A 56,617-nucleotide genomic window follows, 5' to 3' on the forward strand; every position below is an offset into this window, starting at 1 on the left:
CGCATCCGGCGTCATCTGAGCGAGAAGCCAGGCTGCCGTCCGCCCGAGTTTCCAGTTGTCCGTACCCACGAAGCCTGCGCGCGCTGAGGCGGACTGGTCGGTAATATAGGCAACGACGGGCTTGCCCCGGGATTTGAGCGACTGGATTGTCTGGCCGATCAGGGGGTGGTCTCCGGCCACGACGGCCGTCGCGTCGCAGCGCTTCCCGAGCGCTTCGAGCCGGTCGGCGATGTTCTGGGGCTCGAGCACGTCGACGAAGTCGATCACAGCCTCGATCTTTTCGTTATGTCGCCGCGCGGCGGCCTCCACGATCTTCGCGGCGAACAGCTGGTACAGATCGCGGGTCGACTGCTGCAGCAGGAACCCGAAACGATAGCTCGGAATGGCCTCCTGTTTGCGACCCTCGATGACGCCAAGCCCATAGAAGCCAAGCTCCTCCGCAGCATTTTGGACCCTCTGGATCGTCTCCGCCCGCACCGATCCGGATCCTCCCATGATCCGGTTAACGGTGGAGATGCTGACGCCGGACAGTTCGGCCAGCATGGCGATGGTGGGACGCTTTTTCATGAGCTAAAATATCTCATTTCAAGTTGAAACGAAATGATACAAAAATATCATTTCAGCGCAAGATATATTCCACGCCGATACTGTGTCTGCTAGTTCTTTTTCGCGACGCCAAGGATGAAGGAGACATCCACGGTGAGATCGCTGGGAGGAAATCAGATGAAATTTTCACGACGCGCCCTGCATGGGCTGCTCACGAGTGCTGCACTCGCAATCGGCGTTGTCGCCGCGTCTTCAGCCATGGCGGCGAATATTGCCGTCATTGGCGGCAAGACCGACGATGAATTCTGGAGCCGCATCAAGAAGGGGATCGATGATGCCTCTCTCGTGGTGGGGAAGAACGGCGGATCCGTCACCTACCTTCAGCTTCAGACCTACGACAATCTCGGACCGGACGCGGCACAACTCGTGCGGACGGCCATTAGCCAGGGCGTGAACGGTATCGCCGTTCCCGATTGGGTGCCGGAGGCCGAGGATGAAGCAATCAAGGCCGCCGTCGCCGCCGGCATCAAGGTCATTCTCATCAATGCCGGCAGCATCGACAAGGCACGCGAACTTGGTGCCATCAATTATGTCGGCTCGGATGAATATACGGCCGGTAAGGCAGGGGGCGAATATTTCGCTTCCAAGGGCAGCAAGAACGTTCTGTGCGTCAATACCGTGCCTGGCGCCGCCAATCAGGAAGCCCGTTGCAAGGGTGTTATCGACGGCATCGTCGCCAAGGGCGGCAAGGGTAAGCAGCTGCCGCTTCCGGCGACGAGCTTCGGCGACCAGACCGCGATTGCCGAGGCGATCAAGGCCACGCTGCTTCAGGACGATACGATCGACGGCGTCATCAACATCAGCGCGACGGATGCGGATGCGGGCGCGAGCGGTATCAAGCAGGCAGGCAAGGCCGGTAAGGTGGCACACGGTACCTTCGACCTGAACGGCTCGGGCCTCGCCAGGATCAAGGACGGCTCGCAGACCTTCGCCATCGACCAGCAGCCCTACCTGCAGTCGCTGCTCGGCGTCACGCTGCTTGCGTCCCATATCGATTACGGCACGAACCTTCCGACCGCCCCGGTCCTGACCGGACCCGGGATCGTCGATGCTTCGAACATCGAAGCGACCCTGGCTGGCGTCGGCAAGGGCGTGCGCTGATCCTCAATCGATGACGTCCGGCCTGTGGGCTCTTCGCCGGCCGGACGCTTTCAGTCCAGCGATCGGATCCTTGATCCGGCGTTTGCGTAGTCACGCCCAAAACTGGGGTAACGTACATGAACAACCTATCATTTGGCAGCCTCCTGCGCCGACCGGAGGCAGGCGCCTTCCTTGGCCTCATCGGCGTCCTCGTGTTCTTCGTCGTCTTCGGCAGCACGAAATTCCTCGAGCCGGCAGGGGCGGCGAGCTGGCTCAACGTCGCCGCCAATCTTGGCATCGTCGCACTGCCGATCGGGCTGCTGATGATCGCCGGCGAACTCGACATTTCCATAGGTGCGATGATCCCAGCGGGATCCATGATCGTCGCCGTGCTGTCGGGGCATTATGGACTGCCGATCTGGGTCGGGATGCTCGGCTCTATCGCCTTCGGCATCGTCGTCGGGCTGGTCAACGGTCTGCTGGTCGTGCGAACGGCCGTTCCGTCGCTGATCGTGACGCTTGGCACGCTCTTTGCGGTTCAGGGCCTGATGCTCGGCTTTTCGGTACTCGTGACCGGAACAACCAGCGTGGCGCTGACGGCGGCTCCCTGGGCCAAGTTCGTCTTCGGACAGTTCCTGGCCGGCTCCTTTCAGGTGATCATCCTGTGGTGGCTGGCGATCACCGCGCTCTTCGTCTTCTTCATGCACTATTCGCCCTATGGCAATTGGGTTTTCGCCATGGGAGGCGACAGGATCAGCGCGCGCAATGCCGGTATTCCGACAACCAAGCTGACCGTGATCCTCTTCGTTCTCTCAGCAACTGGTGCCTCGTTCGTCGGCATGTGTCAGGCCATCCTGTTCAATTCGGCCCAGGTGTCGGGCGGCATGACGTTCATCTTCAACGCAATCATCTCGGTCGTCGTCGGCGGCGTATTGCTGACGGGAGGTTTCGGGTCGGTGATCGGAATCTTCTTTGGAACCATCACCTTCGCCGTGGTCAACCAGGGCATCTACTTCACATCCTTCGACCGCAACTGGTCGAGCCTGATCATCGGCGTGATGCTTCTGGTCGCGGTTCTCATGAACAATACGTTCCGTCAGATGGCGCTTACCTACTCGCCGAAGAGAAAAAAGGGAGGGCTATGAGATGGCAACCCCGATCCTTGAGCTCGAAAACGTCAACAAGTCTTTCGGTCCGATCGATGTCCTCTACGATATCACATTGAGGGTTCACCCCGGCGAGGTGTTGTGTCTTCTCGGGGACAACGGCGCGGGCAAGTCCACGCTCATCAAGACCTTTGCCGGCGTCTACAAGCCGACAACGGGCACTGTGAAGTTCGACGGCCAGCCGATCACCTTCAGCAACCCGCGCGAGGCGGCGGATTTGGGGATCGCGACCGTCCACCAGTTCGGCGGCACCTTTCCTCTCATGAGCATCGGTCGCTCGTTCTTCGTGGGTCGTGAGCCGACGAAAGGCTTCGGGCCGTTCAAGGTCTACGACCGCAAGACCGCGAACGACGTTGCCGTGAAGGCAGTCCGGGAGTTCGGCATTACCCGGATCGACGACGGTGACCGTCTCATCGGTGGCCTGTCCGGCGGCGAGCGGCAATCGCTGGCGATCGCGCGTGCCGTCCATTTCGGCGCACGGGTGCTGATCCTCGATGAGCCAACCGCAGCTCTCGGCGTCAAGGAGGCGGCGCACGTTCTGCGCATCGTGTTGGAAGCGCGCCGTCGTGGCCTCGCGGTGATCTTCATCACCCACAACGTCATCCACGCCATGACGGTCGGCGACCATTTCGCGGTGCTGATCAAGGGCGCCAAGGCGGCGGATTTCCGTAAGGGCGAACGGACCCGCGAGGAGATTACCGATCTCATGGCCGGTGGCGAAGCGATGGCCGAGCTGGAGGCGGAGATCCAGGCCCATTCCGCCGGATAGCAGCTCTTTCAAGCGGGTGCCGCTGCGGATCGCGGCGGTACAGAACCAACGCCATCCGATGTCCGGATGGCCCAGCCAAACAACTCTCAGACGGGTGACCAGAAATGAAAATCGCAATCGACCCCTTCATGCATCGCCATCTCTCGCTCGATGCGCTGCCCTCAAAGGTGGCCGAGCTTGGATATGAATGGATGGAATTGAGCCCGCGAGGGGACTTCCTCGAGTGGTTCAAGGCGCCCCGCGTTTTTCCTGGCCGCATCAAGTCCTTCAAGAAGGCGCTCTCCGACGCAAATGTCGGAATAGCCTCGCTGCTTCCGATGTATCGCTGGGCATCGAACGACGAGACCGAAAGGCAGGCGGCGGTCAAGCATTGGAAGCGCGCGATCGAGATCTGCGTCGAACTGGGCGTCGACACCATGAACTCGGAGTTCGGTCGCGGACCCCATCCCGATAAGGGATCCTGCTATTGCTGCCACACGGGCTCGATGATCGAGGCGTGCGAAGATGCCTGGTGGCGCTCGATGGAAGAGCTGGTGCCGATCTTCGAGAAGGAAGGCGTCAACCTCCACGTTGAACCCCATCCGGAAGATTGGTGCGAGACCCTTCAGCCCGCGCTCGACATCATCCGCACGGTCAATTCGAAGAACGTCAAGTTCCTCTACTGCGCGCCCCACACCTTCTACTTCGGCGACGACACCAAGGCGATGCTGCGGGAAGCCAAGGATGTCCTTGCTCATGTCCATGTCGGCGATACCTTCAATCACAAGGCATCCTCGGGCCTGCGCTACATCGTCAATCCACCCGGCTCAATGGCCCGCGTCCACCAGCATCTGGACATCGGGCAGGGCGAAGTGCCCTGGGACGATTTCTTCGGGACGCTCGCCGAGATCGGCTTCGACGGCATCATGACGGCCTGCGTCTTTGCCTGGGAGGAACGGGCAGACCATTCCGGCAAGTTCATGCGCGGCAAGATGCAGGAATATATCGACAAGCACTGGGGTGCGAAATGACCCTTGGAGCCGGCTCTCTCGCAACGGGCATGATCGGACAGCGGATGTCCGTCGATTGGAGAGCGGCTTTCCCGAACGCGCGCCGTAGCGAACATTTTTCAAACATCCACAAACAAGCATTCTGAAAGGCTCGAAAATGATTAACGGAGAAAGACTTATCGACCGTCCTCTTCGGTGGGGCATGGTTGGCGGCGGCCGCACGGGGCAGGTGGGCTACAAGCACCGCACCGGCGCGTTGCGGGATGGCAGCTACCAGCTCATCTGCGGTGCTTTCGACCTCGACGTCGCGCGTGGCCGCGATTTCGGCGTGAAGCTCGGTGTTGCGCCCGAGCGTTGCTATGACGACTACAAGGCGCTGATTGCCGCGGAAAGCCAGCGCCCGGATGGCGTGGAAGTGGTTTCCATCGCCACGCCCAACTTCACCCACTACGAGATCACCAAGGCGTGCCTTGAGGCTGGCCTTCATGTGATCTGTGAAAAGCCGCTGTTCTTCACCGTGGCCGAATGCGACGAAATTGCCAAGCTGGCGGAAGAGAAGGGGCTGATCGTCGGCGTGACCTATGGTTTCTCCGGTCATCCGCTGCTTCATCAGATGGCGGCGATGGTCAAGAAGGGGATCCTCGGCGACATCCGCATCGTCGACATGCAGTATACGCACGGCTTCAGCTCCGGCGACGATGCCAATGCATCCGACGCGCAGAAGTGGCGCACCAATCCGGCAACATCGGGTCCGACCTTCGTTCTCGGCGATATCGGAACGCATATCTACTACATGTCGCAGATCGTGCTGCCGCATATGAAGATCGAAAAACTCCTCTGCGACCGCCAGTCGTTCATCAGATCGCGTGCGCCGCTTGAGGACAATGCCTATGTGCTGTCGCACTACGACAATGGTGCGGTCGGCCGTCTCTGGGTGTCGTCGGTCAATGCCGGTTCCATGGCCAGCCAGAGGTTCCGTTTCGTCGGATCCAAGGCCTCGGTCGAATGGACCGACACCCAACCCAACGAGCTGATCTACGAGGTGCAGGGACAGCCGCCGCAGGTGCTTCACCACGGGATGCCGTACCTTGAAGACGAGAGCCTGCGCTATGAGCGCATGGGCGCCCTGCACACAGAAGGTCTCGGCGACAGCTGGTCGAACATCTATCTCTGGATCGCGCAGGCCATCGACGCGAAGAAGCGCGGCGACGGCGCCTTCCTGAGGGATCATCACTATCCGGGCATCAAGGCGGGCACCGACGGCGTGCGCTGGCTGGAAAACTGCGTGCGATCCGCAGACGCAGGCTCCGTCTGGGTCCGCTTCGAATAACCCGGGAGAGGCGCGCCGGTTTCCTCCTACTCCCCCGGCGCGCCTCGATACCTCTTTTCAGGAAAGATGAACCGATGAGACTTTCAATCTGCACCGACGTGATGGGAAATCTGTCCTTCACGGACATGCTGGACAAATGCGTGGAACTTGGCGTCGAAGGCGTTGAAATGACCGGTGGTGGTTGGTCCGGCGCTCCGCATTTCCGCGCTGACGAACTTCTTGCGGACAAGGGCATTCTCAGGACTAAGCTTAGGGAAATCGAGGCTCGTGGCCTGGAGATCGCCGCCCTGAACTGCTCGGCCAATCCGCTTGATCCAGGCGACATGGGCAAGCGTCACCGCAAGGAAATGGAAGAGACCTTTCGTCTTGCCGGCGAGATCGGGGTGAAGAAAATCGTCACCATGTCCGGTCTGCCGGAGGCAGCACCCGGCGACATGGTGCCCAACTGGCTCGTCTACACCAAAAGCTGGCCCAACGAGATGCCGGAGCGCGACCGCTACCAGTGGGAGGAGCGCGCCTTCCCATTGTGGCATGATCTCGTGAGGCTTGCGGATGAAACGGGCGTCGAGAAAATCGCGCTCGAAAACTTCTCGGCGATGCTGGTGCGGAATCCCGAAACTCTGTTCCGCCTGCGCAACGAGGTCGGCCCGAAGGTGGGCATGAACCTCGATCCATCGCACCTGATGTGGATGGGCGCTGATCCGATCGCATCGGCGCGTGCACTCGGGAGTGCGATCCATCATTGCCACGGCAAGGACACGCGCATCGAACGCGGGCTCGCCGACGTCAACGGCCTGCTGGAACTGAAAGACGTGACCGATGTGGCAAACCGCACATGGAATTATGTCGCCGTCGGCGCCGGCCATGATCTGCAATGGTGGAAGGAGTTCTTCTCGGTCGTGCGGATGGTCGGCTACAACGACTGGGTCAGCCTCGAGATGGAAGATTTCACCATGTCCACGGAGGCCGGTATCCAGTCATCCATCAATGCGCTGAAAGCGACGATCAGCCGCTGAAAGATCTTGGCGCGGGCAGGCTATTGCCCGCGCTTGCCCGGCATACCCCGCGCCGGCAGCGCGGGGTAGTTCTCATGGAGTGTCAAGAAATGCCCAGTGAACGCACTCACGACATGATCAAGCCGCCGTCGACGTTGATCGTCTGGCCGGTGATATAAGCGGCATCGTCGCTGGCGAGGAAGGTCACGAGCCCGGCGACATCTTCGCCGGAGCCGGCCCGTTTCATCGGTATGCCGTCAACCCATTCCTTTATGAGCTCGCCGGGACCGTAGTTGCCGAGCAGCTTGCCCCAGGCCTGATCGTTGTAAGCCCACATATCGGTCTCGATGATCCCGGGGCAGAAGGCATTGACGGTGATGTTCTCGACCGCGACTTCCTTGGCCAGGCTTTGGGTGATCCCGACGACCCCCATCTTCGAGGCTGCATAGTGAGGCGTGTAGATGAAGCCGTCTCGCGCCTGACCTGATGCGGTGTTGATGATGCGGCCGCCACGGCGATGCTTGCGCATGCGCGCGATCGCCTCCTGCGCGCATAGGAACACGCCCTTTGTGTTCACCGCCATCACCTTGTCCCAGTCCGCTTCGGCCAGGTTCTCGACGCGCGATATCGTGATGACGCCGGCATTCTGGATGGAGACATCGACGGAGCCGAATTCACGTTCTGCGGTGTCAAAGAGAGCGATGACGCTGGCTTTGTCCGTGACGTCGCCGACGAAGGAGGCCGCGCGCCCGCCATAGCTTCTGATGTCATCCGCAACAGAATGGACAGTCTCTTCATTCGCCGAGACAAGCACATTCGCGCCTTCGCGCGCGAACCGTTTTGCGATGGCCGCACCGATCCCCCGGCTCGCGCCGGTGACGACGACCGCCTTATTTTCGAAGCGATGCATGGAAACTCCTCCCTTTCATTGTCCGCATGATCCCGTCGGCGGCCGCTTTTCGCTTACGATCCGGACGCGGCGGACAGGATTGATATGAAGTCTGATGCCTTGAGCGACGCGCCGCCGACAAGTGCGCCATCGACTCCCGGAATTGAGAAGATCGGGCGAGCATTAGCCGGCTTCACCGAGCCGCCATAGAGCAAACGGATGTCATTCGCCTCGGATCCAAATCTTCTGGAAAGCGCTGCGCGCAAGGCGGCGTGAACCTCGGCGATCTCTTCTTCCGTGGGTACTCGCCCGGTTCCGATTGCCCACACGGGTTCATAGGCAATGGTCGTGTTTGTCGCACTTGCCCCATCGGGAAGTGAGGACTGAAGCTGTTCTTCGACGACAGCCAATGTGGCGCCGCTGGCCCTCTCGCTCTCGGTTTCACCCACGCAGATGATGGCGTTAAGCCCGGCGCGATAGGCAGCCGATGCCTTTGCAGCAACCATTGCGCTGGTCTCGCCGTGGTCCGCCCGGCGCTCGGAATGACCGAGGATCACATATGTTGCGCCGATATCGGCGAGCATCTGGGCCGAAACGTCACCCGTATGCGCGCCGGAGGAATTGGGGTGGCAATCCTGCCCGCCAATACGCAGTTTGTTTCCCTTGGAGATGGCCGCCGCCCTGTCGATCAGTGTAGCGGGCGGGCAAACGACAGCTTCGGCGGCGGCACCCTCGGCTGCCGCCGCGATTGCCGTGATCTCGGACAGATCCGAGACCAATCCATTCATCTTCCAGTTTCCAGCGATCAATTTGCGGGGCATCACGATCACCAGGCGCAGAATCCGCCGTCAACCAACAGGTCGACGCCGGTTACGAAGCTTGCGGCATCCGAGAGCAGAAACACGGCAGGGCCGACCATCTCGTCGACGGCTGCCATGCGCTGCATCGGGGTCTGCTCTTCGAAAAGCTTCGTCTGGTGGATCATCTCCGGTCGGGTGTTCATCGGTGTGGCCGTATAGCCGGGCGAAATCGTATTGACGCGGATGCCGCGTCCGACCCACTCCATCGCCATGGATTTCGACATGTGGATCACGCCCGCCTTGGAGGCGTTATAGTGGCACTGGTTAAGGCCGCGATTGACGATGACGCCGGACATGGAGGCGATGTTGACGATGGAACCCTTGCCATGTTTGAGCATGGAGCGGGCTTCCGCCTGGCAGGAGAGGAACACACCCTTGAGGTTGATGTCCATCAGGGTCTGGTACTGGTCTTCTTCCATCTCCTCCGCAGGATTGGCATTCGCAATGCCGGCCGCATTCACCGCCAGCGACAAATGGCCAAGTTCGGCTTCCGTCCGCTCGACCGCCTCGGCAAGCGATGCCTTGTTCGTCACATCAGCCGCGATCTGGATCGACCGGCGCCCGGCCTGACGGATAAATCCTGCCGTCGTGGCCAGGCCGTCATCGTCCCTGCGATCGAGGAGAGCGACGTCTGCGCCGCATTGTGCAAGACCGATCGCGATGCGTTGTCCGATACCGCTGCCGGCACCTGTGACAAAGGCAATCTGCCCGGCGAGATCGAAAAGCTTCGGCGCATTCAGAGTGATGTCAGGCATCGCTCTTCCTTTCTTCATTCGTTTTAGATTGTAGCCAATTCCATAATGGAGACGTCGTTCGCCTGGTCGCGATCCAGAATGCCCGCCTGTTTGCCTTGCGCAAGCACGAGAATCCGGTTCGAAACGCCAAGCACTTCCTCAAGATCGGAGCTGACGACGATGACGGCGACGCCGCGTTTTGCCAGACCCACGATGATGTCGTAGATGCCGGCGCGCGCGCCAACGTCGATGCCGCGCGTCGGCTCGTCGAGAACGACGACCTTGGGGTCGCGCATCAGCCATTTGGCGATCACGATTTTCTGCTGGTTTCCGCCGGAAAGGTCCGATGCCAGCTGCTCGCCGCGCCCCTTGATCCCGAAGGTCGAGATGGCTTTCCTCGCAAAGTCACGCTTCATCGAAGGCGTGATCCACCGGCGGCCGAACCGGTCCAGGTTGGCGTAGACAAGATTTTCGCCGATCCGATGGCTGACGACGAGGCCCTGGAGCTTCCGATCCTCCGGCACCATCACGATGCCCCTTGCGATCGCGTCGGCCGGGCTGCGCAGCGCCAGCTGTTCTCCATTGAGATGAATCACGCCTGCCTTCAGCGCATCGGCGCCGGAAATCGCGCGCACCAATTCTGTTCGACCGGCGCCGACAAGCCCTGCTATCCCGAAAATCTCACCGGCCCGAACCTCGAAGCTCACATCCCTGAACGAGCCGTCAACGGCGGTCAGGCCCTCGACCTTGAGGACCGGCCGCTCCTGTGGAGCCGGCAAGGCGGGGAACAGTCTGTCGAGCGACCGCCCGACCATGCTTTCGACGATGGTGCGAACCGGTGTTGCGCTATCGGCGAATTCCTGGACCCGCTCGCCGTCGCGCAGTACGACGATGCGATCCGTGATCCGTTTGATTTCGTCCATTCGGTGCGAGATGTAGATGATCCCGACCCCTTCGGAGCGCAGCTTGCGAACCTGTTGAAAGAGAGCCTCGGTTTCCGCGCCGCCGAGCGCGGCTGTGGGTTCATCGAGGATCAGCAGTTTTGCATCCAGCGCCAGGGCCTTTGCAATTTCGATCAGCTGTTGATTTGCCGTCGAAAGGCCCGCGACTTTCCTCGTGGCGGGAATGTGCAGGTTCAAGCGCGACAGTTGCTCCTGCGCGCGCTTGACCATCTGCGCACGATCCACGATCCCGTTCTTCATCGGCCAACGACCGATGAAGACGTTCTCGGCAATCGTCAGTTCCGGTAGGAGCTGAAGCTCCTGATGGATCAGCACGACGCCCTTGTCGATCGCTTCGCGGGGGGAGGCAGGGGCGTAAGGCTGCCCCTGCCATGTCATTGTGCCCTCAGAAGGAGTGCGTGATCCGGCGATGATGCCCGACAAGGTCGACTTGCCGGCGCCGTTTTCACCGAGGAGGGCGACAACCTCTCCGGGGTAAACGTCGAGGCTGACGCTCTTGAGGACCTCAAGCGGGCCATAGCGCTTCGAGATGCCCCGAAGAGAGAGAACCGGTTCCGTCATATCACCACTCCCGAGCCTGAATTTATGGATGGTTGGCGATAAAGCTTTCCACGTTTTCTTTCGTGGTGAGCGTCGCATCCATCAGCTGAACAGGCGGCACCTTCTCGCCACCAACGATCTTGACGGCCATATCCACGGCCGCGCGACCCATCTTCTGCGTCTGCTGTGTCGCGGTGACGTCGAAAACGCTGTTCTTGAGGGCTTCAAGAGCGGCGGTGTCACCGTCAAAGCCACCAACGACGACCTTCTGCGACGGGTTGCCGACCTTGATGGCCTGCGCCGCGCCCAATGCCAGACCGTCTGCCTGGGCAAACACGATGGAAACATCAGGATGTGCCTGGAGCATGTTCTGCATGATCTGGAAGCCCTCATCCTGGCTCCACATGTTGGACCACTGCTCTGCAACGATCTTCACACCCGGGTTTGCCTTGACGGCGTCCATGCAGCCCTTGGTGCGATCGACTTCCGGGGTCGTACCCTTTTGGCCGTGGATGATCACCATGTTGCCCTTGCCGCCGGCCTTTTCGATGATGTGCTTGCACACGGCATTGGCCGAGGCGACGGAGTCGGTCGCCAGGAAGGTGTCGCCCGGAGCGCCATCGGCGTTGCGGTCCACATTGATGACCGGAACGTCTGCCTGGTGTGCGAGTTTCACGGGAATGGTCGCTGCCGCGGCGCCCGCCGGGATGTAGATCAGCGCATCGATGTTCTGGGTGAGAAGATCCTGGATCTGGTTCACCTGCGTCGGGCCATCGCCCTTCGCATCGACCGTCACCACCGTGATGCCACGGGTCTTGGCCTCGGCTTCAACGGCCTGCTTGATCTGGTTGAAGAAGTTTGCCTGAAGGTTGGCGACCGCGAGGCCGAGCTTCTTGACTTCCTTGGCCTGCACCGATCCGAATGAAAGGGCGAGGGCGGCAGCTGTCGTCAGTAGAATGCGGGAAAGTTTCATCAGTTCCTCCTTGGGTTTGACCTTGCCCCTGGGTGTTTCCTCCGCCCCTGGGCTTTTGATCCTCTCCAATCGCCAGGAGAGGAATTCTCGAATGCGCGGCCCAATTGGCCGCTTACATCATCTCTTCTTGCGGCGGAGCGTTTCAGCGCCGACGGCGAGCACGATGACCACGCCGATAATGACCTGCTGCAGGAAGGGGGAGACATTCAGCAAATTGAGACCGTTGCGCAGCACGCCGATGATGAGCACACCGATCAAGGTGCCGCCGATGCCTCCGGCTCCGCCCGAAAGCGAGGTGCCGCCGATCACAACTGCCGCGATGGTGTCGAGCTCATAGCCGAAGCCGCTGGAGGGCTGGACGGCATCGAGGCGAGCGGCAAGGACAATCCCCGCCAGGCCGGCAAGTATTGCGCAAACGACGTAAACGCCGATCGTCACGAGCGCGACATTGATGCCGGCGAGGCGGGCAACCTCCGGGCTTCCGCCGACGGCGTAGAGCATGCGGCCTTCCGAGCGAAACTGCAGGAAAAGCCAGGCGACGAGGACGATGGCGAGCATCACGAAGACCGTGGCCGTCAGCACACCGAAATGCCGGTCGATCGCCAGCATCGTGAACCAATCCGGGAAGCCGACGATCTGCTGGCCATCGGTAATCATATTGGCCACGCCACGCGCGACCGACATCATCGCAAGCGTTGCAATGAAGGCTGGAACGCGGAAACTCGTCACCATCACGCCGACAATCAGGCCGCTCAATGCTGAGGCAAGGAGTGCCAGGGGAACGGCGACCGCCATCGGCAGCCCGGCGACGTTTGCAACCCATCCCATGATCATCATCGACAAAGCGAGCACCGATCCAACCGACAGATCGATGCCTCCGATGAGAATGACGAAGGTCATTCCGACGGACATGATGCCGAGAACGGTAATCTGGTCGAGAATGTTCAATGCGTTCCGCGTCGAAAGAAACGTATCGGTCGCAACGCTTAGGAATGCGCAGAGTAGCAGCAGTCCAATCAGGGGGCCTGTCGCTCCGCCGAGCCATGCCAGCGAATTCCTGGACTGTTGAGCCGGCTCTTGAACACCGAGTGCGGACATTGTTCCTCCCACCCATTCGCTGAATGCGAGATTTAATCCTCGCAATAGAATAATTATTCACAAGTGTTGAAAAATGCACTACCGCCTCTTTCTGGTCGTGTCAATAGGCCTGTAGGTGCCGATCCCCGAGGTCGCGCAGGGTTATATTCAGAAATTGGCTTGACTAGAGCGCAGTTTATGCAAAAATATGTGATAGTGAATATTTATGCACAAAGGAAGCGTCATGCAGTGGAAGGAACTTGAGCGCATCGCGCGTCAGATACGTCTGCGCGATCTGGAAGCGGTATATGCGGCGGGCGCGGGTCATATTGGCGGGGAGATGTCGGCGATCGATATCCTCACCGCGCTCTATTTCCATGTGTTGAAGATCTATCCGGATAACGCGAAGCATCCTGGCCGGGACCGGTTCGTTCTCTCAAAGGGACACACCGCATGCGCCCTCTACATCACCCTGGCGAAGCGCGGTTTCTTCCCCGAGGACGAGATCTCGACCTTCCTGCAGCCGTACTCGCGTCTTAACGGACACCCGAATTGCAACAAGGTTCCCGGTGTCGAGACCAATACCGGTCCGCTTGGACATGGCCTTCCGGTCGCCATCGGTATCGCAAAAGCCGGCAAGCTTGCCTCTGCGGGCTACCACACCTACGTCATGACCGGCGATGGCGAGATGCAGGAAGGATCGAACTGGGAAGCGATCATGGCGGCGTCCCAGTTCGGGCTGGATAACCTGACGCTGATCATCGACCACAATCGGTTCCAGCAGGGTGCTGCCCTTGCCGATACCAACAATGTAGCGCCATTGCGGCCGAAGCTCGAAGCATTCGGCTGGGAGGTCAGTGAGATCAATGGCAATGAAATGGCGGAAATCGTTCCGGCACTTCAGCATCGGGGCGCCCGCCCGCATTGCATCGTCGCCCACACCAACAAGGGCCACGGCATTTCGTTCATGCAGGACCGGGTCGACTGGCATCACAAGGTGCCAAACAAGGAACAGTACGAACTCGCAGTCGCAGAACTGTCGGAGGCACTTTAATGGACGCGCCCATCTCAACTACCGCTTTGCACGACTGCCGCGATGCGTTCGCCGCGACCCTGGAAGCGCTGGCATCGGCCGATCAGACGATCGTCGCCGTCTGCAATGACTCGGTCGGCTCCTCGAAGCTTGGCGGCTTCAAGTCGAAGTTTCCGGAGCGCTTGATCAACGTCGGTATCGCAGAGCAGAACATGGTCGGCGTTAGCGCGGGACTTGCCAATGGCGGACGCATCCCCTTCGTCTGCGCCGCATCCTGCTTCCTGACCGGCCGCGCCCTGGAACAGATCAAGGCCGACATTTCCTACTCGAATGCCAACGTCAAGCTGATCGGTATTTCGTCAGGCATGGCTTACGGTGAACTCGGCCCCACGCATCATTCCATCGAGGACTTCGCCTGGACCCGCGTTCTGCCCAATTTGCCCGTTATCGCACCATGCGATCGGATAGAGACGGCCGCAGCAATCGAATGGGCCGCGAGCTATGCCGGCCCCTGCTTCCTTCGTCTGTCGCGTGTCGGCGTGCCGGATCTCCTTCCGGAGGGTCATAAGTTCGTGCCCGGCCGGGCAAACCTCCTTCGGGATGGTGGAGACGTGACGCTGATCGCCAATGGAACGCTGACGCATCGCATGTTGAAAGCGGCGGATATATTGGCAAGGCAGGGTGTCGACGCGCGCGTGCTCAATATGGCAACGGTGCGTCCCATCGATGAAGATGCGATTATCGCCGCCGCAAGGGAAACCGGCGCGATCGTAACCGCTGAAGAGCATTCGATCTACGGTGGTCTCGGATCGGCCGTCGCCGAGGTCGTGGTCGACAATGCGCCGGTGCCCATGAAGCGTCTGGGTGTCCCGGGCGTCTATGCGCCGACCGGCTCTGCCGAATTTCTGCTGGATGAGTTCGGTATGGCTCCGAGTGCCATCGCAGAGGCGACGCTTGCCCTGTTGAAGCGGAAGTGAGCAAGCGCTTCTAGCGGCTTTCGAAGCAGCGTTCATGCGCCGATATTGATGTGGAGAAGACTTTCATGCGCGCCATCCTGGCAATCGATCAGGGTACCACCAACTCCAAGGCCATTTTGGTATCGGAGACAGGCGAGCTGATCTCGCGTGGCGCTGCTCCGGTCGGCATCAGCTATCCTCAATCCGGCTGGGTCGAGCAGGATCCCAATCGGATCTGGCAGTCCGTCTGCGAGGCCGTGCGCCTCTGTATCGAAGCGGCGCCACAGGTCACGATCGAAGCCGTCGCGGTGTCTAACCAGCGGGAGTCGGTGACGATCTGGGACGGCGAAACCGGAGAGGCTCTCGGCCCCGTCGTCAGCTGGCAGTGCCGCCGGACGGCACCGGATTGTGCAAGGTTGATCGAGGGCGGTCATTCGCATCGGGTCGAGCAGATCACCGGTCTTCCCATCGACCCTATGTTTCCGGGCTCGAAGGTGAAGTGGCTGCTTGATCGTGCCCCGGCAGGCCGTTCGATCCGGGTCGGCACCGTGGACAGCTGGCTGATCCACCGCCTGTCCGGTGGCAGGCGGCATGCATGCGATGCCTCCAACGCCGCGCGAAGCCAGCTTTTCGACCTTAAGTCGCAGCAATGGAGCGACGAGCTTTGCGACTTGTTCGGCGTCGCCAAACCGGTATTGCCGGAGGTGCTGGACAGTTCCGGGGATTTCGGAACGACCGCTAATGTGCCTGGCGTGCGCGATGGCACACCAATCCGTGCGGCAATCGGCGACAGCCACGCTGCTCTTTTCGGACATGGAGCCTACAAGGTCGGCGATGGAAAGGTGACGTTCGGAACCGGATCATCCGTCATGACCACGCTGCCGGGTTTCATCGCCCCGAGCAACGGGATTACCACCACGGTCGCCTGGCGCATTGCCGGCAAACCGACCTACGCCTTCGAGGGAAACATCCTCGTCTCGGCTGCTAGCCTGCCATGGATGACGGATGTGCTCGGACTGCCGGATGTTGCCGCATTGATCGACCTGGCATCGACCGCAGAACCCGGCGGACCCGGCTTCGTGCCGGCATTCGTCGGCCTTGGCGCGCCTCATTGGAATTCCGATGCGCGTGCCCTGTTCTCTCAGATCGGCTTCAACACGACACGCGCGCAGATGGCCAGGGCCGTGACAGACTCGATCGCCTTTCAGGTTCATGATGTCTTTGCGGCGATGCAAGGCCAAAATGGCGGGACGATCGGTGCGCTTTATGTCGATGGCGGCCCCAGTAAGAATACGTTTCTGATGCAGTGCGTTGCGGACCTGTTGCAGCATTCGGTCATTCAATGCGAAGCCCCGGAGGCATCAGCCTTGGGAGCGGCCTATCTGGCTGGTCTGTCGCTCGGCATGTGGCCGGATCTGGAGGCTATTGCGCGTCTGCCGCGCAGCAATACGGTCATAAGACCGCAAGCGATTATTTCGTCGGAGAAACTTAATACGTGGAGCGATGCCATTGCCCGCTCGACGTTCGGCCCGCCGCCCGCTAATGGTGAATAAAAATTCACGGCTGGGGAAAATATGGGACGCATCAACGAACTTCGGCTGATTTCCCGCGTAGCGCAGATGTACCATATCGAGCATAAACGTCAGGCGGACATTGCGCAGCATCTGCGATTGTCGCAGGCAACCGTCTCGCGCATGCTCAAGCGCGCGGAAGCCGAAGATATCGTTCGAACCACAGTCATCCCACCTGCCGGCACCTATGCCGACATGGAAGGTGCCCTTCGCGAACGCTTCAATCTTCCCGAAGCCATCGTTGTGGAATGTTCGGAGGACCGCGATGGTGCGATCATGGAGCGGATCGGGGAAGCGGCCGCGCATCTTTTGGAAGTGACGCTGGCGCAGGGCGAAATCATCGGCGTTTCGAGCTGGAGCCAGACCATCTTCAAGATGGTGGAAAACATTCATCCCCAGAAGAGCGCTCAGGCGAAATACATCGTGCAAACGCTGGGTGGCATGGGCGATCCGTCGGTGCAGACCCACGCCACGCAGTTGACGACGAGATTGGCCCGGCTGACGGGTGGAGAGCCGAAGCTATTGACCGTACAGGGCGTGACAAGCTCACGGGAAGCGAAGCTTCTGATGATGGCGGATCCGTTCGTTCGCGAGACCATCGACCTTTTTGGCGCAATCAGCCTCGCCATCGTCGGGATCGGCGCCGTCGAGCCATCCGAGCTGCTGGCGCGCTCCGGAAATATCTTTTCGTCGCGCGAGCTGGCCGACCTGGCAGAGGCCGGTGCCGTCGGTGATATTTCGCTCCGGTTCTTCGATCTGAAGGGCAATACGGTAAAAACGCCGCTCGACGAACGCGTCATCGGGATTTCGCTGGAAGAGCTTGAGAAGGTCGATCGCGTCGTCGCGCTCGCAGGCGGAGAAAAGAAGACTGCCGCAATCGCGGGAGCGCTCCGCGTCGGTGTCATCGATACGCTGGTGACGGACAAGTTTACGGCTCAGCGTCTCATCGATTTGGATTAGCGCTGGTCGCTATTATCCTTTGAACTGAGCCACGCTCTCGCGTCAGGGCGCCAAATCCCTCAATCCGACAGCCTTTGTCATCGAGCCCCAATAGGTTCAGATTTGGAAATGGGTGAATGTGGAAACGATACCACATTCGTCTTGACTCGCCATATCCGTCGCTTAGTATCGATGTGGAAACGTTACCATATTGGGAGGAACTTCATGAAATCCGCGCGGCTCAACCGCCTTTTTGGCGTGTCCGGAAATTGCTTCGACGTCGCCATCGATCACGGCATGTTCAATGAGAGAACTTTCCTGTCCGGCATCGAGGACATGAAGACTGCCATCAAGGTGATCGCGGATGCAGCACCGGATGCCATCCAGCTTCCGCCGGGCACGGCGCCTCTGCTGCAGGCCATTCCGGGCAAGCAGCGTCCGGCGCTGGTGCTGCGCACGGATATTGCCAATATCTACGGCAATCCGCTGCCGTCGGCGTTGTTTTCCGAAATGATCGACAGGGCGGTGGAGCAGGGCGTGGCGCTGGATGCGGCCTGCGTCGTCGTCAATCTCCTGATGCTGCCGGACCAGCCCGAAGTCTATCGCGCCTGCGTGCGCAACGTGAACAGTCTCAAGCGTGAATGTGAGATCTACGGCATGCCGTTGATGGTCGAGCCGCTGGTCATGCAGGACAATTCCAAGGGTGCCTATATGGTCGACGGCGCGATCGACAAGATCCTGCCGCTGGTGCGTCAAGCGGCTGAACTCGGTGCCGACATAATCAAGGCCGACCCGTGCGACAATGTCGAGGAATATCATCGCGTCATCGAGATCGCGCAGGGGCTTCCGGTGCTGGTGCGTGGCGGCGGCCGCGTTTCGGATCAGGAAATCCTCAGCCGCACCAAGCAGTTGATGGAGCAAGGTGCGCGCGGCATCGTCTATGGCCGCAATGTCATCCAGCACAACAATCCTGGCGGTATGACGCGCGCCTTGATGGCGATCGTCCATGAAAACGCTACCGTCGAACAAGCTTCGCGGCATCTCGCCTGACGCACCTTTGGGAGGAGGAGACATGACAAAAGTATTCCGTTTCGGCGTTATCGGCTGCGGCTTGATGGGGCGCGAATTCGCCAGTGCGGCGGCGCGCTGGCTGCATCTGGCCGATGTGAAGGCGCGGCCGGAGATTGTCGCGGTCTGCGACACCAATGCGACGCTGCTCGACTGGTTCAGGGATCATGTGCCGAGCGTGCGGCAGTTTACCGCCGACTATAAGGAGCTTCTGGCCAATCCGGAGATCGACGCAATCTATTGCGCCGTGCCGCATGTGCTGCACCAGCAGCTCTATATCGACATCCTGAAGGCCGGAAAGCATCTGCTCGGCGAGAAGCCTTTCGGCATGGACGCTGCCCATAACCGCGAGATCATGACGGTTCTTGCCGGGCATCCCGAGCTTCTGGTCCGGTGCTCGTCGGAAATGCCGTTCTTCCCGGGTGCGCAGAAGGTCATCGCGCTCGCGGAGAGCGGTGAGATGGGGGATATCCTCGAGGTCGAGGCGGGCTTCCTGCATTCCTCGGATATTGACCGGCAAAAGCCGATCAACTGGAAGCGCATGGCCGAGATCAACGGCGACTATGGCTGCATGGGCGATCTCGGCATGCATGTCCTGCATGTACCTTTGCGTCTCGGCTGGCGCCCGACCACGCTGCATGCGCAACTGGTCAAAAAGGTCACCGAGCGTCCCGACGGCAAGGGCGGCATGCTGCCCTGCACCACCTGGGACAATGCCACGATCAGTAGCCGGGTACGCACGGCGGATCAGGATTTTCCCATGGTGCTGAAAACCTGGCGCATCGCGCCCGGCGAATCCAACACCTGGTACATTCGCATCCTTGGCATGAAGAAGAGCGCTTTCTTCGGCACCAAGTCGCCGCGCCAATGGCAGTGGATGGACTATAGTGGCGGCACGCAGGCATGGAGCACCGAGGATCTCGGCTATGGCTCGCTGTTTCCGGCGATCACCGGCAAGATTTTTGAGTTCGGCTTTGCCGATGCCATCCAGCAGATGTGGGCGGCCTTCGTCGACGAACTTGCTGGCGGGAATGCAAATGGTTTCGCCTGCGCGACGCCGGCCGAGGCACAGGCGCATCATGCTGTGCTGACGGCAGCGCTCAAATCCGGTCGCGAGGATGTCGTGGTGCCGGTTGAGTATGACGGAGCAGCGATCCGATGAAGCGCTCCGAGATCAATGCGGCCCTTCGGCAGGCAAGCGAAACCCTTGAACGCTGGCACTGGTCCTTGCCGGACTGGGGATATTGGACGACGGCGGATTTTGCCGCCAATCCACAGGCGGCAAGCTATCTGCGTGCCCATCAGTTGGGCTGGGACGTCACCGATTTCGGCTCGGGCCGGTTTGCCGAATGCGGCCTCGTGCTGCTCTGCCTGCGCAACGGCATCGTCGGGGTCGAGGGCGAGCGTACCTATGCCGAAAAACTGCTTTTCATCGAGGAAGGTCAGGTCACGCCGACGCATCGCCATGCGGCGAAGATGGAGGACATCATCAACCGTGCCGGCGGTGATCTCATCATCGAATTCGCCGCGACCGACGCGGCTGGCAATGTAACGAAGGATGACGTGACCGTTCCGGTCGACGGGCTGCCGTTTAGGCTCGCCGCATGGGAACCGCTGGTTCTGTCCCCCGGTCAGAGCGTGACGATCCATACCGGGCTTTACCATCGCTTCTACGGAAGGAAGGGCGGCGGCCCGGTTCTCGTTGGCGAGGTCAGTCAGGTCAATGACGACAACAACGACAACTTCTTTCTGGAGCCGATCGGGCGCTTTGCCGCCATCGAGGAGGACGAACCGCCTCTCAGACCCCTCTGGAACGAGGCAGGTGGCTGATGCGGACCGGGGAGGAGGGTCGCGGCAGCGAAAAGCAGAAGACGGGCGGCATCGTTTGCGCCGGCAATTTCATTGTCGATCGCGTCCATACCCTGTCCTATTGGCCCGAACAGGGTAATCTCGCCCATATCCTGCACCAGGATCTGGGCGTGGGCGGCGGGGCGGCCAATGTCGTCACCGATCTTGCCTCGCTCGGCTTTCCCGGAAAGCTGGCGGCAGCGGGATGCATTGGTGCGGATATTGACGGGGAGATCGTCAAGTCGCGCCTGGTCGCTGCTGGTATCAATGTCGACGGGTTGACCGTGCTTGCCGACCGTGCGACGGCGCATACGCATGTCATGAACGTGCCGGGCCAGAACCGCACCTTTTTCTATCATGGCGGCGCCAATGATGCGGTCACGGATGGGCTCGTCTCCCCGGCCACCTTTGCGAATGCCGGCTACAGGCTGTTCTATCTCGGTTATCTGATGCTGTTGCCCGGTCTCGACCGGCTTGATGCAGATGGCCGTTCGGGAGCGTCGCGTCTGCTGGAGGCCGCGCAGGGCGCGGGTTTGACGACCTGCGTGGATTTCGTATCAAGCGAAGACACGGAATTCGCGGCCAAGGTCGGCGCTGCGCTGCCATATTGCGATTTCCTTGTTATCAACGAGATGGAAGCGGGCCGAGCGACGGGCGTTACCGTTCGCGACGCGAAGGGAGACCTGATCGAGGCCGAGCTTCTGACAGCGGGCGAACGCCTGCTTGCAGCGGGCGTCGCCAAAGGGGCGGTCATCCATGCCCCGGAGATCTGCTTCTGGTTTGCGCCCGGCGCGTTGCCCGTCGTCATACGTTCGCGGCCCGTCGACCCGAGCGACATCGTCAGCACAGTCGGTGCCGGCGATGCCTTTTGCGCCGCCGTCCTTTACGGTCTGCATGAGAACTGGCCGGTCGAGCGCATATGCGTCGTCGCTCATGGCGCGGCCGCGCGTTGCTTAGGCGGCGCGACAGCCACCGACGGCATCCCCGACATGGCGGTCCTTTTGGAGGATACGAAGGAGACGACTCCGGTATCCGGTTAGCCCGTCGGGGTCCCCTTGGGAGAAGGCGGTTCCGGTCATGATCCAAGCAAGTGGAGGAGTAGACATGAAGCTATACGGAAAGGTGGCATTGGTCACGGGAGGCGCAAGCGGTATCGGCAAGGCAGTCTGCGAGCGCTTCGCGGCCGAAGGCGCCAGGGTTACCGTGGCGGATCTGGATGGCGAACGATGCCGAGGGGTCGCGGAGGCGATCGGCTCCGGTGCCTGGGGTGTGGCGCTCGACGTGACCAGCCAGGACAGCATCGATGCCGCCGTGGACTTCTCGATAAAGGCCGCCGGCCAGATCGACATCCTGGTCAACGCAGCCGGCATTTACGAGGTGCAATCCATTCTGGAGATATCGCGCGAGCGTACCGCCAAGGTCTTTGCGGTCAATGTCGAAGGCCTGATTTTCATGACGCAGGCGGTTGCCCGGCATATGGTGGAGCGCGGTCAGGGCGGGCGTATCATCAACTTCTCGTCTCAGGCTGGCCGTCGTGGCGAGGGACCGGCCGTGGCCTATTGCGCTTCCAAGGCGGCCGTCATCAGCATCACCCAAAGCTGCGCTCTGGAATTGATCCGGTACGGGATCAACGTGAATGCCATCGCTCCAGGTGTTGTCGACACGCCGATGTGGGATGTCGTCGATGCGAAACTCGGTAGCAGGGAGGGTTTGCAGCCGGGCGACGTGAAGCGCCGTGTGGCCGCCGCTGTTCCAGCCGGACGATTTGGTATGGCCGATGAGCAGGCTGCCATGGCTGCCTTCCTGGCCGGGCCGGATGCGGCATACATCGTCGCGCAGTGCTACAATGTCGATGGCGGCAACGTCATGAGCTGATCATTCTGCAATGCGGGTTCATCAGCGAGGAGGAGGAGAAAAATGAAAGCTGTCCGTTTGGAATCGATCGGGTTCATGACCATGCGCAGCGTCGAGAAACCGGTTGCCGGGCGGGGCGAACTGCTTGTTCGCGTCCTTGCAGCCGGCATCTGCGGTTCCGATCGTCACATGTACAAGGGGGAGTATCCGACTGCGATCCCGGTGACGATGGGTCATGAATTCAGTGGCATCGTGGAAGAGATAGGAGATGACGTCATAGGCTTTGCCGGCGGCGAGCTTGTCACCGTCGACCCCAACATCGCCTGCGGCCGCTGTCATGCCTGCACGCGTGGACGGCCGAACCTGTGCGAGGGTTTGACTGCAATCGGCGTGACACGGGATGGCGGGTTTGCCGAGTATGTGGCGGTGCCGCACCGGCAGGCATTCACGCTGCCCGCCGATCTCGATCCCGTGCATGGCGCTTTCTGCGAGCCGCTCGCCTGCTGCCTTCATGCCATCGACAAGGCCGAGATCCGTGCGGGCGACAGTGTCGTGATCCTGGGAGGGGGCGTGATCGGCCTACTCATGGTGCAATTGGCGCGTTTGGCCGGGGCGAGCGAGGTGATCCTGATCACGCGGCAGCTCTCAAGACGCCAGACCGCACTGCATCTTGGAGCGTCGCATGCCTTCGACCCGACAGCTTCGGACGCGGTTGCCGCTGTTCGAGATGTCACCCAAGGCGGCGCGGATGTCGTCATAGAGTGCGCCGGCGTTCCCGAAACCATGCAGACTGGCCTGAGGATGGCGCGGCGCGGCGGCATCTTCGTGCTTTTCGGAGTGACGCCCGCAGGCGTCGAGGTGCCCGTCCTGCCGTTCGACCTGCTCGTCAACGAGGTCGACATAAGGCCGGCCTATCTCAATCCGTTCACCCATTCGCGTGCTGCGGCCATGGTCGCGATCGGGGTGTTGGAGCTGGATATGCTGGTGACCAGAACCATCGGTCTCGAAGACGTCGCCGGCGTGGTGGGCGGCGCGCCATTGCCAGGCGAGATCAAGGTCATCGTCCGACCCTAGAACATGCCATGGACCCGGCCCGGCTTAGCTGCGGACAGGGCCGGTGGAGTCGCGCTGGATCAGGGTGACCGGCACTTTCACGACGGTGGCCTGGCGTGGCTCATGCCCCATCTGGTGTTCCGCGATCAGCGCCTCCAGCCGCTGTGCCGCCCGTTGCCCGACATCGCGGATCGGCTGCGCGACCGTCGTTAGCCGGGGAAAGACATAGGCTGCCTCGGGCAAGTCGTCGAAACCGATCACCGAATAATCGCCCGGAACGGAAAAACCGCGATCGAGGACGGCATGGATTGCCGCGATCGCTGAGATATCGCTCGTGCCGATGATAGCCGTGATCTCGGGTCGTGCCGCCAGCAGATCCCGCGCCAGCGGGTAGGTTGCGGCAAAGCTGTGTTCCTCGGCCATGGTCACGGCGGCGGGCGTGATCCCGTTTCTCGCCATTTCCGCCGTAATGCCTCGGAGGCGAAGCTGGACAGGCTGGCTATGGGCCGGTGCGCCGACGATGGCGATCGACCGATGGCCGAGACCGATCAGGTGGCGCGCCATCAGCGCCCCGCCTTCCTCGTGATCGGCCATGACCGCTTCGTCGGCGATGCCGTTCAGCTCGCGGTCGATGGCGATAATCGGAATACGAGCGTCCCGCAGCACTTCGAAATGCTCGGCTCTGCCGAAGGCGCTTGCCACGATCACGCCATCGACGCGCTGGGCGAGCAGCATCGAAATATAGCGCGCCTCGTGGTCGATGTTTTCGGCCGTGCTGCAGATCAGCGTCTGATAGCCGCGCTGGAACAATTCCTGTTCGATGGCATGGGCCAGGATACCGAAGAAAGGCACGTCAATTGACGGCAGCATCAGTCCGATCATCCGGCTTTGCGCGCCGCGCAGCATGCGCGCGTCCTTGCTGGGCGTGTATTTCAGCGTTCGAATGGCCGCCTCTACCCTGTCCCTGAGATCGGGCGAGGTATAGCCGCTATTGTTCAGCACGCGTGAGACCGAAGAGACCGATGTTCCTGCAAGCTTGGCGATATGTCTGATGTTGGTCGTCACTTGCTCGCATTTCTCTGTCTGGTGGCCGAACATTCATGAGGCGCGCCGCAGACGTTCACCTTCATGTTGGCACCTTCATGTTGGCAATGTGATACTCGCAGCGAAGATGGCAAGCAATCTCGGCGCCATGCCGACCTTTCCGATAGTGATTGCCTTTGTACGTCGGCCATGACCTATGGCCGATCGCAGCGACGGCGATCGATCAGGCCGTCAACATTGCGGCATTAATGTCACCGTCGGGTTCGACGAGCGAGCGTTGAAATTCGGCACGCAGGAATGTCGCAAGCTGCCTCACGGGCAGGCGAGGCTGCTGCGGTAGAACCATTGCCAGCCGCAAAGTCGGAAGTTCCGGCATGCCATCCTCCGGTCCGAGCTTTCGCCAACTGGCCGGGACCGCCGACTCCGGAAGCACCGTCAGCAAATCTCCGGAATGAACAGCCAGCTGAATGCCGGCAATGTCGGAGGACGAATAGACGATCCGCCACCGGCGGTCTGCTCGATCCAGCGCCGACAGTACCTGCGGTCGGGCACGGCAACCTTCCGGAAACAGCGCGAGCTGAATGCAGTTCTCGCGTTCCGGATAACGGTCGGCCGCTGCACACCAGACCTGTTTTTCCAGCCGAATGATCTCCCCCTTCGGCTCCACGGCATTCTGCGTGATGATGGCGATGTCCAGCTCGCGGCTTTCGACCATATATTCAAGACGGTGTGAGAAATCATATTGAAGGTCGAGACTGACCTTTGGATATTGCGGCACGAAGCGCTGCATCAAAGCGGTGCCGAACAGCGTCAGATAGTCGTCCGGCATGCCGAGCCGAACCCGGCTTTCGTTCCGGCCCTCGAGCAGGGTGGCCAAAGCCTCGTCTTCGATCGCGCGTATCCTGCGCGCATATCCCAACAGCCTTTCCCCGATCGGCGTAAGCGTGACGCGGCGATGGCCGCGATCGAACAGACGCAGATCGAGGCGCTCCTCCCACTTGCCGATGGCCATGCTGACGGCCGCCTGCGTGCGGCCCAGTCTCTCGGCCGCCGCCGTGAAGCTTCCGGTTTCGGCCACCGCCACAAAGCTGGCCAGAGCATCGCTATCGAGGTTGCGCATGTGTCATACTCCTGTCGCCAGGCATTCATCCCAGGCTGTAGATCTATTTCCCCATCCTGTTCAAGTAACCATCCGGGGCTGGCGGCAGCAATGCCTGCCGTATGCGGAGAGCCCTGAGCTTGCGGGCATGTATCAGCGGCGCTTATGCGAGAATAACAAATCTGTCATTTTCAACACCGCTCCGCCGATTATCTTGATGCTGCGTCAACACAACAAGAACGTAAAGGGGAATTCATGTTTCGTCGTATGGAACGCAATCGTTTTGTCACAATAATGGCCGGCGGCGTTATTTGCCTGTCGAGCCTCTGGGCCAATACGGCGGATGCCGAGACTACCTTGAGGCTGGCCCACGCTTCCGCGCCCGAAAGTCTCATCAATCAGGCCGTCCAGAAATTCGCGGATGAAGTGAGCGAGATTTCGAAGGGGTCGGTCAAGGTACAGATATTTCCGAATGCACAATTGGGCGATGAAGGCCCGATCGCCGACGGCGTGGGTGCAGGGGCAATCGACATCGGCCTCGGTGGCGCGGTGGATGCCATCGATCCGCGCCTCAACGTGCTGTCGCTGCCGTTCCTCTTCAAAGACGCGGACAATGTGCACAAGTTTCTCGATAGCGACGAAGGTCAGAAGGTCCAGCACCTTGGGGAAGACCGCGGCTATCTGATGCTCGGCGTCCTGGATTCCGGCTTCCGCCAGTTTGCGACGAACAAGGCCATCGAAACGCCTGCCGATCTGGCCGGCGTCAAGATCCGCACACCTCCCAATCCGGTGATCCTTGCAACGATGAAGCAGCTCGGTGCGCTCGCGGAATCGATCCCCTTCGGCCAGGTCTACACCGCCCTGCAGTCGCATGTGGTGGCGGCCGTCGAGCCTGAGATGCGCGACTATTACGACTCCAAATGGTATGAGGTGGCCAAGAACCTCTCGATATCGAACTACATCTGGACCGCCAATTGGTGGTATATGAACAAGGACAAGTTCGAGTCCCTGAGCCCTGAGGAGCAGGCAGCGGTCAAGAAGTCGGCGCTCGACACCGTGGTCTGGTATCGGGGCGAATTGTCGAAGACATATGCCGATACCCAGAAGAAGCTCGAGGATAAGGGCGTCAAGGTGACCACCGTCAACACGGCACCGTTCGTCGCGCTGGTTGCGCCGGTATACGCCCAGTTTTCGACAGAGTGGGGCGCCGATCTGGTTTCCGCCGTGAAACAAGCCGCCGCTTCCAACTGAGGTAATCCCAATGAATCAAGGTCTTGTGAACCCCTCGCCCGATGGGCGAGGGTGGCTGACGCGCATTTTTGAATTCGTCGGGGTGATTGCCTTCGTCGTCATGTTTGGCTCGACGCTTCTGGGTGTTATCGCACGCTATTTCGAATTCGGCGGGGTCGAGTGGTCCTTCGAGGTCGCCGGCATCGCCTTCATCTGGATAACCTTCATCGGCGTCATCAATGCGGAGATACGCGGCGAGAATGTCGCGTTCGAGGCTTTGAAGCATAGCGCGCCGCCGCGGCTCCGGGCCGTATTCGAGACCATCTCCACCCTGGTTCTGCTCGCGATGGGAGTTGCCTTCCTCATCAGCGGCTGGGCCGTGTGGCAGCGGTCCTGGATGGTCCCGACCTCGGTGCTGCGTCTTCCAACCGGCGTGATAACCGCGACGGTTCTGATCCTCGGACTGTCTGCGGTCTGCATCGCGATTTCGCGTCTTCCAAAGGTCATCCAGCCGCTTGTCTCCAAACATGAAAAGGAGCGGGCGCTATGACCATCGCGGTTCTCATTCTCAGCTTTTCGTTTCTTCTCCTCATTGGCGTGCCGATCGCCTGGTGCATGGGTGTCGCCAGCCTTCTGACGATCTATGTGGGTCATCTCGGTCTGCCCTTCGCCTGGTTTGCGCAGCAAACCGTCCGTGGCGCGGATGCCATCACGCTGGCGGCCATTCCGCTATTCCTGTTTGCCGGCGAACTGATGAACCGTGGCGGCCTGACTGCCCGCATCATGCGGGTCGCCGAACACGTCTTCGGTCGCATCACCGGCGGTCTCGGATTGGTCAATGTCGCCACGGCCCTGGTTTACGGCGGGATCAGCGGATCCGCCACCGCCGATACCGGCGCGGTCGGATCGATCATGATCCCGGCAATGGCGGAGCGCGGCTATCCCAAGGCCTTTGCGGCAGCGGTCACAGCTGCGTCGGGAACGCTCGGCATCATCGGGCCGCAGAGCGTCATCCTGATCCTCTATGGTGTGCTGACAGGAACGTCGATCGGCGGCCTGCTCGTCGCCGCCTTGATCCCTGGCCTCTTCATTGCGGCCACCTTCATGATCACCTCCTATGTCGTGGCACGGCGACACAACTTCCCGCGCAATGAGACGCCCGCCAGCTGGAGCGAAATCGGAAAGGATGCTCTGGGAGCCCTGCCCGCGCTCCTGATGCCGGCGCTGGTTCTCGGATCGATCATCGGCGGCATCGCCACGGCAACGGAGGCATCGGCGCTTGCTGTCGTCTATTCGTTCCTCGTCGGCATTCTGGTCTATCGCGAACTGCCGTTGCGTTCGCTATATTCCGCAGCCTCCGCGGCGGTGGCGACAACGGGTGTGATCATGATGATCATGGCGCTTGCAACGCCGTTCGGATGGATCCTGACCGTCGAACAGGTTCCGGCAAACGCCGCCGCCTGGATCACGGGCCTGCACACGACACCGCTCGTCACCATCATTCTGGTTCTGGTTCTGTTGAAGGTGGTCGGTTTCTGGCTGGATCTGGGGCCTGCCCTCATCATCCTCGCCCCGATCCTCGTTCCGATCGCACTCGCCGCCGGGCTTACGCCCTATCAGACCGGGATCGTGTTCACGATGACCTTGGGTATCGGGCTGTTCACGCCGCCGATCGGCACCAACATCTTCGTGGTCTGCAATGTCGCAAAGATCGACATGTGGTCCGTCTCGGTGTGGCTCGTTCCCTACTGGATCGCCAGCGTCGTCTGCGTCGCAGCCCTCGTTGCCTTCCCGTCACTGACCGAGTGGCTTCCCCATCTGTTTGGAGTTTAAATAATGCAACACCTGGTTTGCGGGATATCCAGCGGCGGCAGAGCCGTGCCCGATCTCGACGGCAGGCGGTTTCTCGTTGCCAACGCCCAAGGCCCCTATGTATGGGATGATCTTGGCAGAAGATATGTCGATACGGCACTCGGTTTCGGGGCCACGTTCCTTGGGCACACCGATCCGGTCGTGACGGACGCCATTCGCAAAGCACTGGAAAAAGGCTCGATGCCGGCCTATGCCCATGCGCTTGAGGAAGAGGCTGCGGCCAGCCTCGCCTCGCATACACAGGACCTCACCAAGGTGGTGTTCCTGAATTCGGGTAGCGAAGCTGTGCATCTGGCATGCCGCACGGCGCGGGCGCTGACCGGTCGCCACAAGATCGTCAAGATGGCGGCCGGCTATGATGGCTGGTTCGATGATGTGGCGTTCGGCAATGCAGGTTCGCCCGAAGCGAAGATGGCGATGAACAATCGGCCGTCGAAGGGCGACACCCTGCTCCTGCGCTTCAACGATCGTCAGGATGCTGAGCTGCTGTTCCAGGAGTGCGACGACATTGCCGCGATCGTGCTTGAGCCGATGATGGCGAATGCGGGATGCATTCTGGCGGACCCCGACTATCTGCAATTCGTCTCGTCGCTTGCCCGGCGTCACGGCGCGCTGGTGATCATGGACGAGGTTCTGATGGGGTTCCGCCGCCATGCGGGCCTGGCCAGCCATCTGATGGGCGTTAGCCCGGACCTTGCGACCGTCGGCAAGGCGATCGGCAACGGGGTTGCGGTCGCCGCGCTGCTGGGCACATCGGAGCTTATGTCGGCATTTGAGGATCAACGGGTCAACCGGGCGGGCACGTATAACGGCAATCCGGTTGCCTGCGCCGCGGTCAAGGCGGCAATGAGCGTCCTTGACGAGGTCGATTACCCGGCTCTCGACATGGCCGGCGACCGGCTGAGGCGGCACGCGGTCGAAGCCTTCGCGCGGGTGGGTATGGACGTCTGCACGAGCGGCTACGGCACCGTATTCACCATTTGGCGCGGCAAAGACGCTCCATCGAACTATCACGAGGCGGTTCAAAGAGCCGACGCCGACTTCACCGCCAAGCTTCACATGGAGCTAAGGCGCAACGGCGTCATGTCGATGTACAGCACCTATGGCCGTCACTATCTGTCTTCAAGGCATGACGAGCACGCGCTTCAACAATGGGCTGATGCACTGGAGCACGCCGCACAGTCTTTTGTGGACTGATATCCGTGCGGCTCGTGAATGCGCAGACGCGGAGCCGGCAAGGTGCCATGATCGGAACACGGAAGACGAAAGGATAAAGATTTGAACACGATATTCCTTCTCAATGGACCGAACCTCAATCTCCTCGGTAAGCGCCAGCCAGAGATTTACGGATCAGAAACGCTTGAAGATATCGGCGTGCGCTGCCGCAAAATCTGCGATGATCTGGGACTGCAGCTGCGCTTTCATCAAAGCAATCGCGAATACGAGCTGATCGACTGGATCCATGAGGCGCGCGAGACCGCTTTCGGCATCATCATCAACCCCGGCGCCTTCACCCACACATCCGTCGCTATTCTGGATGCGTTGAATGCCTTCGACGGCAAGGTGATCGAGGTTCACATCACGAACATCCACAAGCGCGAGGAGTTCCGCCATCACTCCTATGTCTCCTTGCGCGCGGATGGGGTGATCGCCGGATTCGGCACCGAAGGCTATGATCTTGCGATCAAGCGCATGTCGAGCCTGGGTGCATGAGGGCCGCAACCTTGTCCATCTGCCGGATGGTCAGACGAGCATGCCATACGGCTCGTCAATTGCCGGCACTTGCTCGACGCGGTGACGGGTTCTAGCCTTCGAAGCCGAACCTCTCTGTATCGAAGTCATCCTCGGCGATCTCGGAAGCATCGCTCCAGGCACCGGCTGCATTGTGCTCCAGAGGGAGCGCGGCCCCGACCATGCTCGGCAGCGTCATTTCCATCGTGGTGCCCGGAGGCTGCAAGGCCCATGCGACGAGGGCGCTGGTGGATATGGTGCCGACACCGGCGGATACTTCGCGGGAAGCGGGAGCTTGCAGGATTGCCATGGGCTGCAGCGTGGCTGTGTCGCTGTTCATGGAAGCCCTTAGCTGGTCCGAAAGCTGCAATTTTCCAGCGGGGTTTCGGCCCACCACCAGGCTTGCGAAAGCCATGGGACTGGGTTTGGCGGTCGGGGTCGCGCCGGTTCCGTCGCTGACAACTGGCCGCAGTGTCGGCAACGGTACGACATAGGATGCAAGGTCGGTGAAGCGTGGAGTTTCCTTGCTCGCGTTTACCTGTTTGTTGAGTTGAAGCTCCAGACCGCTATTGACCCGCTTTTGAGGTATCGGCAGCATGCTGGTCACGAGGCTTGCGCTCGTCGTGGCCCCGGCGGTGTCTTCCTCAGCCGCAATGCTGGCAATTTCGCTGCGGGCCGGGCGGATGCGCTTCTTGGCGTCCGCGACTGCCAGTTCGTAACGCGGCAGCGGTGAGCCGTCCGCGGGCAAATGCTGGGTTCGCCCATCCGGGAAAAGCCGCACCAGTTCCTGGCGCGACATTCTCGGCCATGCACGGACATTGCCGACATCCAGATGCACAAACGGCGATCCGGAGTTCGGGTAGAAGCCGACGCCGCCAACCTGCATCTGCATGGCGACCGCGCGCAGGGTCGCAAGCTTCACGCCCGGTATGTAGAAGTCCATCGCCTTGCCGAGCGTATGCTGGCTGTGCTTTGCGACACCGGAGCTGCGGGACCGGCCCCGCAACATATTGTTGGTGGATGGCGAGCGATAGGCCGAGACCACATGAATGGCTTCCCTCGCGCCGCTGCGGCGGTAGACCTCCCAGACGAGGTCAAGCAGTTCCGGATCGATCCTGGTCGGCTCGTTCTTTCGCCAGTCACGCAGGAAGCGATTGATCTGCGCCAGGCCCTTCGGATCGAATTTGCCGTCGCGCTTGAAGACGATGGTCGCCTTTTCGCCCGTGTGGGTGAAGAAGAGCTTGAGTGCCCGGTCCTCGGCCGCAGCTGCTGTTGATCCCGCAAAGGCGGCAAGAACCAGCATTGCGATCAGCGCTACACGATGAGCGACGAATGACAAAATCATGGCAGACATTGTCGCTGGAATGGAGAGAAACGCTTGGTGCACGGACACGACTTTCGTCTTTGGTAAAAGACAGGGAACACTGGTGGCGCCGCATCTGCGACGTCGCTTCACCTCCAATTATGGTCAACAGATCCCTAACAGACGGTTTACGGGCGGAATCGCCAAGTGAAGCGCCTCGGACAGCTACCGCCGTTGACGGCCCGATGCGCGCCGCAAGCACCTTGAAGTTGCATGAACTCTGCCGGATGTTCTGTGCCTAGTTGAAGGTCGCGTGAAGTCTGAACTGAAATCCGGATTTGTGGATCTGCAGTTCGTTTTTTCTCGAAGCGATGGGTTGGGATCTCTAGCGCTCAATCCAAGGCGGGCAAGTCATTTAAGCTTAAATAGGCCGAGCTAATAAGTATTGTTTCGTCAAATGGGTGGAAGTTGACCTGTTTTGAAGCAATAAATGAGAAGTTCTTCATGAGTTACGGTTGATATAGCGGATTTTGTTTTGAAACTTAATGAATCTCTAATTTACATCAAATATCGCAAAGTAAATATTAACCAAAATCGCCTTATAAATCTTCAGCTCGATAACCGTCTTGCGGAGGGGTAATAGTGAGAAAGACCATACTGGCTGCTTTTGTGATGGCGATATCCGCCTCGACTGCAAGTGCACAGACGATCGGCGTATCGATGTCCGGTCTGGATAAATTCAGAACAGCATTGCTCAACGGAGTCCTTTCGCAGGGAAAGACGATTTCCGGGCTGAAACTTGTCGTACAGAACGCCGAAGGCGACAAGGAGGTTCAGAAGGCACAAGTCCAGCAGTTCATAGCCGATAAAGTCGATGCCATTATCCTGGCTGTCTCCGATGGCGATCTCGGCCCGCAGATGACCAAGCTTGCCGCCGACGCCCATATTCCACTGGTCTATATCAATAACGTCCCCTCGAACCTGGCGGATCTGCCGGAAAACCAGGTCGTGGTCGCGTCCGATGAAGCGGAATCGGGAACGATGCAGACGAAGGAAGTCTGCTCTCTCCTGAAGGGCAAGGGGCGCCTCGTGGTGCTGATGGGCGAACCCTTCCATGCGGCTGCCCGCGCCCGCACGCAGGACATCGACAATGTCATCGCCACGCCTGAATGCAAGGGTCTCCAGATCGTGGAGCGCCAGGCTGCCTATTGGTCGAGCGATTATGCCGATCAGCAGATGCAGGAATGGCTGTCGGCAGGGGTGAAGTTCGACGCGGTCATTGCCAATAACGACGAGATGGCGGTCGGTGCGATCCGCGCCATGAAGAGGAACGGCATGTCGATGAAGGACGTCGTCGTTGCAGGCGTCGATGCCACCGACGATGCCCTGGCAGCGATGCAGGCCGGCGATCTCGATGTCACCATTCTACAGAGCGCCGTCGGGCAGGGCGCGACATCAGTCGATGCCGCAATCAAGCTCATCAACGGGCAGAAGGTGCCGCGAGAAAACAACGTGCCCTTCGAGCTCGTGACGCCACAAAATATCGCCCAATATCTGCCGAAGACCCAGTGAGCATAAGGGGATCATCATGTTGCGCTTTTGGAATAAACTAGGCATCCGCGCGCAGATTACGGCGGGCTTCCTGCCGCTGATCCTGCTTATGAGCCTGCTCTCGGTCAATGCGATTTCCGGTATGGAGGGACTTTCGTCCATCTTCTCCTCCTACCGCAGCACGGCCGGCCAGAGCCTCGCCATTTCCGGCTACAGCGACCAGCTGAACGAGATCCAGATGTCGGTGGAAGCTTTCCGCTCGAGCCCGACCCAGGAGGTCGTGAGCCGTTTTCGCGCCGGCGTGAAGGCGTTTGACGCCGACGACCAGCGCTTTGCGGGCAACAGTGCTCTGCAGACTGGAATGGCAGCCATCCGTCAGGACATTGCCACCTACGGCAAGGCTTTCGAGCAGATCGTATCCCTGCATGCAAGGCGCGATGCCTTGATCTCCAAGGTCACCGAGTTCGGCCCCTGGACCAGCATTGCGCTTAACGACGTCATGCGCAGCGCCTGGCGGCAGAACGATGTGACGCTGCTGCACATGACCGGCGCCACTCTCGAGGCATTGAACCGTAGCCTTTATTTCTCGGAGCGCTTCATCCATGCGGGAGATCTGGCATCCTACGACACCGCTCAGTCGGCGCTCAACGACGCCATGGTTTTGAACGATGCGGCAGCCAAGGCGGCAAAGGGTGACCTGCAACGCAAGCGTATTCTGGGCGCTGGTCAGCTGATGCAGAACTATACAAGCCGTCTGGGTGACGTAAGGGACGTCTTGCTGGCGACCAACAAGATCCGCGAAAGTGAACTGAATGTCCTGGCACCAAAAATCGCCACCGGCTTCAAGGATCTGCAGGCCACCGTCATGGATGCGCAGAAGGCGCTCGATGGCTCAGTCGATACGACGGTCGCCTCTGCGGCCCGCTCGACGCTCGTAATCAGCGGTCTTCTGATCGTAATTGGTCTCGTGCTTGCCTATTTCGTCGGCCAGCTGATTTCATCGGCTGTGCGCAAGATGGCACGGACGATGGAGCGGCTTGCGCATGGCGACGACACGATGGTGGTGGACGGCACCGAACATCGCCACGAGCTCGGCGCGATGGCACGCTCGCTGAAGGTCTTCCAGGAAACGGGACGCGGCAAGGTCATGGCGGAAGCCAATGCCGAACGTGCCCGCCTTGCGGCCGAAGAGGAGCGTCTGCGTCAGGAAGCCGAGCGGCTTGCCGATGCCCAGGTGATGGAACATGCCTTCCAGCAGATTTCCCTGGGTCTCGATGCGCTCTCGAAGGGCGACCTTACCGTCCGTGTCGGCGAGGTTGACGGTCGTTATGTCCGCATCCGGGATCATTTCAATAACTCGGTCTCCAGTCTGGAAGAGGCTCTCGATTCCGTCATCCGCGCGGTCGGCACGATCAGGTCCGGCCTTACGGAGATATCAACGGCTTCGAACGATCTCGCTCGCCGCACGGAACAGCAGGCCGCTTCGCTTGAGGAGACCGTGGCTGCGCTGGGCGATGTAACGCGGGGCGTCAATGGCACGGCGGAAGGCGCAAGTCATGCTCAGGGCGCGGTCGCCACTGCGCGCGCCAATGCCGAGAACGGCGGGGCGATCGTTGCTCGCGCCATCGCGGCCATGACCGAGATCCAAAGCTCATCGTCGAAGATCGGCAATATTATCGGCGTCATCGACGAAATCGCCTTCCAGACCAACCTTCTCGCCCTGAATGCGGGCGTGGAAGCGGCGCGTGCGGGCGAAGCGGGGAAAGGCTTTGCCGTCGTCGCCCAGGAAGTGCGCGAGCTTGCACAACGGTCAGCCAGCGCCGCCAGGGAGATCAAGGCACTGATCTCTACGTCTTCCGCCCAGGTTAAGGCAGGCGTGGAACTCGTCGGTGAATCCGGCACGTCGCTCGCGCAGATCGTCGAGCAGGTTAGCGCGATGAGCGCCACGGTCGCAGAGATCGCGGTGGCTGCGCGTGAACAGGCTGCCAGCCTGAGAGAGGTCTCGGCGGCCGGGGATCAGATGGACAAGGTCACTCAACAGAACGCAGCGATGGTGGAAGAGACCACGGCGGCGGCCCAGAGCCTGACCCAGGAGACCGAAAACCTCGCCGATCTGGTGCACCGGTTCAGGACACGCAGCGCGGCGACATCAGGACAACGTCAGTACGCCATGGCATCTTAGTGCCGGCGCCAGAAGCATGCTGAAGAACGGGCCGGGTTGCCGACTGCGCAACCCGGCCCGTTCGTCTTGTGCCTATTGGACACGATCGCGGATCGTGGGAGTGCACCAGTCGCAAGTGGCTACTTGGTGTTCTTCGCCTGCTGCCATTCGCCCTCAGCATCCATTTCGACGCGCTTGTTGCCGCGGTAGAAGATCGGCTTTCCTGTGTTCTTGTCCATGGAAAACCGGCTGGGCGAAAATTTCGCCTTCTCACGTCCCTGCAAAGCGAGCGCAAGCGCTTCCTTGAACTTCCCATTTTTGCAAAGAGCGATGAAATCTTCTTCGTTCATTGAACATACCTGATTGACGCTAGGCTGGTTTCTTTAACCAGAAAACCGCTCAGAGTCTTCGACAACCATCGACCCAGGAACAGTTTTTCGCCTTGCATCCTCGATACCCCATCTTCGCGGAGCGGCCGAGGGTTGGCAGATCCGTGGTTCAGGAGGCCTTTGCTTCGAAAGCGGGTGGGAAGTCACCCAGCGATTTCGCCTTGAGGATCAGAGCCTCGATATCCTGCTCGACGATCGCTTCAAGGTCAGCGAAGCTGTCGATGACATAGTAGATCGGCTGGACGATATCGATCCGGTAGGGCGTTCTGAGGACATCCAGCAGATCGAAGGGCCGGAACTCGCACGCCTTGCCCTCCATGGCGGCCTTCGCTTCGCTTGGAGATGAGACGATACCCGCGCCGAAGCAGCGGCGGCCCTCCGGCGTATTGATCAGACCGAATTCGACGGTGAACCAGAAGATACGGAACAGATGCCAGGAATAGCCCTTGCCGAGGCGGACGGCGGTTTCGCCGAAATGTCGCACGAAATTGGCATAGCTCTGGTTGGTCAGCAGCGGGCAGTGGCCGAAGACCTCATGGAACAGGTCTGGTTCCTCGATATAGTCGATATGCTCGCGGCGGCGCAGGAAGGTTGCGAGCGGAAACTTGCCCTGTGACAGGAGTTCGTAGAAGCGCGAAGGCGGAATGAGCGCCGGTACGCCTTCGACGCCGAAGCCGGTGGTCTCGTTCAGGCGCCGGTTGACGTCGAGAAGCTGGGGGACCTTGTCCGCCTTAAGCCCCAGGGTTTTGACACCGTCCAGATATTCGCGGCAGGCCATGTTGGTCAGCAGTTTCAACTGGCGTTCGTAGAGTTCGCCCCAGATCGCATCCTCTTCGGCGGTGTAAGCATATAGACCATCCGGGCCAGGCAATTTGGCGGTGTAGCTGCTTTCCTTGACCATAGCTCGATCCTCCCAGATGCTGCGATATTCTTGTAATTATGCTCCGGATTTGGAGGATTTTCTTTTCTTTCGTGCTGGATATTGCCATGTTGATGGCAAATATTCTCGGATCTGGTATGGGAAATGAAAGAACCTGGGAATTTTCATCGCAAGCTTCTGCAATTGATTCAGGCCGATGGCAGCCTTTCGCTGGCGGAGTTGGCGGAAAAAGCCGGGATGTCGCAGAGTTCGGCCTGGCGGAAGATCCAGGAGCTGGAGGCAGACGGCGTCGTGCGCAAGCGCGTGACGCTGCTCGATCCGGGAAAGCTCGATCTCAAGCTCTGCGTGATTGCCCATGTCACGCTCGAAGATCACCATGAGGAGGCGGTTGCGTCTTTCGCCTCGGTCGTGCTGGAGCGGCCGGAGATCATGAAGTGCTATGCGCTATCCGGCGCCTTTGACTACATGCTGAAGATCCGGGCTAAGGATGTAGAAAGCTACGAGGCTTTTATGACCCGCTATCTCATGCGCAACCCGCATGTACGCACGGTGGTGTCGAGCTTCGTGCTGCGCGAGCTGAAATTCTCGACCGAATTGCCGCTCTAGCACGCGGTCAGCTATGTGGCATCGGGACGGGAAGTCCCTCAAACGTCTTGAGCGTGTCGAGGACGATCGAGGTCTTCACATGCTGCACGGACTCGTGCGGCAACAGAATGTCGTTGACGAACCTCGAGAGGTCGGTGAGCCCGCGGGTCGCTACCTTCAGGTGATAATCCATTTCACCGGTCAGCGCGTAGGCTTCGAGAACTTCCGGCAATCCGCTGATGAGCTGGGAAAATCGTTGAGCATTGTCCCTGTTGTGGGTTGCGAGCGTCACCGAAATGACCACCAGCATATCCAGGCCCAGCTTCTGCCTGTCCAGATTGGCCTGGTAGCCGCGAATATATCCCTCAGCCTCCAGTCTCGTCCGCCGGCGCGAGCACTGCGAAGGTGAAAGCGCGATCCGCTCGCCCAACTCATTATTCGTCAACCTGCCGTCCTTTTGCAGCTCCTGAAGCAGGCGCAAATCGAACTTATCGAGCTGTTCATCCATTGCATGAAATCCATAAAATTCTCACGATCCGTGCATAAAATCCGCCATTTGCATGAAGAATGCAAGTACATTGCATGCATTTTGGATCACACTTTGCGCAGTCGAAATGCAAATTTCTCTGGAGGAGAAAATGGGTCCTTTTCCGCACGATGCGCCGCCACCGGAAATCAGCGCTGACAATCCAGCCGGTACCGACGGCTTCGAATTCGTCGAATTCGCTCATCCGGAGCCCGAGAAGCTGCGCGAGCTCTTCACGCGCATGGGCTATGTTCCGGTCGCCAAGCACAAGACGAAAGACATCACCGTCTGGCGGCAGGGCGATATCAATTATCTCCTCAATGCCGAAGCGGGCAGCCATGCCGCCCGTTTCGTTGGAGAGCACGGCCCCGCCGCCCCGTCGATGGCCTGGCGCGTTGTCGATGCCAAGCATGCCTTCGATCATGCCGTGTCGAAAGGTGCCGTTCCCTATGAGGGGGACGACAAGGCACTCGATGTCCCGGCGATCGTCGGCATCGGCGGTTCGCTGCTCTATTTCATCGAGACCTATGGTGAAAAAGGGTCGGCTTACGCCGCCGAGTTCGATTGGCTCGGCGACCGCGACCCGCGTCCCGAAGGCGTCGGCTTCTATTATCTTGACCATCTGACCCACAATGTCTTCCGCGGCAATATGGACAAGTGGTGGGCTTTTTACCGCGAATTGTTCAACTTCAAGCAGATCCACTTCTTCGACATCGACGGGCGCATTACTGGTCTGGTGAGCCGCGCCATCACCTCGCCCTGCGGCAAGATCCGCATTCCGCTGAATGAATCGAAGGATGATACGAGCCAGATCGAGGAGTTTCTGAAGAAGTACAAGGGCGAGGGCATCCAGCACATCGCTGTGGGAACGGAAGACATCTACGAAGGCACCGACAGGCTCGCCGACAATGGGCTGCGTTTCATGCCCGGTCCTCCGGAAACCTATTACGACATGTCCTATGCACGCGTGAACGGCCATGACGAACCCATCGCGCGCATGAAGAAACATGGTATCCTTATCGACGGCGAAGGTGTGGTGAATGGCGGCATGACGAAGATCCTGCTGCAGATCTTCTCAAAAACCGTCATTGGCCCGATCTTCTTCGAATTCATCCAACGCAAGGGCGACGAAGGCTTCGGCGAGGGCAATTTCCGCGCCCTTTTCGAGTCGATCGAGGCGGATCAGATCAAACGTGGCGTGATCGGTACTGCGGCAGAATGATCTCTAGGCGATCCTGCGCCTGCGTGGGGTCGCCCTCAGTTTTCGGGAGGAATTGAGCGATGGACCAGACAATGACCCAGGCTTCGGACAAAGAGGCCTCGGTGGCGGATAAGCTGCAATATATGCCCGGATTCGGCAACGACTTCGAAACTGAAACGCTCCCCGGCGCCTTGCCGCAAGGCCAGAACAGTCCGCAGAAATGCAACTATGGTCTTTATGCCGAGCAGCTTTCCGGCTCGCCCTTCACCGCGCCCCGAGGGACGAACGAGAGGTCCTGGCTCTATCGCATCCGCCCGAGCGTGCGCCATACTCGCCGTTTTTCAAACGCCTCCTATCCGCGCTGGAAATCCGCGCCCTGCCTGGATGATCATTCGCTTCCTCTCGGCCAACTTCGCTGGGGTCCCGTGCCCGCACCGGACGAGAGGCTGAGTTTTCTTGATGGGGTGCGGACGATGACGACCGCAGGCGATGTCCTGACGCAGACGGGGATGGCCGCGCATGTCTATGTCTTCAACGAGGACATGGTGGATGATTATGCTTTCAACGCCGACGGCGAGCTCCTGATCGTCCCGCAGGTCGGCGCCATCCGCGTGTTCACCGAAATGGGCATCATGGATGTCGAGCCTTTGGAGATAGTTCTCATCCCCCGGGGCATGATGTTCAAGGTGCTGCGCAAAGGCGACGAGAAGGTTTGGCGCGGCTATATCTGCGAGAATTACGGCGCGAAGTTCACGCTGCCGGATCGCGGGCCGATCGGCGCGAACTGCCTGGCAAATCCGCGCGATTTCAAGACGCCGGTTGCGGCCTACGAGGACAAGGAAACGCCGTGCCGCGTTCATGTGAAATGGTGCGGAAAGTTCTACGTCACCGAGATCGGCCATTCGCCTCTCGATGTCGTCGCCTGGCATGGCAACTATGCACCCTTCAAATATGACCTGCGGACATTTTCCCCGGTTGGCGCGATCCTGTTCGATCACCCCGATCCGTCGATTTTCACCGTGCTGACCGCGCCGACCGAAAGTGCCGGCACGGCAAATGTCGATTTCGTGATCTTTCCGCCGCGCTGGCTGGTCGCCGAGCACACCTTCCGCCCGCCCTGGTACCACCGCAACATCATGAGCGAATTCATGGGCCTGATCCATGGTCAGTATGATGCCAAGGAAGAGGGTTTCGTGCCGGGCGGGATCAGCCTGCACAATATGATGCTTCCCCATGGGCCGGACGCTTCAGGCTTCGAAAAGGCATCCAATTCCGAGCTGAAACCCGTCAAGCTGGATCACACCATGGCCTTCATGTTCGAGACCCGCTACCCGCAGCAGGTGACGAAATACGCCGCGGAGCTCGAAACGCTGCAGGACAATTATCTGGAGTGCTGGGACGGGTTGGAACGCAGGTTCGACGGGACACCTGGCATCAAGTGAAGACCGGCCATTCATCCTCCGACACTGGAGCCAGGACATGAAGCTCGCGACATTGAAAGATTCCACACGGGACGGGCGGCTCGTCGTCGTCTCCCGCGACCTTACCTGCTGCTCCGAGGTCGGGCACATCGCCCGCACCTTGCAGGCAGCTCTTGACGACTGGGAGCATGTGGCGCCGAGACTGGCGTTGATTGCCGAGGGTATCGAGACGGGCGCCCAGCCGACAATCCGGTTTCACGAGCATGACGCCACGTCGCCTTTGCCGCGAGCCTATCAGTGGGCCGACGGTTCGGCCTATGTCAATCATGTCGAGTTGGTGCGCAAGGCGCGCAATGCCGAGATGCCGGCGAGCTTTTGGGTGGACCCATTGATGTATCAAGGCGGCTCGGACAGCTTTCTCGCGCCGCGCGATCCGATCCTGGCGGCCGACGAGGCCTACGGCATCGACATGGAGGGCGAGGTCGCCGTCATTGTTGGCGATGTGGCCATGGGGAGCAATGCGGAGGTTGCGCGTGCCGCCATCCAGTTGGTGATGCTCGTCAATGACGTGTCGCTGCGTGGTCTCATTCCGGAAGAGCTGGCGAAGGGATTTGGTTTTTTCCAGTCCAAGCCCGCATCGGCTTTTTCTCCAGTCGCGGTGACGCCGGACGAGCTTGGAGAGGCGTGGGACGGCGGCAAGCTGCATCTGCCGCTGCTCGTGAACCTGAACGGCAGGGCCTTCGGCAAGGCGAATGCCGGCGTCGATATGACATTCGATTTCGGCCAGCTGATCGCCCATGCGGCCAGGACCCGCGATCTGGTGACCGGCACGATCATCGGCTCGGGAACGGTGTCCAACAAGCTGGAGGGCGGGCCGGGCAAGCCGATCGAGAATGGAGGCGATGGCTATTCCTGCATCGCCGAGATCCGGGTGATCGAGACGATCGAAAGCGGGTCGCCAAAAACTCCATTCCTGAAATTTGGCGATCAGGTCCGCATCGAGATGAAGGATCGGGCCGGCCATTCGATTTTCGGGGCGATCGAGCAGACTGTCGAGCGATATAGTGGGGGCGGGGCGACATGAACGAGGTCGTTCTCTACGACTATTGGAGATCGTCCGCGAGCTACCGCGTCCGTATCGCGCTCAACATGCTGGGGATTGGCTACAGGACAGTGCCGATCAACCTTTTGGAGGGAGAGCATAAAAAACCGGACTATCTTGCGCTGAACCCGCAGGGTCTCGTGCCGACATTTGTGATCGACGGAAGGACGCTGACGCAGTCGCTTTCGATCATCGAGTATCTGGCCGAAACCTGGCCGGAGAGTGGATTGCTGCCCCGTGACCCCGCTGGCCGGCAACAGGTTCGAGCGCTTGCCTATGCGATCGCCATGGACATCCATCCCATATGCAACATGCATGTCGTGGCAGAGGTCATGACCCTGACAGGCAAGGCCGAGGCCCGAGAGGAATGGATGCGGCACTTCATCTCGGATGGACTGAGTAAACTTGAGGTGATGCTCGGCGAATTCGATGGTGCCTTCAGTTTTGGCGATCGGCCGACGATGGCGGACCTTTGTCTCGTTCCGCAGGTCTATAATGCCCGCCGCTGGGGCGTGGACCTGACCGAGCTCAAGCGCATCGTCGATATCGATGGCAAGTGTGCCGAACTACCCGCATTTCAGGCGGCGCATCCCGACCGTATGAGATCATAACGGAAAGCATTGCTCGCCGGAGCCCCGTCGTCACCTCGTTGAAAGCAGCAAGCTTGAATCGGCGGCCAGTGTCGTGATGGTCACGTTATGTGGTCTTGGGTGATACAGCGCGAGCGCCATCAGATGATCACACGTTGGCTGGAAGCGGCGGAGTAGCCAATGTGCGGGATCGCCGGCCAGTTCGTCGTCGAACCGGATCGACAGCGGATCGAGGATAAGTGCGAAGGAGTTCAACGGCTGCGCCAGTCCCTTACCGATCGCTTTCACATAGGCTTCCTTGAGGGTCCAGAATGTCAGGAAGACTTCATGGACAAGTTCCGGTGCAACGGCTGCCAGATGCGCGCATTCGGCGGGCGCGAAGAAGTGCTCGGCGAGATCGATGGCGGGTTTTCGGTCGAGCCATTCCACGTCGATCCCGACATCATGATCCAGCGTCAGGATCGCGGCCGCTAGTCCGTGCGTATGCGATAGATTGAGACGCAACCGGGGACCGGAATGCGGCGAGATGACTTCCGGCTTGCCGTGATCGCCTGTCGTGAAGCGCCAGCCGGTCGGGTCGCCGCCGGCATACGTTGAGAGTAGGCTGCGCCCAAGGGCATGCGCCGCGATATAGGATGAACGGTCGCGCTGGAAATGAAAACGAGCGGCGCGTGCGCGCTCGGTGTCATCGAGCAGCGCTTCCAGTTGCGGTAAATGCCGCTCGGCATCGTCGGTACGCATCCACCAGACGACGACTTCGTCTTTTGCCATCATGCATCAAGCTCCCGCTGGCACCTTGTCTTAAGCACCAATGTGGCAGGCAGCTGCCGGATGCAGGTCACTGATCGCCAGAAGTCTCATGCCATTTACTTATCGAAAACGAATGCGGATGTAAGCCCCGGATTTTCCCGGTCTTTCAGGCGGCCGACATTGCTATGTCAACCGCCAGGCCCATAATCTCAGCCGTCGATGATGGCGACTGCCCGCGTCCAGCCGGCGGAAGCGCGCTCGATCTTGACGGGGAAGCAGCTGATCTTGAAACCCGTCGAGGGAAGTGCTTCGAGATTGTGCAGTTTCTCGATATGGCAATATCCCCGGTGCCGCCCCGCCTTGTGACCTTCCCAGATCAGCGAGGCGTCGCCGGTCGACGCATATCGTCTGGCCGTGTGGACGAAGGGAGCATCCCAGCTCCAGCCGTCGGTGCCGGTCACCTTCACGCCGCGTTCCAAGAGATACATGGTCGCCTCGTATCCCATGCCGCAACCGCTGGCGACATAATCGTTCTGGCCGAAACGTTTGCCCGCCGACGTGTTGACGACGACGATTTCCAGAGGCTTCAGGGTGTGTCCGATGCGTTCAAGCTCGGCTTCGACATCCGCAGCGGTGACGACATAGCCGTCTTCGAAGTGACGAAAGTCCAGCTTGACGCCCGGTTGAAAGCACCATTCCAGCGGGATCTCATCGATCTTGAGCGCGGGCAGGCCATAATCCATGGTGGAGTGATAGTGCCACGGCGCATCAAGATGGGTGCCGTTATGCGTCGTAAGGGTGACGCGCTCGACGGCCCAGCCTTCGCCGTCCGGTAGATCTTCGGCGGCAAGACCCGGAAAGAACGGCAGAATCTGTGAAAGGCTCTGCTTGTGATCGATGTATTCGATGTGAGGAATCTGGACTGGAGGATCCGCCGGGATATCGTTGGCTATCGGCACCGACAGATCGACAATGGTTTGCGCCATGATTTGTTTTTCCTCAATTCCACCCGTCGGTCCTGATCGATGCCGACGAGATGCGAGCCCCAAGCGGCTATTTCCTTAGCCCGTTGGTTTCGGGCCGAAAAGTGATTGAGGATTGTAAAGCCGAAGATGCGCTCTCGCGCAGTCGAGGCCTTGGTATTTGCTGTCAGTCTGCTCTTCGGAACGCAATCTGCGCCGCCCTGTTCAAGGCGACCGGAAGCACCGACATGTGATTTTCGCCTGCATATTCTTCGAACATGACTTTCCCCGGCAGCGTGGCCGACCCCGCCAGTCGCAGGGCCATTTCCTGGGCATATCCCACCGTCCGGGTTTCCCTGGCGCGCTCCTGCCGCTTCTGTTCCTCCGGCGTTCCCTTGTGAAAGGGTGCCAGCACCTCGCCCTCATATTGACCGGCAGACAGATGCAGCTCGATGTCGAGGAAAGCCTCATGCTCTGCCAGGAACGTTTTTTCCGCCGCAAGGATCGCCGCATCTTCCCAGAATATCGCCGGGCTCGCCGCGACCCATCGGTTGAAGGCGGTGGGTTTTGAAAACAGGGCGTAGAGGGCGAACAGCCCGCCGAAGGAATGGCCGAACAGGGTCTGGCGGGAGCGGTCGATGGGAACTTGCTCTTCGACCCAGGGCTTCAATCGCTCTTCGATAAAGGTGAGGAACTCGCCGCCGCCGCCTGTTCTGACATCCGGTGTGTCGGGAAAGAAGGGCGGATAGACCCGGCCGGGAGGCGGGCTCAAATCCCAGGAACGTCGCAGCGGATCATAGGGTTCATCGGTGGGATAGCCGATGGCGACGACGACGCCGTCGCAGACATTGGTCCCGTTCGGATAGGAAGCTTGCACCTTCAAGGCATCGACCGTCGTCGCGAAGCAGGCGTTGCCGTCCGTGAGATACAAAACAGGCCACCCCTCGGGCGGGGGTGTCTTGGCGGGGCGGTAGAGAAAGATGCGATAGGGCTCGTTGGCATTGCCGGAGCTGAGATCGGCAAAACTGGCGTCGGCGATCGTCACGGGCGCAAGCGACGCCTCTGTCGCGCTGGATGACGGGTTGGGCATGTTCTCTCCGCAGGGTCGAGCGACCGATAGCGCTGCGCGGTTCCTTTTTGGAATCGCGTGGCCGACTCGAAATATGATTGAATTCCTCATATTATTTTGGCAATGCTCTGGCAAGCAGATGGTCAGCCTCTGTGGCAGCAACTAAAAATTGAGTAGAGCAATAATATCCGATGCTGATCCGTGCGTTTTTCAACAGATTCGAGGCGTACGAGATCAAAAATGGTAAAAAGATGACTATTTAAATCATGTATTCTTGACGAAGTCCGGTATGACGATCTAGTTTGCGCCATCTTTTCAGGAATGGGTGGACAGGGCTCGTTATGGCGTTTAAATCATTCAATAATATCATTTACTTAAAGAGAGATAGATTCTATCTGGCGCGCACGACGACGGCGCTTGCCACGGTGCTTGCATTGAGCGGGAATGCCTTTGCCCAGGACTCCTCAGCCAATGGGAGTGCAGGGAACGCGACGCAGCTTGCTCCGATTGTCGTTAACGGCAATACAAGTGATGCGAGCGATAATTCTACCGTCGCAGCCAAGAAGAGCAAGGGCGCCACGAAGATCGATACGCCGCTGGTCGAGACACCGCGATCCGTTTCCGTGATCACAAAGAAGGAAATGGAGGAGCGCGGCGCCCAGGACATCATCGAGGCGGTGCGTTATTCCGCCGGCGTCCAGACTGGCTCCTATGGTTTCGATCCACGCTTCGATCAGGTCTATATCCGCGGCAATGACGTTACCACCACGGGTGATTTTCGCGACGGTCTGCGGCAACCCTATATGAACTACGGGATGTTCCGCACGGATCCCTATTCGCTCGACCGGGTCGAAGTGATCAAGGGGCCGACATCCGTGCTTTATGGCCCAGGCTCGCCGGGCGGCATCGTCAACAAGATCTCGAAGCTGCCGACGGATGAGACGATCAGGGAGGTCGGGGTCGTCTATGGAACATCGGACCGTGCCCAGACGATGTTCGACTTTGGCGGCCGGGTCAATCAGGACGATGACAGCATGCTGTACCGGATCGTCGGTCTCGCGCGAAAGGGCGACACCAATTTCGATATTGCCGACGATCGCTATTTCATACAGCCGTCCTTCACCTGGAAGCCGGACGATGCCACGAAATTCACGGTTTACGGCTCGGCACAGTCCACCGAAGGCGATGCCAATGTCGGTGCGCTGACCGGCCCCGACGGCAATGTCCTCAAATTGCGCGCGAGCGATCCGGACTATGACTATCAGAAGACGCGCCAGCAGCAGGTCGGTTACCAGTTCGAACACGAGTTCGACGGCGGCTTCACCTTCCGCCAGAATCTGCGCTATTCTCATCTGGATCTGAAAGCGCGCTATCTCGCCGTCTACAGCTGGACCGGTAATGTCGCTCATCGCCGCGCGAGTGCAATCAGCGATACCATGAACGTCTTCCAGGTCGACAACCAGCTTGAATCGAAGTTCGATACCGGTCCGGCCGCCCATACCGTGCTGTTCGGCTTGGACTACACCCATATGAACGATTCCTTCGCGTATGGGTTTGATTCGACGGCCAGCGCGGCCTACGACTTCGATATTGATAATCCGACTTACGGGGTATCAGGTCCGACGCCGGAGTATAATTACAGCCGGGTCGGCGCTAGCATGCAGCAGATCGGCGCTTACGCCCTTGATCAGATCGAACTCGACAAATGGCGCTTCACGCTCGGCGGGCGCCAGACCTGGGTCAAGCAATCGTCGGATACGACCTACGTATCCTCCGGAACGAGCACGGACGACAGCCTCAGCAAGCATGCTTTTTCAGTCCAAACCGGCGCGCTCTATCTCTTCGACAACGGCATTGCACCCTTCACCAGCTATTCGACCTCCTTCGATCCGGTCACGCAGCGATCCGCCTCCGGCCAAATCCTGGATCCCACGAAGGGTGAACAATACGAGCTGGGTGTGAAATATCAGCCGCCGGGCACCGACATTCTATTGTCCGCCGTTGCTTATAACCTCGTCGAGAAGAACAAGCCCGTCTTGGTTAATCCGCTGACACTTGTCTATGCTTCGCTTGGTGAGGTTACCAACAGGGGTATTGAGCTGGAGGCCAAGGCGAACGTCACAGACGGTTGGGATGTGATTGCGGCCTATTCCTACAATCACTCCGAAATCACTGCCGGCGACGACACCGGTAACGCACCTGCGGTTACGCCGAAGAATATTGTCAGCTTGTGGTCGAACTATACCTTCCAGGAGGATACGGCCGCAAACGGCCTTACGGTCGGCACCGGCATTCGCTACACGGGCAAGACCTATACCAGCACGGCCAACACCGCCAAGAATGATGCAAGCTTCTATCTGGATGCGGCGCTCTCCTACGATTTCGGTGCAATTGACCAAAAATACAAAGGCCTGACGGCATCCGTCGACGTTCGCAACATCGCCAACCGACGCCTGACGGTCTGCAACGAAGGCTATTGCTACCTGGGCCAGGGCCGCAACATCACCGCTTCGCTCAAGTATCGCTGGTAAAATGACTTACGCGTCGCCCTTTATAATAGAGGGCGACGCGTCATGTGCCGCCAGGCTCCGTTCGTCTGAAAGCGATGATCTCTGGCGCCAACTCTGGAATAATGATGCATCCCGCCCGTGGCGGAAAATTGCAATGGCTGCGATGTTCGTTGTAAATAGTCCGCCCGCTTGATCTTGGAGGAGATGCAGCATGGACCGATTCACGGGCGGTTGCCTGTGCGGCAATGTCCGCATCGTAGCGGTGGGGCTCCCATACCGGGTCGGCCTTTGTCACTGTCTCGACTGCCGCAAGCATCATGGCGCGCTTTTTCACGCTTCCGCGATCTTCCCTCAGGATGCGGTGACGGTTGATGGCGAAACACGCGACTACGCCGGGCGGTTTTTCTGCCCCCGCTGCGGCTCGCCCGTTTTTGCACGCACCGCGGACGAAATCGAGGTGAACCTGGGGTCCCTCGATGCTCCTGACCAGCTGATGCCAACCTACGAACTCTGGACCATTCGCCGCGAAGCCTGGTTGCCGCCGTTTCCGCTCACGAAACGATACGACCGCGATCGTGACGATACGAGCCGCTTTGAGGAATAGGTCGCACGTCACATGCGTGGGATGCCTCCGAGGTTTTTGTCCGCTTCATGACGTGCCGACCCATTTGGAGGTCGGTGATATCTCCGGGCGGGCTGCGACACCAGCCCGCCTTTCTTCCTTCTTACTTAGAGCAATTCCAGGAAAAGTGTGCTGCGGTTTTCCGTCCGGAATTGCGTAAAAACAAAGGGCTAGAGTGTTACTGCGCTTAAGTGAAGCGCTGAAACGTTCTAGGCAAGATACTGGCCGCCATTGGCGGTCAGTGTCGATCCGGTGATGAAGCCGGCCTCATCGGAGGCAAGGAAGACCACGCAACGCGCGATTTCCTCGGGCTCGCCAAGGCGGCCGACCGGTATCTGCGGGAGGACGTGTTCCTTCAGCACCTTTTCCGGCATGGCCCGAACCATCTCTGTGCCGATATAGCCGGGGCAAATGGCGTTGACGGTGATCCCCTTGGCAGCGCCCTCTTGTGCTAGCGCTTTCGTGAAGCCGAGATCGCCGGCTTTCGCGGCGGAGTAATTGGCCTGGCCGAGCTGGCCTTTCTGCCCGTTGATCGAGGAAATATTGATCACCCGGCCGAAATTCCGCTCGCGCATCCCCGGCCATACCGGATGGGTCATGTTGAACAGCCCACTCAGATTTGTGCTGATGACCGCATTCCAGTCCTCGGGTGAGATCTTGTGGAACATGCCGTCGCGGGTGATGCCGGCATTGTTGACGAGCACGTCGATCGGCCCGAGATCGCCCTCGACCCGGGCAATCCCTTCCTTGCAGGCCTGATAATCGCGAATGTCCCACCGGTAGACCGGAATGCCGGTCTTTTCCCGGAACGCGCGAGCGACGTCATCATTGCCGACATAGCTGGCCGCAACCCTGTAACCCGCCTCTTGCAGAGCAATAGAAATCGCCGCGCCAATCCCGCGCGTGCCTCCCGTTACCAAAGCGATCCTGGTCATGTTTTTCTCCCTGCCATTTTCGTGTGAACCCGGTTTCGATATCAACCGGGACAGAGGGATGCCTTTGTCATCAAGCTCTCCTTCTGCGAAGCAGCAGGATCAACAGCAGTGGTGCTCCGACCAGCGCCGACACGAGGCCTGCCGGGATCTGATAGGGAAAGGCGATCATTCTGCCGAACCAGTCGGCGAGCACCATCAGCCCCCCGCCGGCCAGTGCCGCGCCGGCAAGCTGCGGCATGGCGCGCCGCATTCCAAGCTCGCGCGCCAGATGGGGACCCATCAGGCCGATGAAGCTCAAGGGGCCGACCACGAGCGTAGCGGCGGCGGTCATGGCGGCTGCCAGTGAAAAGAGGCAGCCGCGCGCGAGATTGACGCGAATGCCGATCGCCTGTGCCGCCTGCGGGCCGAGCGGCAGCAGGTCGAGCCAGCGACGGGCGAGAAACGAGAGGATCAGGCCGATGATCGCCGCGATCACGGCTGCGGCGGCCTTCGGCGTGTCGACCAGATAGGTCGATCCGCTCATCCATTGCATCACCGTCATTGCGCGGGGATCCCCGCTTGCCGCGAGAACGCTGATCGAGGCATCCAGCATTGCGCCGAGCGCGATCCCCGTCAGCAGGACACGTTCCGGCGCAAAACCTGACCGCATGCCGAAAATGAAAATGGCGATGAGGATGGCGAGCGCGCCGAGGCCACCGAAGCCGAGCTGCGCCGCCATGCCGGGCGCCGGCAGGAGAAAGAGCGCGGCGGTCACGCCGATGGTCGCGCCGGCCGATATGCCCAGCACTTCGGGGCTCGCCATTTCATTGCCGGTGAGGCGCTGCAGGATCGAGCCGACCGCGGCGAGCATAATGCCGGCGGCAAAGGCGGCGATCACGCGCGGCAGGCGGTAGGGCAGCACATCCGGCCAATTCAGGTAGGCAAGAATGTTCCATGTTCCGTCTGGCGCGCGTCCGAAGAAGATCGCACCGGCGACGAGGATGAGGAGAAGAACACTTGCTGCGGCAATAAGGGCGGGTGAGACGTGTTCGAGCCGACCTTTTGGCTCCGGAGAGGCCGGCACGCCCCGCTGCGTTACCCGAAGGCGCGGCAGCATCAGCAGCAACAACGGCGCGCCGAGAAACGCGGTGACGGCGCCCGTCGGTAGAAAGGTCGAGGAGTCTGTGGTCAAAAATGCCAATGCCTCGTCGGTCAGAAGCAGCAATCCGGCACCGATCAGCGGCGACCAGATAAGCTGGCTCTTCATCTGCCGTGCACCGGCAAGGCGGGCGATCCCGGGAGCGATGAGGCCGATGAAGCCGATGACGCCGACCGCGCTGGTGACGATTGCGGCTAGCGCGATGGCGATGCAGACGGCGGTGATGCGGGTTCGCTTGACCGACAGGCCGAGCCCGCTGGCGCCGCTGTCTCCGAGTTCCATCAGCGATAGCGGTCGGGCCATCAGGACGGCGAGGATCGCAAGAGCGGCGATCTTGGGAAGCAGCGACAACGGTATCGTCCAGCTCTGCTGCGCCAGGGACCCGGCGCCCCAAATGAACAGGCCGGAGAGATAGCGGTCGTTCATGAGAACGAGAATGGCGGCAAGCGCGCCGCTCCAGACGCTGACGATCAATCCGGCAAGAACCAGTGCAAAGGGCGAGAAGCCGCGCCGTGCGCCGATCAGGAAGACGACAGCCGCCGCGGCCGCGCTGCCGAAGAGGGCGACCGCATCCCGGCTCAACCCTTCAAGAGCTGGAAAGGCGAGCATCGCGGCGACCAGTGCGAGGTTTGCGCCGGCGGAGATGCCGAGCGTCGTCGGCGAGGCAAGCGGGTTGCGCAACACCTGCTGGAGCAGGCTTCCCGCCAGCGCCAGTGCCGCGCCGGAAATAAGCGCGGTAACGATCCTCGGCAGGGTCGAATAAAGAAGCAGCATCCGGCGCGGATCGTATGCGACATCCTGCGCCGTCAGGCGCGAGAGATCGGGCGAGACCTGATGCCAGGCGAGCAGGCCGGCGAGCAGCAGAAGCCCGACCGCTACGGCGGGAGCACCGAGGCTATTATCTGAATGGATACGCATCAGGCCGCCTTCTCAAGATGGTCAAGCAGGATGCGGGCGAAGCGCTCGGCCTCCTGCACCATGCCGAACATAAGAGAGCCGGGAAGAACCGAGATCCGCCCGGCTTTGACGAATGGCAGGCTGGTCCACAAGGGGCTCTCTTCCAGGCCGGACAGGATATTGGGGGGAATGAGCGGTTCGAAGACGATCAGCCGCAGGTTCTGATCGAGCGAAGCCAGCTGTTCGATGCCGATGGTCTCGAAACCCCAGAAATTGCCGCTACCCGTCCAGGCGTTCTTTAGGCCGATCCGGGTCATGACGTTCTGATAGAGGCCAGCGCCGCCGTAGATGCGGGCATGATGCTGATCGACGAAACTGACGAGCGCCAGCGGCGACGGTGACATCCGTTGGACCCGCCGGGCGCAATCATCGAAGAACTGCTCCGATCTTGCGAGGAAATCGGCGGCCTGCGGCTCGCGGCCGATCGCTGTGGCCAACGTCCTGGTCGCCTCGATGGCGCGAGGCAATGCCTCTCCCCCTTCGGCATAGATCGTCAGCTCCAGAACGGGTGCGATCGGTTCGAGGCGTGGTTTGAGGGCGGCCAGATAGGGGGTCGTCAGGATCAGGGCCGGCTTGAGGCTCGCCAGGATTTCAAGATTGATTTCCCAGGCGGTCCCGAGATCAACGACGCCAGATGGCATTTTCGGCTCCACCACCCATTTGTCCCAATCGGCAAGCGAGACGATGGCAGCCGGCGTCACCCCAAGCGCCAGAAGGGTCGAGGCCAGGCCGTAATCGAGCGAAACGATCGGGCCGGACATTGGTGATGCGGCGCACCCGATCCGAGGAGCGGCGAGCATCGCGGCGGCGGCGATCAGGGCGTTGCGGCGCGACAGCCTGAAGATGTCGAGAGGTCCGTCAGATGACATAGGCGAGCGGGGTTCCGTGCACGGGATGGGCGGTGACGCCCATGTCCGCGCCATAGATGGCATGAAGGGTTTCCGCTTTCATCAGGCTTGCGGACGGGCCGGCGGCGATCAACCGTCCTGCCTTCAGCGCATAGAGATGATCGCAGAAACGAGATGCGATATTGATGTCGTGGAGGACGAGAATGGCGCTCAGGTTCTTGGTGCGGCACAGCTCGTGCACGAGGCCCAGCACCTCCATCTGGTGCGCGATATCGAGGGCGGAGGTCGGCTCGTCGAGCAGAAGACAGCGGCTATCCTGCGCAATCAGCATGGCGATCCACACCCGCTGGCGCTCGCCGCCGGAAAGTGTGTCGACCATCCGGCCCGCCAAGGTGTCGACATGGGTGAGCCGCAGGGCGGTCTCGACCTTTTCCCGGTCGAGGTCGGTAAAGCGACCGAGCGCCCCATGCCAGGGGTAGCGGCCGGAGGCGACCAGTTCCTTGACGGTCATGCCGGCGGCCGAGGATGTGTCCTGCGGCAGGTAGGCAACCGCCCGGGCGAAGGCGCGTGCATCGTAGGAGCCGGCGGGCGCGCTGTCGAACAGCACCTGGCCGCCGCTTGGTTGGATCTGCCGGGCGAGCAGCTTGATCAGGGTGGATTTTCCCGAACCATTGTGGCCGATCAAGCCCGAGATTTCGCCGGCTCTGAAGCTCAGATCGAGCGGATGAAGGATGGTTCGGCCGTCCACATCGAAACGTAGCTTCTCCGTGGTGAAGACGGCCGGCTGCTCGTTGGAAGGCTCGACGGCCATTTCGCTTTTAGGTGACGCGGTCAACTGATGGCCTCGAGTGGTTTGACGAAGAACAAGCAGGGATGATCCTCATGCCAGAGCGTCGGAAAGATCTCCGCGCGGATAAAGCCGTTCCTGTCATAGAAGGCGCGCGTTGCGTCGTATTGAGGTTCGTCCTTCCCACGCGGCGCCAGCGTCTTGACCGTCAGGATCTTGCAGCCGGCACTGCGGGCGCAATCCTCGGCGGCCGCAAGCAACCGCTTGCCGACCCCGCTGCGGTGGTAGGCGCGCCTTGTGGCGATGACCAATATTTCCATGGCGTCCGGGGGATGGGATCGCATCGCGACGAAACCGGCGATCCTGTTATTGTCGACGCAGCCGAACATCGGCAGCGACTCGATCGCCTCCGCGCATGTCTCTATGACATCGGGTTCACTGAACCATTCGGTCAGTTCCGACATGATCTCGCGGCAGATATTGCCCTTGTCGCTGGTGATCTCTATCGCATCCTGGATCTGGCTGCGCTCATCCGAAGGTGAGAACCCGCTCCCGGAAACTCCGGCATCATACATTGTCAGGCCCTCATTTCTCTAGGTCTCGGCGAGCGATGGCGCCCATGATTGCTGTAGGATTCCGTCGTCTGATCGGCATTCAGCGATATGGCCGCCAGGCAGCGCGAGTGGGCATCCCTGAGCAGTCCGCAAACGAGAGCGCATGAAACGCCGGCCTCTTTCGCGATGATGTTTTGAGGGACGTCGTCAAAATAGTGTTCCTCGTAGAATTTCCGCGTTCTGGCGGGCATCGCCTCGACCGTGCACCGAAAGGCCTCATACGCCTCGGTTTCGCGCAGCCGCTCTTCGGGACTGCCATAGGCCGATGTGCTGCCGCCGACCTGCTCTTCGACGAACAGGCCTCGTTCATAGCGCAGCCGGCGCATGTGGTCCCTGGCGAGATTGCGGACCATACGCATCACATAGGGTGCCGGCGCGGCTATATCGGACTTGAGCGGCTTGGAGACCAATTGAAGGAGGACTTCCTGAACGACGTCTTCGGCAAGCGTCATGCAGCCGGTGATCCGGCGGGCGCTGGCCAATAGCTTAGGATAGGCGAGGAGTGCTGCTTTGAGCTGTTCATTCGATATCGACTGCGAAGGATTGACGACCATGTCGGGTTCTCTCTGAAATCCAAAGTTGCATTTCGATGTACCCCTCTGTTTTGGCGCACCCTAAAAAACATGATAATGTTAGTCAACATAAAAACGCGTCAGCGCCGGCTTCCTGCCTTATTTCATGATATCCCATTAATTTTATTGATTTTTATTGGAAGAATCTGTGGTTGGCATGATGCCTTTTCGATGTCGACTGATCGATCTAAGCTCCGCTAAGACACTGATAGTGGCCCATGAGCGAGGATTAGCCGCTGCGAAATGACGGGCGCTGGAAGGGATGAAAACATACCCGTGGGGCCTTAAGGTTGAACCATTTTTAGTTGTATTTCTTCGGCCGGCTTTCGCTCCCCGTAGATAGTATCTGCAATCGAACGTCCATCGCGCAGACTCAAGCCCTGGTGCTCGGTCCGCGCGATGTTTTTTGTGAGCACTACAGGGCGTCTATTCCGCCGCCTGCCCCATATGCGCGGAGAGAAGCGAGGCTTGCCCCTGAGATTCCCATTGAACGATCGGATCAAGCTGATCGAGGTCGAAATGCGCCTTGTCGAGCAGGGCGTTGGCGATGACGGCGCTTCGCCATGCGGCGAGGCTGAGCTGGGGCTCGGCGATCCCGTGGCTGTTGCGCCCCCCATTCAGCACGAAAATCTTATTCTCGGGCGGACCGTCCCATGCCACGGAGAAATCGCTTTCGAGAACAGGCTCGCCGATGGAGTTGACCGCAATCCGGCTCTGGAGAGATTGGAGGAAGTCGGGGAGCACGAAGCGATACCCGGTGGCAAGCACGACCATGTCGACTTCGATCGTCTCGATGCTATCGTCAAAGCCGTTGCGCATGGTCAGTTCGATCTCGGGACCGTTACTTAGGGCTGAGATGACGTCGCGATACGGGCGCAGGGCTATGCCGTGATCGAGCCCATCGAGCTTCCTTTCGTAGAGGCGGCGATAGAGCTTCTTCAAGGTCGAGGGGGAGACACCATCGCTGGCAAGCACCTGCCGGCGCGTATGAGTGAGCCGCAGGTCCTCGGGCAGGCCATGGAAGCGTTCCATATAGCCGGGCGTGAAGAGCTCGTTGGTGAAGGGCGTTGCATCGAGCGGCTCGAAATTGGGCCGGCGGCTGAGCCAATGGATCGAGGCAACGGTCTTCATGTCCATGAGGGCATCGACGATCTCCGCACCGCTCTGACCGCCGCCGATCACGGCGACGCGCGGTGCCTTCAGATCGCCAAGGCGCAAGGCGGCCTCGCTGCTGTGAAAGGCGAGCGATTTCGGCAGTCTTTCGGCCCATGCCGGCCGCGCTGGAATCTTGCCGACGCCAACCGAGAGGTTGCGGGCATGGATCTGCGTGTTGTCGGTGGCGACCGAGAACAGCCCGTCGGCCATTTGAACGTCACGCATGCTGGTGCCGAAGCGAAGCGATGTCAGCCCGCGCGCCACCCATCCGAGATAATCGGCGAATTCCTTGCGCGGAACGGCCTCATATTCGGCGTTGATAAACTGATAGAAACGCTTATGCGCCACCAGGTAGGACAGGAAGCTCCACGGGCTTGTCGGGTTGGTCGCTGTCACCAGATCCTTGAGGATCGATGTCTGCATTTCCGCGCCAGGGAGCATCATGCCCGGATGCCAGGCAAAGGACGGCCGCTTTTCGAAGAAACGGACCGACAGCGCCGGAATAGAGTCCAGCTGGGCGGCAAGGCTGAGGTTGAACGGACCAATTCCGGCCCCGGCGAGGTCGAGCACTTGAGATGTCATAAAGCAGCTCCAGAATGATATCGGAAAGAAAGATTATTTGGCCTTGCGCGCGGACGCGGATGTCGTCTCGAAGGCCTGGTCGAGTCGTCTCGCAAAGCGCTGATGGAAGGGTGTCTTGCCGATGATCGTCAGATGGTTGGTGCCGGTGACGATCTCGGAGGCCGTGGCGTTGGGCGAATAGCGGCGCCAGTCGATGACGTTCAGCGATCGCGTCAGCGAGTCCTCGGCGGCAAAGGCATGAATGCGGAAATCCGCCGGTTGCAGCTGGTAGTTTCGGAAGATCATCGCATTATCGATCAGGATCCAGAATGTGTGCTCCTCGGAGCCGATGTCCGGGCCGTCCGACGGCAGGATGACGTTGTGCTTGACGATATGATTGAGGAACTGTTCGTAGACTTCCTCATCCATCGCCGAGAACAGTCTCATCCAGTCGTCGCGCATCGGCGTTGTCGCCAGCCAGCACTGGACCTGCTCGTGGGTTCGATCCCGGACACCGTCGGCAAAGCGCGGCATGATGCCGAGGGTGAATTCCTCGTCCATGTCGCAGACATCCACCATGCCGATCATGCGAAGATCGATGTCGTTCCCGAGCTGGCGGGCGGCCTCATAGGCAAGTAGGCCGCCCCAGGACCAGCCGAGGAAGGCGCATGGGCGCCCCTTGGCCTGTTTGCGGACGGCTTCGGCATAGCGCGCCGTGACATCCTCGACACGGGTGCTGAGCGTCTTGCTTTCCGTCAGGGAGTAGCAAATGAAGCCTGTCGCCGGCTGTTCCGGGCCGAGATAGTCGACAAGCCGCATGTATTCGCGGGTGCTGACCAGCAGGCCGGGGAAGCAATAGAGGAGCGGTCGGTCGCCGCCGCGCCGCAGGTAGACCATGTCGACGCCGGCTTCGTCGCGCGTGCCCTCGATGGCGATCGCGAGATCGCGGATGGTTGGATAGTTGAACATGTCGGCGATCGTCAGCGGCCATTCCGGATGGCGGGTCTTCAGGCGGGAGACGATACGCACGGCGGCGAGCGACTGGCCGCCTATATCGAAGAAGTTCTCGGTGACGCCGATTTCCGGAATGTCGAGAATATCCTTCCAGACGTCGAGGATCGCTCTTTCCTTGTCATTCGCGGACGCGACCACGTCCCGGT

Annotated in this window: 54 protein-coding genes (2 of these 54 running past the window's edge); 30 read left to right on the plus strand and 24 right to left on the minus strand. The window is 60.1% G+C overall.

The features are described 5' to 3' along the window. Window positions 1-567, minus strand: the 5' portion of a protein-coding gene (locus tag RRH01S_RS15490) for a LacI family DNA-binding transcriptional regulator (protein ID WP_007700372.1). 471 nt of this gene lie to the left of the window's left edge; the window shows 567 of its 1,038 coding nt (coding positions 1-567); its start codon is at window positions 565-567; its stop codon lies off the left edge, out of view. A 156-nt stretch (window positions 568-723) separates the two neighbouring features. Between RRH01S_RS15490 and RRH01S_RS15495 the strand changes: the two genes are divergently transcribed. The 6 genes from RRH01S_RS15495 to RRH01S_RS15520 all read left to right on the plus strand — a co-directional run bounded on the left by RRH01S_RS15495 (window position 724) and on the right by RRH01S_RS15520 (window position 6,956). Then, a complete protein-coding gene (locus tag RRH01S_RS15495; protein WP_012649810.1) occupies window positions 724-1,707 on the plus strand; it encodes a substrate-binding domain-containing protein in 984 nt (327 codons plus the stop codon). 116 nt (window positions 1,708-1,823) lie between these two features. After that, complete coding sequence (locus RRH01S_RS15500; RefSeq protein ID WP_007700380.1) at window positions 1,824-2,831, plus strand: ABC transporter permease; 1,008 nt, start codon at window positions 1,824-1,826, stop codon at window positions 2,829-2,831. A 1-nt stretch (window position 2,832) separates the two neighbouring features. Further along, a complete protein-coding gene (locus RRH01S_RS15505; protein WP_007700383.1) occupies window positions 2,833-3,621 on the plus strand; it encodes an ATP-binding cassette domain-containing protein in 789 nt (262 codons plus the stop codon). A gap of 104 nt (window positions 3,622-3,725) precedes the next feature. Then, window positions 3,726-4,631, plus strand: a complete 906-nt coding sequence (locus RRH01S_RS15510; protein WP_007700386.1) for a sugar phosphate isomerase/epimerase family protein — start codon at window positions 3,726-3,728, stop codon at window positions 4,629-4,631. A 136-nt stretch (window positions 4,632-4,767) separates the two neighbouring features. After that, on the plus strand, window positions 4,768-5,940 hold the full coding sequence (locus RRH01S_RS15515) for a Gfo/Idh/MocA family protein (protein WP_042472703.1): 1,173 nt from the start codon (window positions 4,768-4,770) through the stop codon (window positions 5,938-5,940). 74 nt (window positions 5,941-6,014) lie between these two features. Next, window positions 6,015-6,956 (plus strand): sugar phosphate isomerase/epimerase family protein, encoded by a 942-nt coding sequence (locus tag RRH01S_RS15520; RefSeq protein ID WP_042472707.1) that lies wholly within the window; start codon window positions 6,015-6,017, stop codon window positions 6,954-6,956. A 106-nt stretch (window positions 6,957-7,062) separates the two neighbouring features. Here RRH01S_RS15520 and RRH01S_RS15525 read toward each other — a convergent pair whose 3' ends face one another. From RRH01S_RS15525 to RRH01S_RS15550, 6 genes are all read right to left on the minus strand, one after another. Beyond that, window positions 7,063-7,845: a glucose 1-dehydrogenase gene (locus tag RRH01S_RS15525; protein WP_042472709.1), complete on the minus strand. Its 783-nt coding sequence runs from the start codon at window positions 7,843-7,845 to the stop codon at window positions 7,063-7,065. A gap of 53 nt (window positions 7,846-7,898) precedes the next feature. Further along, window positions 7,899-8,645 carry a triose-phosphate isomerase gene (tpiA, locus tag RRH01S_RS15530; protein WP_042473080.1) on the minus strand — a complete coding sequence of 249 codons (747 nt, stop codon included), beginning with the start codon at window positions 8,643-8,645 and terminating at the stop codon, window positions 7,899-7,901. A 5-nt stretch (window positions 8,646-8,650) separates the two neighbouring features. Further along, entirely contained in the window at window positions 8,651-9,439 is a 789-nt protein-coding gene (locus RRH01S_RS15535) for an SDR family oxidoreductase (protein ID WP_007700398.1), read from the minus strand. A gap of 23 nt (window positions 9,440-9,462) precedes the next feature. After that, window positions 9,463-10,941, minus strand: coding sequence for a sugar ABC transporter ATP-binding protein (locus tag RRH01S_RS15540; protein ID WP_042472712.1), 1,479 nt, complete (start codon window positions 10,939-10,941; stop codon window positions 9,463-9,465). Window positions 10,942-10,963: 22 nt separating this feature from the next. Continuing rightward, window positions 10,964-11,893: a sugar ABC transporter substrate-binding protein gene (locus RRH01S_RS15545; RefSeq protein ID WP_042472716.1), complete on the minus strand. Its 930-nt coding sequence runs from the start codon at window positions 11,891-11,893 to the stop codon at window positions 10,964-10,966. Between the two features lie 117 nt (window positions 11,894-12,010). Next, window positions 12,011-12,991, minus strand: a complete 981-nt coding sequence (locus tag RRH01S_RS15550; RefSeq protein ID WP_042472719.1) for an ABC transporter permease — start codon at window positions 12,989-12,991, stop codon at window positions 12,011-12,013. A gap of 223 nt (window positions 12,992-13,214) precedes the next feature. On the opposite strand from RRH01S_RS15550, the gene RRH01S_RS15555 reads away from it, so the two are divergent. From RRH01S_RS15555 to RRH01S_RS15600, 10 genes are all read left to right on the plus strand, one after another. Beyond that, a complete protein-coding gene (locus RRH01S_RS15555; RefSeq protein WP_042472722.1) occupies window positions 13,215-14,024 on the plus strand; it encodes a transketolase in 810 nt (269 codons plus the stop codon). Beyond that, complete coding sequence (locus RRH01S_RS15560) at window positions 14,024-14,980, plus strand: transketolase family protein (protein ID WP_042472725.1); 957 nt, start codon at window positions 14,024-14,026, stop codon at window positions 14,978-14,980. Before RRH01S_RS15555 ends, RRH01S_RS15560 begins: the two co-directional genes overlap by 1 nt. A 65-nt stretch (window positions 14,981-15,045) precedes the next feature. Continuing rightward, on the plus strand, window positions 15,046-16,512 hold the full coding sequence (locus RRH01S_RS15565; protein WP_042472727.1) for an FGGY family carbohydrate kinase: 1,467 nt from the start codon (window positions 15,046-15,048) through the stop codon (window positions 16,510-16,512). 21 nt (window positions 16,513-16,533) lie between these two features. Further along, window positions 16,534-17,490 (plus strand): sugar-binding transcriptional regulator, encoded by a 957-nt coding sequence (locus RRH01S_RS15570; RefSeq protein ID WP_012649820.1) that lies wholly within the window; start codon window positions 16,534-16,536, stop codon window positions 17,488-17,490. Window positions 17,491-17,694: 204 nt separating this feature from the next. Then, entirely contained in the window at window positions 17,695-18,519 is an 825-nt protein-coding gene (locus RRH01S_RS15575) for a class I fructose-bisphosphate aldolase (protein WP_012649821.1), read from the plus strand. A 22-nt stretch (window positions 18,520-18,541) separates the two neighbouring features. Continuing rightward, on the plus strand, window positions 18,542-19,699 hold the full coding sequence (locus RRH01S_RS15580; protein ID WP_042472732.1) for a Gfo/Idh/MocA family protein: 1,158 nt from the start codon (window positions 18,542-18,544) through the stop codon (window positions 19,697-19,699). Next, window positions 19,696-20,367, plus strand: coding sequence for a D-lyxose/D-mannose family sugar isomerase (locus tag RRH01S_RS15585; RefSeq protein WP_042472735.1), 672 nt, complete (start codon window positions 19,696-19,698; stop codon window positions 20,365-20,367). Before RRH01S_RS15580 ends, RRH01S_RS15585 begins: the two co-directional genes overlap by 4 nt. Continuing rightward, window positions 20,367-21,425, plus strand: a complete 1,059-nt coding sequence (locus RRH01S_RS15590; protein ID WP_042472739.1) for a carbohydrate kinase family protein — start codon at window positions 20,367-20,369, stop codon at window positions 21,423-21,425. Before RRH01S_RS15585 ends, RRH01S_RS15590 begins: the two co-directional genes overlap by 1 nt. Before the next feature lie 64 nt (window positions 21,426-21,489). Then, window positions 21,490-22,260 carry an L-iditol 2-dehydrogenase gene (locus RRH01S_RS15595; RefSeq protein WP_042472741.1) on the plus strand — a complete coding sequence of 257 codons (771 nt, stop codon included), beginning with the start codon at window positions 21,490-21,492 and terminating at the stop codon, window positions 22,258-22,260. A 42-nt stretch (window positions 22,261-22,302) separates the two neighbouring features. Beyond that, entirely contained in the window at window positions 22,303-23,313 is a 1,011-nt protein-coding gene (locus RRH01S_RS15600) for a zinc-dependent alcohol dehydrogenase family protein (RefSeq protein WP_042472745.1), read from the plus strand. Window positions 23,314-23,337: 24 nt separating this feature from the next. On the opposite strand, the gene RRH01S_RS15605 is transcribed toward RRH01S_RS15600, so the two are convergent. Continuing rightward, the gene (locus RRH01S_RS15605; protein WP_042473084.1) at window positions 23,338-24,357 is read right to left on the minus strand and encodes a LacI family DNA-binding transcriptional regulator; all 1,020 of its coding nucleotides are present in this window, start codon (window positions 24,355-24,357) and stop codon (window positions 23,338-23,340) included. Window positions 24,358-24,559: 202 nt separating this feature from the next. After that, window positions 24,560-25,456, minus strand: a complete 897-nt coding sequence (locus RRH01S_RS15610) for a LysR family transcriptional regulator (protein ID WP_042472749.1) — start codon at window positions 25,454-25,456, stop codon at window positions 24,560-24,562. Between the two features lie 234 nt (window positions 25,457-25,690). Between RRH01S_RS15610 and RRH01S_RS15615 the strand changes: the two genes are divergently transcribed. The 5 genes from RRH01S_RS15615 (at window position 25,691) to aroQ (ending at window position 30,250) form a co-directional block, all read left to right on the plus strand. Beyond that, window positions 25,691-26,686 (plus strand): TRAP transporter substrate-binding protein, encoded by a 996-nt coding sequence (locus tag RRH01S_RS15615; protein WP_042472750.1) that lies wholly within the window; start codon window positions 25,691-25,693, stop codon window positions 26,684-26,686. A gap of 10 nt (window positions 26,687-26,696) precedes the next feature. Continuing rightward, window positions 26,697-27,215, plus strand: coding sequence for a TRAP transporter small permease (locus tag RRH01S_RS15620; RefSeq protein WP_007700469.1), 519 nt, complete (start codon window positions 26,697-26,699; stop codon window positions 27,213-27,215). Continuing rightward, entirely contained in the window at window positions 27,212-28,498 is a 1,287-nt protein-coding gene (locus RRH01S_RS15625) for a TRAP transporter large permease (RefSeq protein ID WP_007700472.1), read from the plus strand. Before RRH01S_RS15620 ends, RRH01S_RS15625 begins: the two co-directional genes overlap by 4 nt. Window positions 28,499-28,501: 3 nt before the next feature. After that, window positions 28,502-29,734 carry an aspartate aminotransferase family protein gene (locus RRH01S_RS15630; RefSeq protein WP_042472754.1) on the plus strand — a complete coding sequence of 411 codons (1,233 nt, stop codon included), beginning with the start codon at window positions 28,502-28,504 and terminating at the stop codon, window positions 29,732-29,734. Window positions 29,735-29,815: 81 nt separating this feature from the next. Then, window positions 29,816-30,250 (plus strand): type II 3-dehydroquinate dehydratase, encoded by a 435-nt coding sequence (gene aroQ, locus RRH01S_RS15635; protein WP_042472757.1) that lies wholly within the window; start codon window positions 29,816-29,818, stop codon window positions 30,248-30,250. 91 nt (window positions 30,251-30,341) lie between these two features. Here aroQ and RRH01S_RS15640 read toward each other — a convergent pair whose 3' ends face one another. Next, the gene (locus RRH01S_RS15640; protein WP_042472761.1) at window positions 30,342-31,613 is read right to left on the minus strand and encodes a peptidoglycan L,D-endopeptidase MepK; all 1,272 of its coding nucleotides are present in this window, start codon (window positions 31,611-31,613) and stop codon (window positions 30,342-30,344) included. A gap of 630 nt (window positions 31,614-32,243) precedes the next feature. On the opposite strand from RRH01S_RS15640, the gene RRH01S_RS15645 reads away from it, so the two are divergent. Together RRH01S_RS15645 and RRH01S_RS15650 are read left to right on the plus strand one after the other, a co-directional pair. Next, the gene (locus RRH01S_RS15645; RefSeq protein WP_153510502.1) at window positions 32,244-33,143 is read left to right on the plus strand and encodes a substrate-binding domain-containing protein; all 900 of its coding nucleotides are present in this window, start codon (window positions 32,244-32,246) and stop codon (window positions 33,141-33,143) included. 16 nt (window positions 33,144-33,159) lie between these two features. Then, on the plus strand, window positions 33,160-35,304 hold the full coding sequence (locus RRH01S_RS15650; RefSeq protein WP_042472765.1) for a methyl-accepting chemotaxis protein: 2,145 nt from the start codon (window positions 33,160-33,162) through the stop codon (window positions 35,302-35,304). A 119-nt stretch (window positions 35,305-35,423) separates the two neighbouring features. Here RRH01S_RS15650 and RRH01S_RS15655 read toward each other — a convergent pair whose 3' ends face one another. Beyond that, window positions 35,424-35,633, minus strand: a complete 210-nt coding sequence (locus RRH01S_RS15655) for a hypothetical protein (protein ID WP_007700490.1) — start codon at window positions 35,631-35,633, stop codon at window positions 35,424-35,426. Between the two features lie 148 nt (window positions 35,634-35,781). Next, window positions 35,782-36,573, minus strand: coding sequence for a phenylalanine 4-monooxygenase (locus RRH01S_RS15660; protein WP_007700492.1), 792 nt, complete (start codon window positions 36,571-36,573; stop codon window positions 35,782-35,784). 123 nt (window positions 36,574-36,696) lie between these two features. Here RRH01S_RS15660 and RRH01S_RS15665 point away from each other — a divergent pair, with 123 nt between their 5' ends. Then, complete coding sequence (locus RRH01S_RS15665) at window positions 36,697-37,158, plus strand: Lrp/AsnC family transcriptional regulator (RefSeq protein WP_042472768.1); 462 nt, start codon at window positions 36,697-36,699, stop codon at window positions 37,156-37,158. A gap of 7 nt (window positions 37,159-37,165) precedes the next feature. Here RRH01S_RS15665 and RRH01S_RS15670 read toward each other — a convergent pair whose 3' ends face one another. Then, entirely contained in the window at window positions 37,166-37,645 is a 480-nt protein-coding gene (locus RRH01S_RS15670) for an Lrp/AsnC family transcriptional regulator (RefSeq protein ID WP_042472771.1), read from the minus strand. 130 nt (window positions 37,646-37,775) lie between these two features. Here RRH01S_RS15670 and hppD point away from each other — a divergent pair, with 130 nt between their 5' ends. The 4 genes from hppD to maiA are packed head-to-tail and all read left to right on the plus strand — an operon-like array spanning window position 37,776 to window position 41,998. Then, complete coding sequence (gene hppD, locus RRH01S_RS15675) at window positions 37,776-38,885, plus strand: 4-hydroxyphenylpyruvate dioxygenase (protein WP_042472774.1); 1,110 nt, start codon at window positions 37,776-37,778, stop codon at window positions 38,883-38,885. Between the two features lie 59 nt (window positions 38,886-38,944). After that, entirely contained in the window at window positions 38,945-40,306 is a 1,362-nt protein-coding gene (gene hmgA / locus RRH01S_RS15680; protein ID WP_042472777.1) for a homogentisate 1,2-dioxygenase, read from the plus strand. 37 nt (window positions 40,307-40,343) lie between these two features. Then, window positions 40,344-41,369 carry a fumarylacetoacetate hydrolase family protein gene (locus tag RRH01S_RS15685; RefSeq protein WP_042472779.1) on the plus strand — a complete coding sequence of 342 codons (1,026 nt, stop codon included), beginning with the start codon at window positions 40,344-40,346 and terminating at the stop codon, window positions 41,367-41,369. Beyond that, window positions 41,366-41,998: a maleylacetoacetate isomerase gene (maiA, locus tag RRH01S_RS15690; RefSeq protein WP_042472782.1), complete on the plus strand. Its 633-nt coding sequence runs from the start codon at window positions 41,366-41,368 to the stop codon at window positions 41,996-41,998. Before RRH01S_RS15685 ends, maiA begins: the two co-directional genes overlap by 4 nt. Before the next feature lie 30 nt (window positions 41,999-42,028). Here the strand turns inward: maiA and RRH01S_RS15695 are convergent, their stop codons facing one another. The 3 genes from RRH01S_RS15695 to RRH01S_RS15705 all read right to left on the minus strand — a co-directional run bounded on the left by RRH01S_RS15695 (window position 42,029) and on the right by RRH01S_RS15705 (window position 44,779). Further along, complete coding sequence (locus RRH01S_RS15695) at window positions 42,029-42,751, minus strand: 4'-phosphopantetheinyl transferase family protein (protein WP_042472786.1); 723 nt, start codon at window positions 42,749-42,751, stop codon at window positions 42,029-42,031. A gap of 185 nt (window positions 42,752-42,936) precedes the next feature. After that, on the minus strand, window positions 42,937-43,713 hold the full coding sequence (locus tag RRH01S_RS15700) for a cyclase family protein (RefSeq protein WP_007700507.1): 777 nt from the start codon (window positions 43,711-43,713) through the stop codon (window positions 42,937-42,939). Window positions 43,714-43,876: 163 nt separating this feature from the next. Beyond that, window positions 43,877-44,779, minus strand: a complete 903-nt coding sequence (locus tag RRH01S_RS15705) for an alpha/beta hydrolase (RefSeq protein ID WP_042472789.1) — start codon at window positions 44,777-44,779, stop codon at window positions 43,877-43,879. Window positions 44,780-45,099: 320 nt separating this feature from the next. Here RRH01S_RS15705 and RRH01S_RS15710 point away from each other — a divergent pair, with 320 nt between their 5' ends. After that, on the plus strand, window positions 45,100-47,289 hold the full coding sequence (locus tag RRH01S_RS15710; protein WP_042472793.1) for a TonB-dependent siderophore receptor: 2,190 nt from the start codon (window positions 45,100-45,102) through the stop codon (window positions 47,287-47,289). A gap of 190 nt (window positions 47,290-47,479) precedes the next feature. Beyond that, the gene (locus RRH01S_RS15715) at window positions 47,480-47,872 is read left to right on the plus strand and encodes a GFA family protein (RefSeq protein WP_034515365.1); all 393 of its coding nucleotides are present in this window, start codon (window positions 47,480-47,482) and stop codon (window positions 47,870-47,872) included. 227 nt (window positions 47,873-48,099) lie between these two features. On the opposite strand, the gene RRH01S_RS15720 is transcribed toward RRH01S_RS15715, so the two are convergent. From RRH01S_RS15720 to RRH01S_RS15755, 8 genes are all read right to left on the minus strand, one after another. Continuing rightward, window positions 48,100-48,825, minus strand: a complete 726-nt coding sequence (locus RRH01S_RS15720) for a beta-ketoacyl-ACP reductase (RefSeq protein ID WP_012649844.1) — start codon at window positions 48,823-48,825, stop codon at window positions 48,100-48,102. Between the two features lie 70 nt (window positions 48,826-48,895). Further along, window positions 48,896-50,881: a Fe(3+)-hydroxamate ABC transporter permease FhuB gene (gene fhuB, locus RRH01S_RS15725; protein WP_042472797.1), complete on the minus strand. Its 1,986-nt coding sequence runs from the start codon at window positions 50,879-50,881 to the stop codon at window positions 48,896-48,898. Beyond that, entirely contained in the window at window positions 50,881-51,789 is a 909-nt protein-coding gene (locus tag RRH01S_RS15730; protein ID WP_007700520.1) for an iron-siderophore ABC transporter substrate-binding protein, read from the minus strand. The genes fhuB and RRH01S_RS15730 overlap by 1 nt, the downstream gene beginning before the upstream one ends. Further along, a complete protein-coding gene (locus tag RRH01S_RS15735) occupies window positions 51,779-52,603 on the minus strand; it encodes an ATP-binding cassette domain-containing protein (RefSeq protein ID WP_007700522.1) in 825 nt (274 codons plus the stop codon). Before RRH01S_RS15735 ends, RRH01S_RS15730 begins: the two co-directional genes overlap by 11 nt. Then, complete coding sequence (locus tag RRH01S_RS15740; RefSeq protein WP_012649847.1) at window positions 52,600-53,130, minus strand: GNAT family N-acetyltransferase; 531 nt, start codon at window positions 53,128-53,130, stop codon at window positions 52,600-52,602. The genes RRH01S_RS15735 and RRH01S_RS15740 overlap by 4 nt, the downstream gene beginning before the upstream one ends. A 2-nt stretch (window positions 53,131-53,132) precedes the next feature. Continuing rightward, complete coding sequence (locus tag RRH01S_RS15745) at window positions 53,133-53,723, minus strand: sigma-70 family RNA polymerase sigma factor (protein ID WP_007700528.1); 591 nt, start codon at window positions 53,721-53,723, stop codon at window positions 53,133-53,135. Between the two features lie 444 nt (window positions 53,724-54,167). Next, window positions 54,168-55,478 carry a lysine N(6)-hydroxylase/L-ornithine N(5)-oxygenase family protein gene (locus tag RRH01S_RS15750; protein WP_042472801.1) on the minus strand — a complete coding sequence of 437 codons (1,311 nt, stop codon included), beginning with the start codon at window positions 55,476-55,478 and terminating at the stop codon, window positions 54,168-54,170. Window positions 55,479-55,511: 33 nt separating this feature from the next. Further along, window positions 55,512-56,617: the 3' portion of a non-ribosomal peptide synthetase gene (locus tag RRH01S_RS15755; protein WP_042472805.1), read on the minus strand. 2,869 nt of this gene lie beyond the right edge of the window; the window shows 1,106 of its 3,975 coding nt (coding positions 2,870-3,975); its start codon lies off the right edge, out of view; its stop codon occupies window positions 55,512-55,514.

It is taken from the genome of Rhizobium rhizogenes NBRC 13257 (genome assembly GCF_000696095.1).
GTDB lineage: Bacteria > Pseudomonadota > Alphaproteobacteria > Rhizobiales > Rhizobiaceae > Rhizobium > Rhizobium rhizogenes.

Excerpts from the sequence above, each read along its gene's own strand:
- RRH01S_RS15550 (WP_042472719.1), bottom strand. The coding sequence starts at position 12,991 with ATGTCCGCACTCGGTGTTCAAGAGCCGGCTCAACAGTCCAGGAATTCG.
- RRH01S_RS15590 (WP_042472739.1), top strand. The coding sequence starts at position 20,367 with ATGCGGACCGGGGAGGAGGGTCGCGGCAGCGAAAAGCAGAAGACGGGC.
- RRH01S_RS15505 (WP_007700383.1), top strand. The coding sequence starts at position 2,833 with ATGGCAACCCCGATCCTTGAGCTCGAAAACGTCAACAAGTCTTTCGGT.
- RRH01S_RS15565 (WP_042472727.1), top strand. The coding sequence starts at position 15,046 with ATGCGCGCCATCCTGGCAATCGATCAGGGTACCACCAACTCCAAGGCC.
- RRH01S_RS15595 (WP_042472741.1), top strand. The coding sequence starts at position 21,490 with ATGAAGCTATACGGAAAGGTGGCATTGGTCACGGGAGGCGCAAGCGGT.
- RRH01S_RS15520 (WP_042472707.1), top strand. The coding sequence starts at position 6,015 with ATGAGACTTTCAATCTGCACCGACGTGATGGGAAATCTGTCCTTCACG.
- RRH01S_RS15750 (WP_042472801.1), bottom strand. The coding sequence starts at position 55,478 with ATGACATCTCAAGTGCTCGACCTCGCCGGGGCCGGAATTGGTCCGTTC.
- RRH01S_RS15655 (WP_007700490.1), bottom strand. The coding sequence starts at position 35,633 with ATGAACGAAGAAGATTTCATCGCTCTTTGCAAAAATGGGAAGTTCAAG.
- RRH01S_RS15650 (WP_042472765.1), top strand. The coding sequence starts at position 33,160 with ATGTTGCGCTTTTGGAATAAACTAGGCATCCGCGCGCAGATTACGGCG.
- RRH01S_RS15600 (WP_042472745.1), top strand. The coding sequence starts at position 22,303 with ATGAAAGCTGTCCGTTTGGAATCGATCGGGTTCATGACCATGCGCAGC.
- tpiA (WP_042473080.1), bottom strand. The coding sequence starts at position 8,645 with ATGCCCCGCAAATTGATCGCTGGAAACTGGAAGATGAATGGATTGGTC.
- RRH01S_RS15665 (WP_042472768.1), top strand. The coding sequence starts at position 36,697 with ATGAAAGAACCTGGGAATTTTCATCGCAAGCTTCTGCAATTGATTCAG.
- RRH01S_RS15620 (WP_007700469.1), top strand. The coding sequence starts at position 26,697 with ATGAATCAAGGTCTTGTGAACCCCTCGCCCGATGGGCGAGGGTGGCTG.
- RRH01S_RS15710 (WP_042472793.1), top strand. The coding sequence starts at position 45,100 with ATGGCGTTTAAATCATTCAATAATATCATTTACTTAAAGAGAGATAGA.
- RRH01S_RS15545 (WP_042472716.1), bottom strand. The coding sequence starts at position 11,893 with ATGAAACTTTCCCGCATTCTACTGACGACAGCTGCCGCCCTCGCCCTT.
- RRH01S_RS15645 (WP_153510502.1), top strand. The coding sequence starts at position 32,244 with ATGGCGATATCCGCCTCGACTGCAAGTGCACAGACGATCGGCGTATCG.
- RRH01S_RS15685 (WP_042472779.1), top strand. The coding sequence starts at position 40,344 with ATGAAGCTCGCGACATTGAAAGATTCCACACGGGACGGGCGGCTCGTC.
- RRH01S_RS15720 (WP_012649844.1), bottom strand. The coding sequence starts at position 48,825 with ATGACCAGGATCGCTTTGGTAACGGGAGGCACGCGCGGGATTGGCGCG.
- RRH01S_RS15515 (WP_042472703.1), top strand. The coding sequence starts at position 4,768 with ATGATTAACGGAGAAAGACTTATCGACCGTCCTCTTCGGTGGGGCATG.
- RRH01S_RS15625 (WP_007700472.1), top strand. The coding sequence starts at position 27,212 with ATGACCATCGCGGTTCTCATTCTCAGCTTTTCGTTTCTTCTCCTCATT.
- RRH01S_RS15695 (WP_042472786.1), bottom strand. The coding sequence starts at position 42,751 with ATGATGGCAAAAGACGAAGTCGTCGTCTGGTGGATGCGTACCGACGAT.
- RRH01S_RS15715 (WP_034515365.1), top strand. The coding sequence starts at position 47,480 with ATGGACCGATTCACGGGCGGTTGCCTGTGCGGCAATGTCCGCATCGTA.
- RRH01S_RS15510 (WP_007700386.1), top strand. The coding sequence starts at position 3,726 with ATGAAAATCGCAATCGACCCCTTCATGCATCGCCATCTCTCGCTCGAT.
- RRH01S_RS15610 (WP_042472749.1), bottom strand. The coding sequence starts at position 25,456 with ATGCGCAACCTCGATAGCGATGCTCTGGCCAGCTTTGTGGCGGTGGCC.
- RRH01S_RS15575 (WP_012649821.1), top strand. The coding sequence starts at position 17,695 with ATGAAATCCGCGCGGCTCAACCGCCTTTTTGGCGTGTCCGGAAATTGC.
- maiA (WP_042472782.1), top strand. The coding sequence starts at position 41,366 with ATGAACGAGGTCGTTCTCTACGACTATTGGAGATCGTCCGCGAGCTAC.
- RRH01S_RS15615 (WP_042472750.1), top strand. The coding sequence starts at position 25,691 with ATGTTTCGTCGTATGGAACGCAATCGTTTTGTCACAATAATGGCCGGC.
- RRH01S_RS15560 (WP_042472725.1), top strand. The coding sequence starts at position 14,024 with ATGGACGCGCCCATCTCAACTACCGCTTTGCACGACTGCCGCGATGCG.
- RRH01S_RS15580 (WP_042472732.1), top strand. The coding sequence starts at position 18,542 with ATGACAAAAGTATTCCGTTTCGGCGTTATCGGCTGCGGCTTGATGGGG.
- RRH01S_RS15660 (WP_007700492.1), bottom strand. The coding sequence starts at position 36,573 with ATGGTCAAGGAAAGCAGCTACACCGCCAAATTGCCTGGCCCGGATGGT.
- RRH01S_RS15555 (WP_042472722.1), top strand. The coding sequence starts at position 13,215 with ATGCAGTGGAAGGAACTTGAGCGCATCGCGCGTCAGATACGTCTGCGC.
- fhuB (WP_042472797.1), bottom strand. The coding sequence starts at position 50,881 with ATGCGTATCCATTCAGATAATAGCCTCGGTGCTCCCGCCGTAGCGGTC.
- RRH01S_RS15730 (WP_007700520.1), bottom strand. The coding sequence starts at position 51,789 with ATGTCATCTGACGGACCTCTCGACATCTTCAGGCTGTCGCGCCGCAAC.
- RRH01S_RS15640 (WP_042472761.1), bottom strand. The coding sequence starts at position 31,613 with ATGATTTTGTCATTCGTCGCTCATCGTGTAGCGCTGATCGCAATGCTG.
- RRH01S_RS15535 (WP_007700398.1), bottom strand. The coding sequence starts at position 9,439 with ATGCCTGACATCACTCTGAATGCGCCGAAGCTTTTCGATCTCGCCGGG.
- hppD (WP_042472774.1), top strand. The coding sequence starts at position 37,776 with ATGGGTCCTTTTCCGCACGATGCGCCGCCACCGGAAATCAGCGCTGAC.
- RRH01S_RS15705 (WP_042472789.1), bottom strand. The coding sequence starts at position 44,779 with ATGCCCAACCCGTCATCCAGCGCGACAGAGGCGTCGCTTGCGCCCGTG.
- RRH01S_RS15670 (WP_042472771.1), bottom strand. The coding sequence starts at position 37,645 with ATGGATGAACAGCTCGATAAGTTCGATTTGCGCCTGCTTCAGGAGCTG.
- RRH01S_RS15540 (WP_042472712.1), bottom strand. The coding sequence starts at position 10,941 with ATGACGGAACCGGTTCTCTCTCTTCGGGGCATCTCGAAGCGCTATGGC.
- RRH01S_RS15630 (WP_042472754.1), top strand. The coding sequence starts at position 28,502 with ATGCAACACCTGGTTTGCGGGATATCCAGCGGCGGCAGAGCCGTGCCC.
- RRH01S_RS15500 (WP_007700380.1), top strand. The coding sequence starts at position 1,824 with ATGAACAACCTATCATTTGGCAGCCTCCTGCGCCGACCGGAGGCAGGC.
- RRH01S_RS15745 (WP_007700528.1), bottom strand. The coding sequence starts at position 53,723 with ATGGTCGTCAATCCTTCGCAGTCGATATCGAATGAACAGCTCAAAGCA.
- RRH01S_RS15700 (WP_007700507.1), bottom strand. The coding sequence starts at position 43,713 with ATGGCGCAAACCATTGTCGATCTGTCGGTGCCGATAGCCAACGATATC.
- RRH01S_RS15495 (WP_012649810.1), top strand. The coding sequence starts at position 724 with ATGAAATTTTCACGACGCGCCCTGCATGGGCTGCTCACGAGTGCTGCA.
- RRH01S_RS15740 (WP_012649847.1), bottom strand. The coding sequence starts at position 53,130 with ATGTATGATGCCGGAGTTTCCGGGAGCGGGTTCTCACCTTCGGATGAG.
- RRH01S_RS15525 (WP_042472709.1), bottom strand. The coding sequence starts at position 7,845 with ATGCATCGCTTCGAAAATAAGGCGGTCGTCGTCACCGGCGCGAGCCGG.
- RRH01S_RS15585 (WP_042472735.1), top strand. The coding sequence starts at position 19,696 with ATGAAGCGCTCCGAGATCAATGCGGCCCTTCGGCAGGCAAGCGAAACC.
- RRH01S_RS15570 (WP_012649820.1), top strand. The coding sequence starts at position 16,534 with ATGGGACGCATCAACGAACTTCGGCTGATTTCCCGCGTAGCGCAGATG.
- hmgA (WP_042472777.1), top strand. The coding sequence starts at position 38,945 with ATGGACCAGACAATGACCCAGGCTTCGGACAAAGAGGCCTCGGTGGCG.